At 44.7% G+C, this 57671-nt stretch carries 61 protein-coding genes and 1 riboswitch (1 of these 62 running past the window's edge); of the genes, 42 read left to right on the forward strand and 19 right to left on the reverse strand.

Translation table 11 applies throughout. From position 1 onward, the window contains the following. Positions 1-269: 269 nt before the first annotated feature. Both WC496_05735 and WC496_05740 read right to left on the reverse strand, forming a co-directional pair. Positions 270-773: a PEP-CTERM sorting domain-containing protein gene (locus WC496_05735; protein MFA5292519.1), complete on the reverse strand. Its 504-nt coding sequence runs from the start codon at positions 771-773 to the stop codon at positions 270-272. 81 nt (positions 774-854) lie between these two features. Continuing rightward, positions 855-2075: a hypothetical protein gene (locus tag WC496_05740; protein ID MFA5292520.1), complete on the reverse strand. Its 1221-nt coding sequence runs from the start codon at positions 2073-2075 to the stop codon at positions 855-857. A gap of 764 nt (positions 2076-2839) precedes the next feature. Between WC496_05740 and WC496_05745 the strand changes: the two genes are divergently transcribed. Next, complete coding sequence (locus tag WC496_05745; protein MFA5292521.1) at positions 2840-4729, forward strand: phosphoenolpyruvate carboxykinase (GTP); 1890 nt, start codon at positions 2840-2842, stop codon at positions 4727-4729. Positions 4730-4862: 133 nt separating this feature from the next. Further along, the gene (locus WC496_05750; GenBank protein MFA5292522.1) at positions 4863-5276 is read left to right on the forward strand and encodes a hypothetical protein; all 414 of its coding nucleotides are present in this window, start codon (positions 4863-4865) and stop codon (positions 5274-5276) included. Positions 5277-5282: 6 nt separating this feature from the next. On the opposite strand, the gene WC496_05755 is transcribed toward WC496_05750, so the two are convergent. The 6 genes from WC496_05755 to WC496_05780 all read right to left on the reverse strand — a co-directional run bounded on the left by WC496_05755 (position 5283) and on the right by WC496_05780 (position 11920). Then, a complete protein-coding gene (locus WC496_05755) occupies positions 5283-6767 on the reverse strand; it encodes a LamG-like jellyroll fold domain-containing protein (protein ID MFA5292523.1) in 1485 nt (494 codons plus the stop codon). A gap of 430 nt (positions 6768-7197) precedes the next feature. Beyond that, a complete protein-coding gene (locus WC496_05760) occupies positions 7198-8118 on the reverse strand; it encodes an alpha/beta hydrolase (GenBank protein MFA5292524.1) in 921 nt (306 codons plus the stop codon). Further along, positions 8115-9569 carry a VCBS repeat-containing protein gene (locus WC496_05765; GenBank protein MFA5292525.1) on the reverse strand — a complete coding sequence of 485 codons (1455 nt, stop codon included), beginning with the start codon at positions 9567-9569 and terminating at the stop codon, positions 8115-8117. The genes WC496_05760 and WC496_05765 overlap by 4 nt, the downstream gene beginning before the upstream one ends. 99 nt (positions 9570-9668) lie before the next feature. After that, positions 9669-10286, reverse strand: a complete 618-nt coding sequence (locus WC496_05770) for a hypothetical protein (GenBank protein MFA5292526.1) — start codon at positions 10284-10286, stop codon at positions 9669-9671. 18 nt (positions 10287-10304) lie between these two features. After that, a complete protein-coding gene (locus WC496_05775; GenBank protein ID MFA5292527.1) occupies positions 10305-11372 on the reverse strand; it encodes a tetratricopeptide repeat protein in 1068 nt (355 codons plus the stop codon). A gap of 68 nt (positions 11373-11440) precedes the next feature. Next, complete coding sequence (locus tag WC496_05780) at positions 11441-11920, reverse strand: MarR family transcriptional regulator (protein MFA5292528.1); 480 nt, start codon at positions 11918-11920, stop codon at positions 11441-11443. Positions 11921-12216: 296 nt separating this feature from the next. Here WC496_05780 and WC496_05785 point away from each other — a divergent pair, with 296 nt between their 5' ends. From WC496_05785 to WC496_05840, 12 genes are all read left to right on the forward strand, one after another. Continuing rightward, the gene (locus WC496_05785) at positions 12217-13920 is read left to right on the forward strand and encodes a cation:proton antiporter (GenBank protein MFA5292529.1); all 1704 of its coding nucleotides are present in this window, start codon (positions 12217-12219) and stop codon (positions 13918-13920) included. A gap of 18 nt (positions 13921-13938) precedes the next feature. Further along, positions 13939-15615, forward strand: coding sequence for a cation:proton antiporter (locus WC496_05790; protein ID MFA5292530.1), 1677 nt, complete (start codon positions 13939-13941; stop codon positions 15613-15615). A 46-nt stretch (positions 15616-15661) separates the two neighbouring features. Further along, on the forward strand, positions 15662-16123 hold the full coding sequence (gene rnpA / locus WC496_05795) for a ribonuclease P protein component (protein MFA5292531.1): 462 nt from the start codon (positions 15662-15664) through the stop codon (positions 16121-16123). A 13-nt stretch (positions 16124-16136) separates the two neighbouring features. Then, complete coding sequence (gene yidD / locus WC496_05800) at positions 16137-16418, forward strand: membrane protein insertion efficiency factor YidD (protein MFA5292532.1); 282 nt, start codon at positions 16137-16139, stop codon at positions 16416-16418. After that, a complete protein-coding gene (locus tag WC496_05805; GenBank protein MFA5292533.1) occupies positions 16418-16657 on the forward strand; it encodes a MerR family transcriptional regulator in 240 nt (79 codons plus the stop codon). Before yidD ends, WC496_05805 begins: the two co-directional genes overlap by 1 nt. A gap of 15 nt (positions 16658-16672) precedes the next feature. Next, on the forward strand, positions 16673-17599 hold the full coding sequence (locus WC496_05810) for an MlaD family protein (GenBank protein ID MFA5292534.1): 927 nt from the start codon (positions 16673-16675) through the stop codon (positions 17597-17599). A gap of 69 nt (positions 17600-17668) precedes the next feature. Continuing rightward, the gene (gene iorA / locus WC496_05815) at positions 17669-19441 is read left to right on the forward strand and encodes an indolepyruvate ferredoxin oxidoreductase subunit alpha (GenBank protein MFA5292535.1); all 1773 of its coding nucleotides are present in this window, start codon (positions 17669-17671) and stop codon (positions 19439-19441) included. Continuing rightward, the gene (locus WC496_05820; protein ID MFA5292536.1) at positions 19438-20022 is read left to right on the forward strand and encodes an indolepyruvate oxidoreductase subunit beta; all 585 of its coding nucleotides are present in this window, start codon (positions 19438-19440) and stop codon (positions 20020-20022) included. Before iorA ends, WC496_05820 begins: the two co-directional genes overlap by 4 nt. Further along, positions 20019-21302, forward strand: coding sequence for a phenylacetate--CoA ligase (locus WC496_05825; GenBank protein ID MFA5292537.1), 1284 nt, complete (start codon positions 20019-20021; stop codon positions 21300-21302). The genes WC496_05820 and WC496_05825 overlap by 4 nt, the downstream gene beginning before the upstream one ends. Before the next feature lie 28 nt (positions 21303-21330). Continuing rightward, positions 21331-22359, forward strand: coding sequence for a TRAP transporter substrate-binding protein (locus tag WC496_05830; protein MFA5292538.1), 1029 nt, complete (start codon positions 21331-21333; stop codon positions 22357-22359). Then, entirely contained in the window at positions 22360-22854 is a 495-nt protein-coding gene (locus WC496_05835) for a TRAP transporter small permease (GenBank protein ID MFA5292539.1), read from the forward strand. It begins immediately after the preceding gene. After that, positions 22851-24155, forward strand: coding sequence for a TRAP transporter large permease (locus tag WC496_05840; protein MFA5292540.1), 1305 nt, complete (start codon positions 22851-22853; stop codon positions 24153-24155). Before WC496_05835 ends, WC496_05840 begins: the two co-directional genes overlap by 4 nt. Positions 24156-24157: 2 nt before the next feature. Here the strand turns inward: WC496_05840 and WC496_05845 are convergent, their stop codons facing one another. The 3 genes from WC496_05845 to WC496_05855 all read right to left on the reverse strand — a co-directional run bounded on the left by WC496_05845 (position 24158) and on the right by WC496_05855 (position 26563). Then, positions 24158-24784, reverse strand: a complete 627-nt coding sequence (locus WC496_05845; protein MFA5292541.1) for a hypothetical protein — start codon at positions 24782-24784, stop codon at positions 24158-24160. Between the two features lie 149 nt (positions 24785-24933). Then, a complete protein-coding gene (locus WC496_05850; GenBank protein MFA5292542.1) occupies positions 24934-25482 on the reverse strand; it encodes a DUF2617 family protein in 549 nt (182 codons plus the stop codon). Positions 25483-25711: 229 nt separating this feature from the next. Beyond that, positions 25712-26563, reverse strand: a complete 852-nt coding sequence (locus WC496_05855; protein MFA5292543.1) for a CPBP family intramembrane glutamic endopeptidase — start codon at positions 26561-26563, stop codon at positions 25712-25714. 88 nt (positions 26564-26651) lie between these two features. Between WC496_05855 and WC496_05860 the strand changes: the two genes are divergently transcribed. The 16 genes from WC496_05860 (at position 26652) to WC496_05935 (ending at position 38329) form a co-directional block, all read left to right on the forward strand. Beyond that, positions 26652-27317 carry an endonuclease III domain-containing protein gene (locus WC496_05860; GenBank protein MFA5292544.1) on the forward strand — a complete coding sequence of 222 codons (666 nt, stop codon included), beginning with the start codon at positions 26652-26654 and terminating at the stop codon, positions 27315-27317. Further along, positions 27314-29596, forward strand: a complete 2283-nt coding sequence (gene hypF, locus WC496_05865) for a carbamoyltransferase HypF (protein ID MFA5292545.1) — start codon at positions 27314-27316, stop codon at positions 29594-29596. The genes WC496_05860 and hypF overlap by 4 nt, the downstream gene beginning before the upstream one ends. Positions 29597-29612: 16 nt before the next feature. Further along, the gene (locus WC496_05870) at positions 29613-29855 is read left to right on the forward strand and encodes a HypC/HybG/HupF family hydrogenase formation chaperone (GenBank protein MFA5292546.1); all 243 of its coding nucleotides are present in this window, start codon (positions 29613-29615) and stop codon (positions 29853-29855) included. A 66-nt stretch (positions 29856-29921) separates the two neighbouring features. After that, positions 29922-30296, forward strand: a complete 375-nt coding sequence (locus tag WC496_05875) for a desulfoferrodoxin (protein ID MFA5292547.1) — start codon at positions 29922-29924, stop codon at positions 30294-30296. A gap of 30 nt (positions 30297-30326) precedes the next feature. After that, positions 30327-30836 (forward strand): ferritin, encoded by a 510-nt coding sequence (locus WC496_05880; GenBank protein ID MFA5292548.1) that lies wholly within the window; start codon positions 30327-30329, stop codon positions 30834-30836. Positions 30837-30854: 18 nt separating this feature from the next. Further along, a complete protein-coding gene (locus tag WC496_05885) occupies positions 30855-31337 on the forward strand; it encodes a ferritin family protein (protein ID MFA5292549.1) in 483 nt (160 codons plus the stop codon). 15 nt (positions 31338-31352) lie between these two features. Then, positions 31353-32090: a flavin reductase gene (locus WC496_05890; protein MFA5292550.1), complete on the forward strand. Its 738-nt coding sequence runs from the start codon at positions 31353-31355 to the stop codon at positions 32088-32090. An 11-nt stretch (positions 32091-32101) separates the two neighbouring features. Then, complete coding sequence (gene zwf / locus WC496_05895) at positions 32102-33625, forward strand: glucose-6-phosphate dehydrogenase (GenBank protein ID MFA5292551.1); 1524 nt, start codon at positions 32102-32104, stop codon at positions 33623-33625. Between the two features lie 104 nt (positions 33626-33729). Further along, positions 33730-34131, forward strand: a complete 402-nt coding sequence (locus tag WC496_05900; GenBank protein ID MFA5292552.1) for an Rrf2 family transcriptional regulator — start codon at positions 33730-33732, stop codon at positions 34129-34131. 32 nt (positions 34132-34163) lie between these two features. Beyond that, the gene (hcp, locus tag WC496_05905; GenBank protein MFA5292553.1) at positions 34164-35447 is read left to right on the forward strand and encodes a hydroxylamine reductase; all 1284 of its coding nucleotides are present in this window, start codon (positions 34164-34166) and stop codon (positions 35445-35447) included. Between the two features lie 14 nt (positions 35448-35461). Further along, positions 35462-35806 (forward strand): cupin domain-containing protein, encoded by a 345-nt coding sequence (locus tag WC496_05910; GenBank protein MFA5292554.1) that lies wholly within the window; start codon positions 35462-35464, stop codon positions 35804-35806. 39 nt (positions 35807-35845) lie between these two features. Next, a complete protein-coding gene (locus tag WC496_05915) occupies positions 35846-36562 on the forward strand; it encodes a 4Fe-4S binding protein (GenBank protein MFA5292555.1) in 717 nt (238 codons plus the stop codon). A 3-nt stretch (positions 36563-36565) separates the two neighbouring features. Then, entirely contained in the window at positions 36566-37567 is a 1002-nt protein-coding gene (locus tag WC496_05920) for a permease (protein MFA5292556.1), read from the forward strand. An 80-nt stretch (positions 37568-37647) separates the two neighbouring features. Beyond that, positions 37648-37926, forward strand: coding sequence for a nucleotidyltransferase domain-containing protein (locus tag WC496_05925; GenBank protein MFA5292557.1), 279 nt, complete (start codon positions 37648-37650; stop codon positions 37924-37926). Beyond that, positions 37910-38122, forward strand: coding sequence for a hypothetical protein (locus WC496_05930; protein ID MFA5292558.1), 213 nt, complete (start codon positions 37910-37912; stop codon positions 38120-38122). Before WC496_05925 ends, WC496_05930 begins: the two co-directional genes overlap by 17 nt. A gap of 15 nt (positions 38123-38137) precedes the next feature. Further along, positions 38138-38329 carry a hypothetical protein gene (locus tag WC496_05935; GenBank protein ID MFA5292559.1) on the forward strand — a complete coding sequence of 64 codons (192 nt, stop codon included), beginning with the start codon at positions 38138-38140 and terminating at the stop codon, positions 38327-38329. Between the two features lie 96 nt (positions 38330-38425). Here WC496_05935 and WC496_05940 read toward each other — a convergent pair whose 3' ends face one another. From WC496_05940 to WC496_05960, 5 genes are read right to left on the reverse strand one after another with little or no spacing between them, the layout of a single operon-like run. Beyond that, positions 38426-39211, reverse strand: a complete 786-nt coding sequence (locus WC496_05940) for a hypothetical protein (protein ID MFA5292560.1) — start codon at positions 39209-39211, stop codon at positions 38426-38428. A 58-nt stretch (positions 39212-39269) separates the two neighbouring features. Then, positions 39270-40778, reverse strand: a complete 1509-nt coding sequence (locus WC496_05945; GenBank protein ID MFA5292561.1) for an asparagine--tRNA ligase — start codon at positions 40776-40778, stop codon at positions 39270-39272. Positions 40779-40780: 2 nt separating this feature from the next. Next, complete coding sequence (locus WC496_05950; GenBank protein ID MFA5292562.1) at positions 40781-41233, reverse strand: YhcH/YjgK/YiaL family protein; 453 nt, start codon at positions 41231-41233, stop codon at positions 40781-40783. 4 nt (positions 41234-41237) lie between these two features. After that, positions 41238-41435 (reverse strand): PspC domain-containing protein, encoded by a 198-nt coding sequence (locus WC496_05955; GenBank protein ID MFA5292563.1) that lies wholly within the window; start codon positions 41433-41435, stop codon positions 41238-41240. A gap of 22 nt (positions 41436-41457) precedes the next feature. Next, complete coding sequence (locus tag WC496_05960; protein MFA5292564.1) at positions 41458-42888, reverse strand: glycine--tRNA ligase; 1431 nt, start codon at positions 42886-42888, stop codon at positions 41458-41460. Positions 42889-43025: 137 nt separating this feature from the next. On the opposite strand from WC496_05960, the gene WC496_05965 reads away from it, so the two are divergent. The 9 genes from WC496_05965 to pheT all read left to right on the forward strand — a co-directional run bounded on the left by WC496_05965 (position 43026) and on the right by pheT (position 50226). Beyond that, the gene (locus WC496_05965; protein ID MFA5292565.1) at positions 43026-43340 is read left to right on the forward strand and encodes a nucleotidyltransferase family protein; all 315 of its coding nucleotides are present in this window, start codon (positions 43026-43028) and stop codon (positions 43338-43340) included. After that, complete coding sequence (locus WC496_05970) at positions 43330-43671, forward strand: DUF86 domain-containing protein (protein ID MFA5292566.1); 342 nt, start codon at positions 43330-43332, stop codon at positions 43669-43671. Before WC496_05965 ends, WC496_05970 begins: the two co-directional genes overlap by 11 nt. 45 nt (positions 43672-43716) lie before the next feature. Beyond that, positions 43717-43824: riboswitch (TPP riboswitch) on the forward strand. A 47-nt stretch (positions 43825-43871) separates the two neighbouring features. Beyond that, on the forward strand, positions 43872-44501 hold the full coding sequence (gene thiF / locus WC496_05975) for a sulfur carrier protein ThiS adenylyltransferase ThiF (GenBank protein ID MFA5292567.1): 630 nt from the start codon (positions 43872-43874) through the stop codon (positions 44499-44501). Positions 44502-44506: 5 nt separating this feature from the next. After that, complete coding sequence (gene thiS, locus WC496_05980) at positions 44507-44716, forward strand: sulfur carrier protein ThiS (protein MFA5292568.1); 210 nt, start codon at positions 44507-44509, stop codon at positions 44714-44716. 3 nt (positions 44717-44719) lie between these two features. Next, positions 44720-45493: a thiazole synthase gene (locus WC496_05985; GenBank protein MFA5292569.1), complete on the forward strand. Its 774-nt coding sequence runs from the start codon at positions 44720-44722 to the stop codon at positions 45491-45493. Further along, entirely contained in the window at positions 45494-46549 is a 1056-nt protein-coding gene (thiH, locus tag WC496_05990) for a 2-iminoacetate synthase ThiH (protein MFA5292570.1), read from the forward strand. Positions 46550-46553: 4 nt separating this feature from the next. Further along, positions 46554-47174 carry an HD domain-containing protein gene (locus tag WC496_05995; GenBank protein MFA5292571.1) on the forward strand — a complete coding sequence of 207 codons (621 nt, stop codon included), beginning with the start codon at positions 46554-46556 and terminating at the stop codon, positions 47172-47174. After that, positions 47171-48046, forward strand: a complete 876-nt coding sequence (prmC, locus tag WC496_06000) for a peptide chain release factor N(5)-glutamine methyltransferase (GenBank protein ID MFA5292572.1) — start codon at positions 47171-47173, stop codon at positions 48044-48046. Before WC496_05995 ends, prmC begins: the two co-directional genes overlap by 4 nt. Before the next feature lie 164 nt (positions 48047-48210). Next, a complete protein-coding gene (gene pheT, locus WC496_06005) occupies positions 48211-50226 on the forward strand; it encodes a phenylalanine--tRNA ligase subunit beta (protein ID MFA5292573.1) in 2016 nt (671 codons plus the stop codon). A gap of 14 nt (positions 50227-50240) precedes the next feature. Here pheT and WC496_06010 read toward each other — a convergent pair whose 3' ends face one another. Both WC496_06010 and WC496_06015 read right to left on the reverse strand, forming a co-directional pair. After that, positions 50241-51719, reverse strand: coding sequence for a sodium/solute symporter (locus tag WC496_06010; protein ID MFA5292574.1), 1479 nt, complete (start codon positions 51717-51719; stop codon positions 50241-50243). A gap of 73 nt (positions 51720-51792) precedes the next feature. Next, positions 51793-52392 (reverse strand): AP2 domain-containing protein, encoded by a 600-nt coding sequence (locus WC496_06015; protein MFA5292575.1) that lies wholly within the window; start codon positions 52390-52392, stop codon positions 51793-51795. A 478-nt stretch (positions 52393-52870) separates the two neighbouring features. Here WC496_06015 and WC496_06020 point away from each other — a divergent pair, with 478 nt between their 5' ends. From WC496_06020 to WC496_06030, 3 genes are read left to right on the forward strand one after another with little or no spacing between them, the layout of a single operon-like run. Further along, entirely contained in the window at positions 52871-53104 is a 234-nt protein-coding gene (locus WC496_06020; protein ID MFA5292576.1) for a hypothetical protein, read from the forward strand. Between the two features lie 9 nt (positions 53105-53113). After that, entirely contained in the window at positions 53114-53764 is a 651-nt protein-coding gene (locus WC496_06025) for a hypothetical protein (protein ID MFA5292577.1), read from the forward strand. 11 nt (positions 53765-53775) lie between these two features. After that, positions 53776-55968, forward strand: a complete 2193-nt coding sequence (locus tag WC496_06030; protein MFA5292578.1) for an ATP-binding protein — start codon at positions 53776-53778, stop codon at positions 55966-55968. 470 nt (positions 55969-56438) lie between these two features. Here WC496_06030 and WC496_06035 read toward each other — a convergent pair whose 3' ends face one another. Further along, a protein-coding gene (locus tag WC496_06035) for a deoxyribodipyrimidine photo-lyase (protein ID MFA5292579.1) crosses the window boundary here: on the reverse strand, positions 56439-57671 show its 3' portion. 135 nt of this gene lie beyond the right edge of the window; 1233 of the gene's 1368 nt are visible here — the last part of the coding sequence; its start codon lies beyond the right edge, outside the window — the gene reads right to left on this strand; its stop codon occupies positions 56439-56441.

Genomic DNA, 57671 nt, shown 5'->3' on the forward strand with positions numbered 1-57671 from the left:
GATGTCTGTTGGTGTATGCGGCTGTACATTCATGGCAAATTTCCTTTTTAGGACAACTATGCCATAAGTTATACGATAGCGCAAGTCTTATTTTCTGGCGCGCGAAAATTTATTGGAATGCGTATAATACATATTTCCCTCATATAAGCGTCGTTTTTTTATATATAAATTAAATCTTCGTGGCCTTCGTGTACTTCGTGGTGAGACGTGAGCGCAAAAAAAAGGGCTGGTTTTAGACCAGCCCTTTAACATTTAAGCCTTCAAAAGACTTATTTCTTCCTGAGCAGCAATCCGCCGAGGCAAAGCAGGGCAATTGTCGCCGGCTCTGGAATCTGGTGAATAACCAGAGAATCAACCGGCTCGAGGTTTTCATCTGTTAGAACGATGAGTACATCACCAGGTCCTTCGCAATGGAACTGAACAGCGCCGAATACACCCGGTCCACCCTGTGCAGTGCCTGGCAGTCCGAAATCACCATTCCAAGCATCTCCAATGCCCTCAATTAAACCGTAGGGCGTCCAGCCTGGTACTCCGGCTAAGGCCGGAGGAATATAGACTTCACTCAGACCTGTCCAAGAACCAGGGCCTTCCACTAGAATAACCATAGTGTTAGCATTCATTTGGATGTCCTGATAGACACCGATCCAAGCAAAATCGCTTGGCGCCATTGTAATCTCAGCACCAGCTTCTAAGCCGTTGACCACCAACGACAGTTGTGCGCCTGCCAACGGGGCAAGACACAGAACCAATAAAACAACTAACAACTTCTTCATCTTAATACCTCCTTAAAAAATTAACATTCGAACGTTAAACATTTAATTTCCTATAATTAACATTCATTTTACATTTAACAATTAGGGAACCATGTTTCCCGGTACACAATTAGCTGGCGTGCCCGTACCTTTTGGCGACTCTTTAACCTGCCAATAACTAATCAGGATATTGAGGTCTGTCTGAGACACCCTGTAATAACCCGTAATCGTATTTCCAGCCTTGACATGGTCAAAGTCAGCGCAGCCCTGAACTCCGGTGAGACCCGGACCCTTTGGAGAATTCTTAACCTGCCATGCAGAAATAAGAACATTCAAGTCCGTCTGAGATACATAATAATACCCAGTAATCGTGTTACCAGCTTTCAAGCCATCGGCGTCGCCGTGGCACTGTCTTGGATAGCACCAGCAATTTGGTTTGCCTGCGTCAACCCATTCGGCATAATTAGCCTGGTTGCCGTAGCACTCGGTCTTAAAGCTCCAGGTTGCACTTGCAGCACTGTCGCCTGCGCCATTAGTTGCCACTACATTCCAATAATAGGTTGTATTCGCTACCATCGTGCCGGTATCAAAGGTTACTGTCGGCATAGCAACTGTACCCGCATAAGCCGGCGGGTTAGTGGTACCGAAATAAACTTTGTGCGACTCAGCACCACTGCCAGCCGTCCAAACCAGGTCGGTTGTAGTGGTAACTTTTGGATTAGCATTAGTCGGGCTTACATTCGTCGGTGCGCCTGGCGGGGTTTGTAACACCAGTATGTCGTTAACTTCGCCCTGTGAACCGTCTTCAAAAACGAGTCCGCCACGATAAGTATCTTCATCAGCCATTGCGATCTCTGTGGCAGTGCCCGGAGTAAAATTCAGGCTGCACAGTGTGTCGCCTTCCGCCGGAGCATTTACCTCGCCGACGTACAGCGAACCGAACTCAAGCACGATAGTGTCTGTTGTAAAGCCAACACCTGCACCTGGATCGCCGTTAACTGCCTGCGGCGTACCATAACCGTCTACTAAGCCGGTAGTGGTGTTGATGTCTATTGTTGCCGGATAGATACCATAGCCCTTATGATTTGGCTGGTTACTTTCGCCAACCAAATAACTGCCGCTTACAAAACTGTCGAATGTACCGCCAGTAATTGTAAGTTCGAGAGCAAACGCTCTTGGACGTGTAGCTGTTGTCGTACCCGCGCCGCTGTATTTGACATCGACAACATTTGAAGTGCCTTGTCTTTCGAGATAGACATCCAAAACACCAAATGCCTGCGAAGCACATAAAGCAATCGCTAAAACTAAAATCAGCTTCTTCATTTCACTTACCTCTCAAAAAATTATTCTCTTTTTTTCTTACGTCCCGCTGAACCCCTCGTCCAGCGCGGTTTTGATTTCTTTATTCCTTCCGTTCACCACCCTTTTGCCTGAAAGAAACCGAACAAGCAAAAAAACTCAATCAACAAATCAGACATGGAAGGCACGTCTGATCCTGAGCTCTCTCCTTTTCCAACACCTCCTTTCAGCCCGAAGGCAAAAAGCAAATATAAAATTTCTTTGGTGCTACACCGTTCGGCACTGGTAATAGCACATCGTTATACTAACACCGGGCAAGTCAAAAATCAAGGAAAAAATGAAAAAAATCCACATTTTCAGTATTGAAAACGCTATTAAAGAGCTTAAAGGACCACATATTTTCGGCATATTTCTCCCTCAAATATGTCCTATAAAATAATTTTTGGGGGAAATTTTTTATTTTAAAAAATAATCTTCATTTTTAATCTTAAAAACCGATATCCTCTTAAAAATAAGCTGAAAAATGTATTTTTATAGGAAGTTGCGATAAAAAGATAATGGAAATTGACAATATCTTGTTTTTGTTAATTTTAGTCGCCCTGACAGCCGTAAACAGGACATGACAGGTTGGCAATGTGCGATAAAATGAAAAATTTGGAAAATTATAATAAAAGGTTTGACTTCTTTGTCTAAAATTTTTAGTATTCGGCGGTTTTTGCGCATATTCAGACAAAAACATTCTAAGGCAAAACTCAAAATAATTTTTTTTTGAAAGGAGCGGACGAACTATGGCTGTAAAAAACGCCAAACAGTTCCTGCAGGAAAAACTGGACAAAGAAAATTTTTCGAAATTATCAGCTATCGGAAACGATAAGCTTTATCAGTTTATCGCTGATTCTATAGAATTGACAAAGCCGGCAAAGGTTTTCGTTTCTGCCGATACGCCGGAAGATGTTGAATATACACGTACCCAGGCCGTAGAGACCGGCGAAGAAAAGCCGCTTAATATAAAGGGACATACTATCCACTTTGATGGAATGGAAGACCAGGGCCGGGACAGAGAAGTTACAAAATATCTGGTTCCAAAGGGCCAAACCCTCAGCAAGGCGCTTAACCAAATCGGAAGAGAAGAAGGTCTGACTGAAGTCAGCGGTTTACTGGCCGGTTCGATGCAGGGCAGAACAATGGCTGTCCGCTTTATGACGCTGGGACCAAATAACTCGGCATTCAGCATTCCCTGCGTCGAATGCACCGATTCGTTTTACGTTTCTCATAGTATGAATCTGCTGTATCGGCTTGGCTACGAAGAGTTTAAACGGCTTGGAGCAAAGGCAGAATTTTTCGCTACGCTGCATTCCTGCGGTAAAATGGATGAGCGTATGGTCAGCAGCGAAGGCGACAAGAAACGAATCTATATCGACTACACAACAGATACCGTTTATGCAGTCAATACCCAATATGGCGGCAACACAATAGGACTCAAGAAACTTGCGCTGCGATTGACTATCCGCAAAGCCGACCGCGAAGGCTGGCTGGCTGAACATATGTTCCTTTCCGGGGTTTACGGCAAAGGCGGCAGGAAAACTTATCTGGCCGGTGCGTTCCCGAGCGCCTGCGGCAAAACCTCCACGGCAATGCTGCCGGGCGAGACTATTCTCGGCGACGATATCGCATACTTCCGCGCAATCGACGGCAAGTGCAAGGCTGTCAACGCTGAGTTCGGCATCTTCGGGATTATTCAGAATGTTACCGAAAAAGACGACCCTGCGATTTGGGATATACTGACAAAGCCGGGCGAAGTAATTTTCTCCAATGTTCTCGTAAAAGACGGAAAACCTTACTGGCTCGGTATGGGAACGAACATACCGGCTGACGGCGAAAACTATTCAGGCCAATGGCACAAAGGCAAAAAAGACGCAAAAGGGGCCGAAATCGGCTGTGCACACAAAAACGCACGATACGCGGTAAATCTCAGCGCACTGAAAAATTGCGACCCGGAACTGGACAATCCGAAAGGCGTGGATTTGGCCGGTGTTATGTACGGCGGACGTGACCCGAAATCATACGTTCCCTGCCAGCAGGGATTCGACTGGGAACACGGCATTGTCGCTTACGGCGCATCACTGGAAACCGAAACAACTTTCGCAACCGTCGGCAAGGAAGGCGTGCCGGAGATTAACCTGATGAGTATTCAGGACTTTGTGGCAATTTCGCTGGGCAAATATGTAAAGAACAATCTCGATTTCGGCAAAAAGCTCAAAAATCCGCCGCTGGTGTTCGGCGTAAATTATTTCCTCCGTGACAAAGACGGCAAATTCACCAATGGCGTCCGCGATAAACACGTCTGGGTAAAATGGATGGAACTGCGAGTCCATGGCGAAGCAGGCTGCAGAGTCGCACCAACTGGTTTAATACCCTGCTATGAGGATTTGAAAAAGCTGTTCAAAGAGGTTCTCAATAAAGACTATACTCAACAGGATTATATAAATCAGTTTACAATCCGCATAAAGGAAAACCTTGCCAAGATAAACAGGGTTGAGAAATACCATCGTGAAAACGTGGCCCAGTCGCCTGCCGAGGTGTTTAAGGTTTTGGCAGAGCAGAAAAAACGGCTCGAAGAAGCAGGCAAAAAGTTCGGCGATTTTGTTTCGCCGTTTGACCTGCCGGAACAGAAATAGACACAGATTAACACAGTGTTTTAGACACGGATTTACACAGATTAACACTGTATAAAATCTTAAAACCCCGGTTAGTATCGCCGGGGTTTTTTATTTTATGGCTTGTTGACTTAATAATTAAAAAGTATTAATTATGGTTATGCAGAAGGCTGTGCAAATAAACAAATTGACCGCAGTAAGGTCGTTTTATCGAAAAATCATATTGAGGATGATTTTGTTGATGCTCCGCCTGAAGTTTGCGTTGACTTTATTTGGGAGCTTACAAGGGAGATTTGGTCGCTTACCGGAAGTAAAGATGCTGAACGAAGATTACAAAGACATATTACAACTCTTCACAGACAACAACGTTAAATATCTTGTTGTCGGAGCGTATGCGCTTGGCGCTTATGGTTTTCCGCGGGCAACAGGCAGAGAAAAAGATAGTATTGATATTAAAAATCTGCTCGCGTCAAAGAAGAAAATAAGAGATTACTCAAGTATACTTTTAAAACATCGGAAAAAAGCCGGGCAAGAAACCCGGCTTTTTCTGATGTGTGCTGATTTATAGGCAGCTTTACGGGTTCTGATATAAACTAAGTACACCCGCATCCGTCATCGGATAATTGTGCATAGTAACTTCATCAATATATCCCTTGAAATATCTGCTGCTGTATCTGCCTACATAGAGGTAGCTGTCGCCCCGTTTGAGAGGTTTGGAATATCCGGCGTTGTAAGCTCTCTTTGTGCCGTCTACGTACAGCTTGATTCTCTGGTTGCCGCTGTCAAATCTGTTGTATACACCGATGATGTGATGCCACTGTCCGTCGAGTACATTAGCAACGTCCGCAGTTACAGAGTCATGGCCGCCGTCAGGATAGTAAATAAAGAAAGACAACTGTGTAGAGCTGCCTAAATACAGACGGAAATTGGTTGTGCCGTCCATATTTACAATGGCCTTGCTTGTCTGGGAATCTGTACTCTTGAACCAGGCGCCAACTGTCAGGTAGTTACCTGTATCGAAATCTGTCGTATCAACAGGAACTCGTACATGATCATTGGTTCCATCAAAGTACAGACAATTGCTGACTACACCGCTGCCGCTCCATGTCGGACTGTTTATCAACGAGCCCGGATTGGCATAGCCGGAAACATCGCCTGCGGTCGAACCGGAACCCTCGTCAAACTGCAAATTCATTACACATTTAGAATAACCGGTAAGGTATCCTTTGGTGGCATAAGACCAGGTGCGTGCATAACGGCAGTTATCATAATAAACAATAGTATCAAGGTCTGAATAGCCGCGGTAGGTACCTATTTTCCAGACAAAGTTATCGGTTTGGGCCAGTGTTTGGCCGTCCGGCAAATATTGCCAGCCCAGACGCATATTGGTGCCATTATACTTCTGTTCGAATCCTCCAGTTGCCGGGTTCATCAGGTAGGCCGTAACCTGTCCGTTAAGACCATTTGAAGAATCATTATCAAATGCGACGGCAAACAGGAAATGATACCATCTGTTTTTTTCCAGCTGGCCGAAATCATAGAGGGTGTTGGTGACCTGCTGGCCCGGCGGACTGTCATATTTACGAATAAGGAATATATGGTCAGAACCATCAAGACTTAACTGCAGAGCAGGTCCCCATGAATCGCACTGCCACCACTGTGAAAATATCATCCAGTTATCCGGTTCGGTTTCGGTCGGTACATAAAAGGCTAACGAATAATACCGTATGCCATCATCGATATCCATTCCTGTCAGCATCTTATGTTCGGTACGGTCATTATCCTGACTTGGAGATTCGGTACACAAAGATTCATAACCGTTAACCCCCATATAAGGAACAGGATTGGTAACATGCACCCAGTCCTGACCGGAGCCCTGCTGTGAATAATATGTTGTTAATCCGTCATCGGTGATTTTTCCGTCACCGCCGATACTTGCGCCATAATCGCCATCGATTTCAAACGAATTAGTCCCCGGACCAGCTTCGGCCATTACATAACTTGCAGGGCAGATTATCAGGGTTATCATCAGATACCAAATCATACAGTTTTTTTTCATACAGACCTTCCTTTCTGTGGATAGAGTTGCAAACTTGCTGTCATCCGGGCAGCATCATTTTAAATGATTTTTGTAACAACTTAACAATATGATCAAAACGGGGTGCCGGCTTTTGCCCGTTTCGACGCAGACATTCAATTAAAATAGTTGGTAACAGGAAGGCATGTAAAAGATTTTCTTCTGTTGCAGCTCTGGCCTCAAAACCCTGTTGAATCGTTTCAATATTACCCCACGGATTAATCATGTCAACATAATTTTAGATTTTTATAATGCAAAAATCCGGAATTTTTTTTAAGAGTTTAAGCCCTTTGTCAGCAAAATATTAGATTTGAATTAATTATGAATGGATATATTTTGTCTGACAGGAGCAAATAAATCCTGTGGTAAAACAGACAGATTCATTTTTGTATTATTTTATCGTCGGGGTTTTTTATTGCTCCAGATAATCCTTTATTTGTGAAAAAACCATCGCCCGCACTTCTTGGGATTCATTAAACAATTCATGTCCGCAGTTTTCAACTAATTTTATTTGGGTATTACCGAATTTGGATTGAATAAATTTCAGATTATACTTCCACGCTACGATATTGTCTTTTGTGCCCTGGATAGTCAGAGTCGGACGCGGTGAAGTTTTTGCATCTGTAATTTTCTCGTCCCATCTAAACACAGCCCCGACCCATTTCAGGGAAATCTTTTTGGCCTGCAGCGGGTCTTCGTATTTTACGAATCTCAAAAAATCCTTATCGGAAGAAACCCTGCGAAAAACTCTCGGCAAAAAGTCGCAGAAATGCCGGCTTATCGAAAATCCTATTTTCGATAATAACCACCAATCGCTTCGCTCCAATGGTGCAGCTAAAATTACTTTATCGAAACTATCGTCGCAACCTGCAAGCAAATAATCCACTATTATTGCGGCGCCGGTGCTATGGCCGATTATATGGTACGGTCCGTGGAGTTTCGTTTTGATTATCTTTAAGAAATCGTCGAGCGATTCGCTGTATTGTGTGAAATCGTCAATCGCAGTCCGCTCGCCGCCGGACAGGCCGTGGCCGGGCAAATCGAAAACCGCAACAGCAAAACCCAATTCAACAAGATATTTGATAAGTTTGCTTAACAAGCCGCAATGGCCCAGATAGCCATGAAGGATAATCACGGTCGCTTTGTAATCGGCAGGCTGGAAAATGTGGCCACAGAGCATAAACTCACCGCTTTTAAATGTGCCGAGTTGATGTTTGATTGTTTCATTTGCCAAATCCAAACCATAAAAGCGAAGATATGAATTAACCGCCGGACAATCAGCGGTTTTTTCATTTAATGGTCGTAATTGTTTTTTAAGTTCGTCAATATTCATTGTGAGAAGGAATACTCTAATATAACCGCCTTATTGTTACGTTCAGATGCCAATAATAATTTTTCGCCTTCAGTTTCACTTTCTGGTACAATAGCAACAGCTGCATTAGACACTCCATATTTATACACATCGGTTCTTTGGTATACCAATTTTCCATTATGGTCATAGACATACATAACTAAAAGGTCAGGATGCAGCCCTTTTCTAACTATAAGGTATGGCGGCTGTTGTTTTTTTAATTTAACCGCTACTGCCTTTACATTTCCGAATTCTCTGCAGCCCGGCGCATCGAGCGAAATAACTGTATCCCCTTTAAAATCAACAAGCCTGATTTTATTGTTTTCAGTCAGGAGTATATTCATTTCAGATTTGTCATTGGGCCATTTAATCAATGCAAATTCGTATGATTTTGTCGCAATTTCGAGTGTTTTTATCACCGTACCGGCCGCATTAAGAATCTCAAATTTAGTTTTCCCGCCCGCATTATTTGAATTGTCATAAATGATTTCCGCTTTGCCGTCGCCATCGATATCTGTCATTTCCAAATGTCCCATCGCATTTACAGGATGTGTCCATTTAGTATTGCCATTGCTGTCTATAAGTTGTATCCCCTGTTTGTATGGATAAAAAACTGCAATTTCCGACCTGCCGTCGCCGTCCATATCTCCAAAAACTGCTCCACCCATGCCACCGGTTTTATTATCCGATGGAGTAAACTTCCAGACTTCTTTCCCCTGATGGTCAAAAACATATACGCCTTTCCCATATCTATATCCAAGAAATCTGCGGGAATCGGCGATATCAGAGCTCAACGGCTTTATAAAATTGAATCCCAAACCGCCAAACCCCAGCCGGCTCTGTTCCTGGTATTTGTCGTTGAGAAACACAACCTCGGTTCGCAGGGCTGCCATAATCTGTTTATCATCGCCATCGTTACAGCTCATCCGGTATATGCCGTTTATCATTGGAATATCTGTACTGTTACTGAAAACAATTTTTTCTGCAAAAAAATTTGATGAGGCTTTATTCAGTGATTTTTTTAGCTCAACAGGTCTTCCCTGTTTAATTAAATGCCTTACGGCAAAATAACTCAATTGTTTAAAGCCAAAGAATATCGCTGGAATAGCCGCAACTATTATTATTACCCTTACTAATTTTATTGCCTTGGGAAAAGTAAATGTAACCATCCTGTCTATCAGGTATGGAATAACAAACCAAAGCGCAGACCCAATAACGCCGTATTCAATTAATGGCCTAACTCCGCCGAATATGCTGAATATAGACCGTGGTATTAATAAAAGCGGAGCATCCAAGTAAAAGAAAATGATAAAGACAAGGCCCGCAGTACTTGATTTGCAATTAATATATACAGAAAAAGCATATATTGCCAAACCAAGATGCAATGCCGCCAATACGATACCAATCTTAAATCCTATTGACGTCCGCCTCATAATCTGTCTCCCGTATTCGGTTGTTTTTGAGTTAATTCGCGGCAAAAATAATTACCAAATAGCTTTCTATTGAATCAAAGCAGTTAAGCATTTTAGACCTTATTTTTCAGCGGCTGCATTATCATTAGCATCTTCTGCGAGCCAGATAAATTCCTTCGGCTCGGCGAAAATCGAGTTCGCATCATCCGTTGCGTTTATGCCGCAATCGATAATAAATTTCTGAAGCTCTTCGGTTTCGGCCGTCAGAATAATTTTGTCATCCACTTTTTCATGTCTGACGACATTAGGGTCGGCCTTGATGATTTTATCAACTTTTTCGGCATCTACCATTGCAATTTTCAGCGTCGGGTCCATCTGCACAATTCTCATAAACGAATGCGTACCGATAAGATGCTCCTGATACAAATCGATTCCCTTCTCTCCGGATTCTATCGGATAGACATCGAGAAAAAGCGTATCCTGAAGTTTTCCGAGTCCCGCCGCGAAGGTCCCCTTCTTGCCGTCCTTTTGTGTTATGACAAGTTTGTAGGCGTCTGCGTCTTCAAACCGGCTGAAATGCCAGGTCTCATTTGAATCTGCCGCTTTCCATACTCCAGAAAGATTCGGGTCGAAAAATACCTGGTCTTTCGTAAAAAGCGGATGCAGAGACGATTGTACGCAGCCGCCTAAAACAACAGCCAGCAGATAAAACGCGATGATTTTTATTTTTGTTTTCATAACATATCCTTTCATAATTTATGGCGCTATAAATAAATCTTCATTCGGCAGACGACTGGTCGGCCATTCCATAGGTTCAAGTTTATTTGCCTTTTCCAACGAAATTTCAGCTTCCTGCTTTTTGCCTTGTTTTCGCTGAACATCAGCAATTTGCCGGTATGCGATTGCCAGCAAAGGATTACACGGCTGGGGTTTTATGTTAATAAACTGAGAAATGGCTTCCTCGGCTTTATCATACTTTTTAGCTCTTTTGTAATGATGTGCCAAATTCAAAAGAATATTACAGGTCGAACTGTCAAGTTTCAATGCCTTGTTGATATGCTCAACTGATTTTTGCATATCTTCCTGAGGCAAATCGCCATTATGCATATATTCACGAGCGAGACCAATATGTGCCCGGGCATTGTCGGGATACTGTTCAACGATTTTTTGCCATATAGCGATTTTCTCCTGACGATTTTTTCTCGGCTGTATTTCGCAGCGAGCCTTTGCGCCACAGACTGCATCAAGCAGCTCTAATTCCCGAGCGTGGTGTTCAGCTTTTTTCTTATCGCCGCCGCAGATTGGGGGCAAACGGTCATAACAGCCCATCAGCGCGAGCCGTGCCTGATGGAAATTGGGGTCTATCTCCAGAGCTTTTTGATAATTTTTTATGGCGTTTCTGGTTTCAAAAGGCATAGCGGGCATTGTCCAGACAAAATGCGCATCGTATATGGCGTTATATGTTTCAACTTCACCTGCCCAGTAGTGATAACGGGCATTTTTGCCATCCAGTTTAATTGCCTTATCGATAGCCTTTTGAGCTTTTTTGAGTTTGACTTTCATTGTTTTTTGTCTCTGCTTTACATCGTCCGGCTTGTAATCGGGGCAATCTATAAGCGTATAAAAATAGTCTCTTGCCAGCTCAAAATAAACCGCAGTGTCGTTTGAATCTGCTGCTGCGGCATTTTCGAGCAGTTTGATTGCTTCGATAGTTTTGCCGGCCAATCTCAAATCAAATGCCTCCTGTGCCGGCGATTGCGCCTTTACACAATTGTTCAGTAAAAAACATACGACTAACATACATACAATTCTTCGAGTAAACATTTTTAAACCCTTTTTATATATATTGTTAATATATTAACTATTCTGTCAAAAAAAATATAAGTTAGGTTTTACGCCAATTTACTAATGTCGGCTCTTACCTTTTCGAGAGTCTCTATAAGTTTTTTAAGCTCGGCCCGATTAAAGCCTGCCATTGCCTGCTTTACCAGTTCCGCATAAAGCGGTTCGGTTTTTTCGAACATCTTTTTCCCCTTTGCGGTTAGTTTGATTATATTTGTCCGCCTGTCGGCCGAATCGCTCGTTCGCACAACAAGAGAGGCCTTTTCCATTCTGTCTATAAGCGTTGTGATATTTGCGCGGTTGACGAGCATCATATTGCTAAGCTGCGCCTGATTTAGGCCGTCCTGGTCTCCGGTTTGATAATGCAGAAGCATCAAAACGTTAAACTGGACATCCGTCAGGTCGAAGGCCTCAAAAAAGACATCAGCATGTTTCTTGAGACTTGTTGCCGTATAGTAAATATTCAGCAAGGCTTCATGTTCAACAACGTCGAATCCTCTTTTTAATTTTAATTCTTCTTTAAGTGCCATAATTTATATCTCACTGGTTAATAGTTAATATATAAAATATATATGTACTAACAAACTGTCAAGAGAAATTTTAAAAATTTTTTGGCTAATCCCTTAAAATCCCCTAAAAACCGACAAAAATGTCGTTTTTGAGCTAAAAACCCGTTAAACAGCAGGGAATCCACATGTTTTTTAGAGATTGCTTTCCGCAACAGGCGGGTATTATAATATTATCTGCTTTTGTCTTGCGGTCGGCTCAGCAGATACTTAGAATTGCCCCTTTTAATCTTGGTTGAAAATTCATTCAGGTGAAATCTATGGCTTCAATACTTGAAAATTTCAGAACGTTCGATTTCCATCATCTGAACATCCTGCTGCTGGTCGGCCTGGCGATCTTTTTCGCTACCGCAGGCGCAAGGCTGTTTCAATGGATGCGCATACCGAAAATTGTCGGTTATCTCGTCATAGGTATTATCATCGGGCCGGTAACCCACATTATTCCATACCAGACTGTTCAAAAGCTGGAACTTTTTAATATTTTCGCGCTCGGCGTAATAGGTTTTCTGATAGGCGGAGAACTAAAGAAAGAAACATTCACCCGGCTCGGCAAGCAGGTTTTTTACGTCCTGTTTTTCGAGGGAATGACGGCATTTCTATTAGTCGGCGTCTTTAGTTTTGCAGTAATGTTGTATTTCTACACATGGCAGCAGGCTATCGCGGTCGCCGTTGTGTTCGGAGCAATTTGTTCTGCGACAGACCCGGCCTCAACGGTAAGCGTACTGTGGGAATACAAGGCTCGCGGCCCGCTTACGACAATGCTGACGGCAATTGTCGCTCTTGACGATGCGCTGGCTATGATGCTTTACGCAATCAGCGTAAGTATCGCAGGCGTTATCACAGGAGAAGGCGGCGAGGGGCTTGTGGCGGCCCTTACTTCATCTTTTATGGAAATTTTCGGTTCCGTCGTAATAGGTGTAATCGCCGGAGCTGTTTTAAATAAAATACTTAAATGGATTGACGACGCAGAGCAGGTTCTTGTTTTCACATTAAGTTTCGCCCTTCTGATTATCGGCCTGGCAATGGCTCTCCATCTCGATGTGATTCTGTCGGCAATGACTCTGGGCGTAACTTTGATAAATATCAACAGCAAGCGAACTGAAGATTGTTTCAAGCATATGCACCAGTTAAGCGCTCCTATTTATGTCCTGTTTTTTGTTCTCGCAGGAGCAAGACTTAACATCTCTAATATAAACACCGTAATTATCCTGCTTACAGTTGCGTATGTCGGAGGCAGTATCTTCGGCAAAACACTTGGCTCGTACCTCGGTGCAGTCGTAAGTAATTCCGTTCCGACAATAAGAAAATATCTCGGCTTTTGTCTCTACCCGCAGGGCGGAATAGCTGTGGCGCTGCTGATTATCGCAAGCAGCCGATTCAACGATGAAATGGCCGCCATCATGCTCCTGGTCGTAATCGTCGGAGCGTTGATTTTGCAGCTTATCGGGCCGATATTCGTAAAAATAGGCGCAGGCTGGGCGGGAGAGCTCGGGCTTAACGTAACCGCGGCAGACCTTATTAAAATTCATACGACCTTCGAGATGATGGATAAGAAGGTCCCCGTCATTAATACCGGAACACAGGTTGGAGAAGTGCTGCAAACTATCAGTTCCACTTCTGACAATTTCTATCCAGTGCTGAATAATGAAAATAAACCGGTAGGCTCGATTTCGCTTAACAGTATAAGAGACGCCATTTCCTATCAGGAAATTAATGACTGGCTGGTCGCGCTCGATATAATGGAACCTGTTAACGAAACCATCGATGAGAAAATGCCGCTTAATGACGCCCTTGAAAAAATGAAAGAGCTTGATACTGATTTTCTGCTGGTCTGCTCAGCGGACAATAAATACGCCGGGATGCTCGACCAGCGAAAAGTAATTCGGCATATTGATGGCGAAGTTCTGGCAAAACAAAAAGATGCTGATAGAATGTATGACCATAAGGCTCATAAATCAGCTTAAAGATTTTTTTATTAATCAATGGACACTTTCGGACATTTAAACCTGCTTTTGCTGCTTGGTATTGCCGCTTTTGGCGGCACAATCGGCGCTAAAATCTTTCAGAAACTCCGTATCCCGCAGGTGGTAGGCTACATAGTTATCGGCATAATACTCGGCAGTTCCGGATTTAACGTAATTACAGCAAAAACAGTCCAGTATTTCAGTCCTTTCAATATGTTCGCCCTGGGAATAATCGGGTTTATGATTGGCGGCGAACTGAAAATTGAGGTGTTTAAAAAATACGGCACCCAGTTTACCATCATACTTTTGACCGAAGGTCTCTTCGCTTTCTTTGCCGTTACGATTCTCTGCACACTCGCAGGCAAAATTTTTATGCCGAATGTCACCTGGAAATTTTCACTCGCTCTCGGTCTGCTGCTCGGCGCCATTTCGTCCGCGACGGCCCCGGCCGCAACGGTAGATGTCCTGTGGGAATACAAGACACGCGGCGCTTTGACAAGGGCGGTTCTCGCCATAGTCGCGCTCGACGACGGCCTGGCCCTGCTTTTATATGGTATAGTCGCAAGCATAGCCGGCATTCTTACAGGCTCACAGCATGACACTCTTGCAAAAGCTATCTTAATGCCTGTTTATGAAATTTTCGGTGCGATAGGCATCGGTGTTGTCACCGCGATTGTGCTTGTGTTCCTGATGAAATACATTATTGAAGCCGGACAGGTCCTGACATTTACACTCTCGGCGGTTCTGCTGACTATTGGTCTGTCAATGGCTTTAAATGTCGATTCAATCTTAGCGGCGATGGCTTTCGGCTTTGTAATAACCAACTTTCGGCCGAGAAGAAGTCTCGACACCTTTAAGATGATAGAAACTTTCGCTCCGCCGATTTATGTGCTTTTCTTCGTCCTCGTCGGCGCCCGGCTGCAGATTGCAAGTATGCAGTTATGGGCGATTGTGCTTGCGGCGGTATATGTCATAGGAAGAACAGCGGGAAAAATGAGCGGTGCATGGTTCGGTTCGGTAATCTCGAAAGCGCCGACCGTTCTCAGGAAATATCTCGGCCTGTGCCTTTTCAGTCAGGCCGGTGTCGCGATAGGTCTTGCTATCCTTGCAAGCCAGAAATTCGAAGGCCAGGTCGGTCAGACAATAATACTTATTATTACTTCCACTACATTCCTGGTCCAGATAATCGGACCGCCCTGCGTCAAGCTCGGCGTCAAACTCGCAGGCGAAGTCGGCCTGAACGTTACCGAAGAAGACCTGATAAGAAAATATAAAGTAAAAGATGTTATGGATATCAACCCGCCGGTGATACGCGAAGAAATGCTGTTAGATGAAATCCTCGATATCTTTACGAAAACCGATAGTCTTTATTATCCGGTGGTGGACAATCAAATGGCTGTAAAAGGAATTATAACCGTTCCGGCCATCAGGGACACCTTCGCATATCAGAACGTGGCTAACTGGTTGCTCGCTATCGATATCGCCCAGCCGGCCATTGACAAAACAACCCCTCACACGCCCCTGGACGAGGCACTGGAATATATGAAAAAATACGAACTTGAGTATTTGCCGGTTTGCGTAGAAGACAATAAACTGCTTGGCGTCATTAACGCAAGAGCGGTAAATCGCAAAATCAGTGCGGAAATCATTAAAAATCACGAACAAGCCGATGAATTAATAACGGCTGTTGTTTAAATTTATTCTATAAATCCTGAAATCAAGTGTTTTTGAGTCCTGTTTTATGGCAAATTGCAAATTTCCCAAAAAAGCGAAAATCAGCTCAAAAAAAGATTTCAGGGCCATATTTAATCATAAGTTGTTCTTTAGGAATGACTTAATGACTTTGTACCTATCCCCCAACGGCCTTGGGAAATCAAGATTTGCCGTATCCATAAGCTCAAAAATCGCCCCTGCCGCCATCAGAAACAGGCTAAAACGGCTCGCCAGGGAGGCGTTCCGGCTAAGCCAAAATGAGATTTTGCCCGGTTTTGATTATCTTATAATTTATTCTCGAATGTTGTCGAAAAGAGGCTATTCTGATATAAATCCCATTAGAGGTAAGACATCAAAGATGTCTGACAACTGCCACAGACAGCCTACCTCTAACGGGATAAAGAAAATAACCTTAAATGAAGTCAGGCAAAGTTTTATCGAACTTGCCCGGCAGGGATACAAACGTTTTGATAAAAAACATAATAAATAAGATAAGCGGCCTTATGAAAGAAACAATTGTCCTTATAATAAAACTCTATCAATCGAGTATAGGACGGTTCTTAGGCGGCCAATGCAGATTTGTGCCGAGCTGCAGCGAATATGCTATTGAAGCGGTCAGGCAATTCGGACCGCTAAAAGGAACATATATGGCAGTGAAACGTCTTTTAAGATGTCATCCTTTCGGCTCAAAGGGTTTTGATCCGCCTTCGCTCCCTCCTTCGTTAAAACTATGGAGGACAAGCAAGCTGCGGCGGACAGGTTCGCCTGAGGCAAGCTCGAAATAATGAAGGCAAAAGAAAAATTAATATCTATCGGCAAGGCTGCCAAACTGGCCGGCGTCTCGACACAGTCGCTGCAATACTATATAATGGTCGGCCTGATAAAACCGGCATTGGTAAGCGAAACGAACAGAAGAATGTTCGACGAACAAAATATTGAAAGGATAAAACTTATTAAAAAAGTCAATAAGTCCGGTTATCCGCTTCGCGCGATACGTGAACTTTTTCTCGAGGGCAAAATATAAATTAAAGGAATAGTTATGAGCGATTATGATTATATACAGCAAAAACGAAATATGATTGTCGGGGCATTCGTAATTGTCGGGGTATGCGTTTTTATTTATATGGTTTTCCTTTTCGGCGAACTTCCCGTGGCAATGGCCAAACTCACATCTTTTTCCATAAATGTAAGATTTCCATCTGCGCCGGGAGTTCAGGAAAATACTCCCGTTCAATACTGCGGCTATCAGATAGGCCGAGTAACAAATGTTTCGCCGCCGACGCCTTTCAGGAAAAATGACGGCACATTTATCCATCAGGTTATGGTGGAAATGGCCATATCAAAAGATTACTCCGAGATTCCAGCAAATGTAAAAGTCAGACTTTTCAGGCGAGGAATGGGCAGCAGTTTTATTGAACTTGGCTCTGCGCCGATGACGCCGGCAGATTTCAACAGTCTCGAACCGAAATACCTGCGAGGCGGAATGATTCTGCAGGGAGAAAGCGGCACGGCAAGCGAGCTATTGCCGGAAGGCCTGCAGAATAAGATTGAAGAGTTTTTTACAAAGGTCACGAAGCTTGTTGACAATACAAATGCGATTATAGGCGACGAGCAAAATAAAGATAATCTGAAGAATACGCTTGCCAACCTGTCGAAGGCGACTGAAGAATCAATCGTTACCCTGCAGCAGATAAAAGAGTTCTCTCAGACGGGTAAGGAAAAACTGGCGGCTGTTTCCGATTCTGTTACCAACACCAGTGAAGAACTGGGCGCAACGCTTATCGAAGTGCAAAGAATCCTTAATAAAATCAACAGCAGTCAGGGCACTATAGGAAAACTTGTCAATGATGACAGATTATATGAAAATCTGGTTAACAGCAGCGAAGAGCTCACTATGGCGATTAAAAAGATGCAAAAGCTGCTCGATAAAACCAGCGAGAAAGGTATCCAGGTAAAAATGTTTTAACCCTTTACGGGTTGTTTAATCATTTCGGTTGTTCTTCCCGATTATGAAGACTCCGATTCAGGAGGCAGAATGGCCGCCAGGGCACAAAAACAATTAATGTCAGGCAACGAAGCTATCGCACGCGGCTCCTACGAGTCAGGCGTCACCTTTGCGTCGGGTTATCCGGGGACGCCATCCACAGAGATACTCGAAAATGTCGTTAAATATAAAAATGATATTTACTGCGAATGGTCGCCGAACGAAAAAGTCGCGTTCGAAGCGGCAGCGGCCGCATCCTGTGCGGGGGCAAGGTCGATAGTTACAATGAAACATGTCGGCTTAAATGTCGCAGCGGACCCGCTAATGACTTTAAGCTATATCGGTGTCGAGGGCGGCTTTGTAATTTGCGTCGCAGACGACCCGGGAATGCACTCATCGCAAAACGAGCAGGACAGCCGCCAGTACGCACGCTTTGCCAAAATCCCATTGTTCGAACCTTCGGACAGCAGCGAGGCAAAGGAATTTCTCATTAAGGCGATGGAAATATCCGAAAAATACAAAACGCCCGCAATGCTCCGTTCAACTACAAGGATAAGCCATTCGTGCAGCCTTGTGGAAATAGCCGAGAGAAAAGAAAATCCGAAGAAAATAGCCTTCGAAAAAAATCCTCAGCGTTTCGTACCTGTGCCGATTTACGGCAGAGAAATGCGGAAAAATGTCGAGCAAAGATTGAAGGACATGGCCGACGAAGCCTGCGAAAGCGAACTTAACCGTATAGAATGGCGCGACAAATCGCTGGGCATTATATCCTGTTCGATTGCATATCAGTATGTTCGTGAGGTCTGGCCGGACGCTTCGGTTTTGAAACTCGGTTTTTCATATCCTTTCCCGGACAAACTCATAAGGGAATTCGCAGCAGGCGTTAAAAAAGTTTTAGTCGTTGAAGAACTCGATGATATTCTCGAAGAGCATATACGCGCGATGGACATAAAATGCCTCGGCCGTGAATTTGTCCCGGGCATAGGCGAACTTTCAATCTCAACATTACAAAAATCACGCGCGAAAATGGAGGGGAAAGAACTTCCACAGGAAAAAATACTGAAATATTCCGACCAGCTCCCGGCGAGGCCTCCGGTGCTTTGTCCGGGCTGTCCGCACAGAGGAATATTTTTCGCACTTGCAAAACATGATGTGGTTGTAACCGGCGATATCGGATGTTACAGCCTCGGAACTTTTAAACCGTTAAACAGGCTCGATATTATTCTTTGTATGGGCGGCGGAATTTCAATGGCGCACGGACTCGACAAGGCCGGTGAAAAAAAGAAAGTTGTCGGTATTGTCGGCGATTCGACATTTTTCCATTCAGGCATAACCGGCCTGCTCGATATCGCTTACAACAAAGGTAAATCAACCATCATCGTCGTCGATAACAGAACGACGGCAATGACAGGACATCAGGACCACCCCGGTACCGGCAGAACTCTTATGGGCGAAAAGACAAAGGCAATTTCCATACAGGAAATCGGAAAGGCCTGCGGCATAGAAAGAGTCGTTACTGTTTATCCTTACGATATGGAAAAAACTCAGAAGGCTATCGACGACGAACTTAACGCAGATGAACCTTCGTTAATTGTTTCTTACGCACCGTGTCCACTGAGAGAAAGAAAAAGAGTCGGCCAAATCCGCCTGATAGACGCCAAGCTCTGCAAAAATTGTAAAATGTGTCTCAAGCTCGGCTGTCCCGCCATTAACGGAGCGGGCGAAAAACCGGTTATAGACAATCTTATGTGCAGCGGCTGCGGACTTTGTCAGCAGGTTTGTCCATTTGATGCGATAAGCACCGTTGAGGAGGAGCAGCTATGAGCGATAACCAGATAACAAGCGTTGTTTTGTCAGGTGTCGGCGGCCAGGGTATTCTTCTGGCAAGCGAAATAACCGCCAACACCGCGATGCTGGCCGATTTCGATGTAAAGACCAATGAGGTCCACGGAATGGCTCAGCGCGGCGGGTCGGTACTTGCGCAGATTCGATACGGCAAAAAAGTTTACAGTCCGCTTGTCGCAAAAGGCACGGCAAAAGTTCTGGTCGCACTGGAGCAGATTGAAGCACTGCGATTCAGCGATTATCTTGCGCCTGGCGGCGTTGCCGTAGTAAATTCGCAGGCAATTATTCCGGTTACGGTCTCATCCGGGGCCGCGAAATATCCGCAGAACGTCAGGCAGAAGCTCGAAGATGTTTTCGACAAGCTTGTTTTTATAGACGCCGCGAAAATCGCAATAGAAGCAGGCAATATAAGAGCGGCAAATGTTGTCCTGCTAGGTGCTATGTCCAACCACCTTGATTTGCCGATTGATTGCTGGCTGAAAGCGATTGAATCCGCCGTAAAAGACAAGTACGCCGAACTTAACAAAAAAGCTTTTTATGCCGGGAGAGATTATAAATGAGCGAAGTTTTTTTTCAGAAGGAGACGGAAACAGCCTCCGGCGAGTCGATTCGCAGGCTCCAGACCGAAAGACTAAAGCAAATCGCACAACATGTTTATTCCGCAAACCAGGTTTATAAAAAACTGTTCGATTCTGCCGGCGTAGTTCCGGAAGACATCGAGACGATTGACGATATTGAAAAACTTCCTCTTACGAACAAGGAAACGTTCCGCGACAATTACCCGCTGAAATTATGCTGCGTCGGCACGAAACAGCTTGCCGAAATGCACATGTCCAGCGGTTCGACGGGTACGCCGATTGTGATGCCTTATACTATCGCCGATATCCAGCAATGGGGCGATTGTATGGCGAGATGCTATTATATGGCCGGAGGAGTAAAAGGAGACACCGTACAAATAACGCCTTCGTTCGGCCTGTTCAACGGCGGATTCGGAATGTATCACGGCGCAAGGGCGGCGGGACTTTTTATCATACCTACAGGCGCTGGAAATACACACAGGCAGATAAAGCTCGCAAAAGATTTTAAAACAAAAATATTAATGGGCGTTGTAAGCTATGGCATCAGGATTATGGAAGTTCTTACCGAGCAGAAGGAACAACTGCCCGACCTGAAAATCGGCATATTCGGCGCCGAGATTTTTACAGAATCAATGAAGAAGAAAATCGAATCTGGTCTCGGAATAGAGGCATTCGATATTTATGGTATGACCGAGACCGGCGGAGTGGGAACTTTGGGAATGGATTGCTCCGCCCATAACGGCATACATATCTGGGAAGACCATTATCTCGTCGAGGTTCTCGATAAAGACAGCGGCAAAGCTGTCGAGGACGGAAAGTTCGGCGAGCTGACAATAACATCGCTTACGCGCCAGGCGCTGCCGGTCATAAGGTTCAGAACGGGAGATTTGACGCGAATTATTTCGCGCGATAAATGCTCCTGCGGCAGAACGCATGTTCGTATCGCACCGATAACTGGAAGAGTTGACGATATGCTGATTGTAAAGGGAGTTAACTTTTTCCCGCGACAGGTCGAACAGGCCCTTATGCAGATACCCGGCGTCGGCTCGAACTATCAGATAATAATTGAAGAGGCGGACGGCGTGCAGGATGTCAGAATCAATGTCGAAGCCGAATCGAACGTAACCGGCTATATGGTTGAAAAAGTCCTCAAGGAAGCGCTGGGCTTCAGTCCCAAGGGCGATGTTTATGCAATCGGCGAACTGCCGAGACAGGAAGGAAAGGCCAAAAGGGTCTTTTATAAAAACAAACAGGAGCAGTAAAAATAATTTTTTTTCAAGGAGACTTAAAATGAAAAAGTACGTGTATTTGGTAATTTGTTTTCTACTGGCTTGTGTGTGTTTGAACAGCTGCAAAAAAGGAGAAAACCAAACTGTTCAGGAACCTGCGAAAAAAATAATAACACTGACTTACGCTAATTTCCCGCCGGCTTCGACTTTTCCGTGTGTGCAGATGGAAAGATGGAAAACCGAGGTTGAAAAACGTACAGGCGGCAAAGTGGAAATCAAAACATTTCCCGCCGAGTCTCTGCTCGAAGCCAAGGGTATGATGGACGGTGTCATAGCGGGACAAGCCGATATAGGCTGTCTTTGTATGGCATATCAGCCGGGCAGATTTGTTGTTACCAACGCGACTTCTCTTCCGCTTGGCATACCGGACGCCAAAACAGGCAGCAGGGTTTTATGGGAACTTTTCAAAAAGCATAATCCGGAAGAATTTTCACAGGTAAAGGTTCTTACGATGTTCGCTACCGCTCCGTCAAATATTATGAGCAAAAAACCGGTTAAGACTCTTGAGGATACAAAAGGTATGTCTCTGCGTGCATCGGGCGGCGCAGGTGAAATCCTCAAAGCCTGGGGCGCAAATATGGTGGGTATGCCGATGAGCGCAACTCCCGAGGCGCTGCAGAAAGGCGTCGTGCAGGGATTGTTCTCTTCGCTGGAAGTTATGAAGGATTTCAATTACGCCGAGATGTGTAAATATGTAACGATGACGAACACGTCGATTTATCCGTTTGCCGTGGTAATGAATAAACAGAAATTCGATTCGCTGCCGGACGACGTGAAAAAGGTTTTTGACGACCTCGCTTCCGAGCAGATGGCATGGACCGGCGATTATATGGACAATCACGTGGCCGAGGCAATCGCCTTCTCGAAGGAAAAATATCAGGTCGAATTTATCGAACTCAATGCCGAACAAAAAGCCCAGTGGAACAAGCCTCTCGAGCCGATTGTCGCGAAATGGATAGAAGACAATAAAGCGAAAATTCCCGCTGAAGAAATTGTCGCCGACCTGAAACAACTGATTGAACAGAAATAAATGATTAAATATTTAGAAAAAACAGATACGATACTGCGCAAAATCCTGGTATCGACGGCGGCGATATTTCTGCTGGCTATGCTTTTTTTGACCTGTGTCAATATCGTAACCCGCAGATTCTCCCTGCCGATACAGGGCACATTCGAGCTTACCGGTTTATTCGGCGCCGTTGCCGGTGCCGCGGCACTTGGGTACACACAAAAGAAAAAAGAGAACATCGCCGTTGATATCCTTGTGAACCATATGCCGAAATCCGTACGGACAACCGTCTCTGTTATAAACGACTTCGTTTGCGCGGCGTTTTCCGCTCTGGCCGCCTGGCAGATTATTAAAATCGGCCTGACCCATATAAGAAGCGGCGAAGTTACCGAAACGCTCAGGATAGTTTCTTATCCTTTTATATTTTTAACCGCGGCAGGCTTCGCGGCGCTGGGATTTGTTTTTGTTATCGATATGCTCAAAACCGTCACGGCCGGAGGAGAAAAACAACCATGAGTCTTACAGCGATTGGTTTGTTCGGCATAATTGCCCTTATGGCCGTTTTATTTCTTACGGCCACGCCTGTCAGTTTCGCAATGGCGGTGGTAGGCTTTGTCGGTTTTTGCTGCGTCGTGTCGTTCGATGCCGCGGTAAATATGGTCGGTTCGGTTTTATGGTCGACTTTTTCAAAATACGACCTTACCGTAATACCGTTATTCATCCTTATGGGTCAGATTGTTTTTTATTCCGGCATAAACGAAAAGCTGTATCACGCGGCTTTTAACTGGGTAGGTCATATTCGCGGCGGAATAGCAATGGCGACGGTGCTCGCCTGTTCGGCCTTTGCGTCGATTTGCGGCTCGAACACGGCAACTGCCGCCACGATGGCTACGGTGGCGCTGCCTCAAATGAAAAAATATCATTATCATCCCCGCTTAAGCACCGGTTCCGTCGCGGCCGGTTCGACACTGGGCGTTGTAATTCCACCGAGCGTCGTATTGATATTGATAGGTTTGTCAACGGAGCAGTCGATAGTAAAACTTTTTTACGGCGGCATCGGCGCCGGTATATTGCTTACGTTCCTGCTTATAGCAACGGTTTATATTATTTGCCTTATAAAACCTCAATGGGGTCCGGTCGGCGAAAAAGTAGATTTCAAAACGAAGGTAAAATCGTTGTCCGGCGCAGGCGAAATGATTCTGCTTTTTCTGCTGGTAATAATCGGTCTTTACGCAGGCTATTTCACACCTGCCGAGGCGGGCGGAGCCGGGGCTTTCATCGCTTTGGTTATCGCCGCTGCACGCAGACAAATGCCGTTAAAGCAGTTCCTCGGCGCTTTAAAGGATACGCTCAGGGCCTCGAGTATGGTGATAATGATTGTCGCAGGCGCGATGATTTTCGGGAAATTTTTAGCCGTTACCCGGCTGCCTTACAATATCGCCGACTGGGTAGTAACATTATCTGTTCCCAAAAGCGTTATTATGCTGACAATTTTCGCGATTTATATTATCGGCGGAATGATTATGGACGCCCTGGCCCTGCTGATAATAACACTGCCGATATTTTTCCCGATTGCCGCCAATTTAGGTTATAACCCATTGTGGTTCGGCGTAACCATTACAGTGATTACAACTTTGGGAGCAATCAGTCCGCCGGTCGGCGCGACAACTTATGTCGTGGCGGGAGTCGCGAAAGATGTCGGTCTTAAAAATGTTTTTAAAGGTGTAAGTTATTTTATGCCAGCGTATATTATATGTGTTCTTCTGCTGATGGCTTTCCCGAAAATAATTACCCTGCTGCCGGCATTGATAAAATAATTTTATTGTCCCTGTTTTTTCGCCATTTTCGCAAGACTATCCAGGCACAGCTGCGACCATGTCTCCATAGTATCCCTGACTTCCTGCAGCTCGGCAGTACCCATAAAGTCCATTTGAGTAATCATCTGTTCCCGCCTGCTGACCGTTGGCGCATCCAGTGTCCAGTAGTGGACTACGCCGAGATGCACGCTTCCGACTTCGTTGGATTCATCATTAAGAAGAGCGGCGATTTTATCGGTATAGGTGGTATCTACTGAAACTTCTTCAGCTACCTCTCTTTTAACCGCTTCAAGATAAGTCTTGTAAGTGTCCAAACTAAATAGTGTCCAGTCAACCGGATTTATATGGCCGCCTATTCCGATGGAACGTTTGGAGACAAGCCTTGTTTCGCCTGCGCGTTTGCCGCGAATATAGCTGAGGCATTTGCCATTATGACTCATAATCACGTAAGGAATGAGCTGCTTGAAAGACGGGTCCTTTTCGGCCTGCGACCTGTTCATAAAACGGGGAACGCCCCTGGCGAAAATCTTGTCCAGATAATGCTCGACATCGAATACAAGCCCCTGAAACATTCCTGCCTGTTCAAGAACTTTTCGTTCTATTACCAATACCTGTTCTTCCTGCGCCATTAGTTCGTTCCTTTTTTAAAATATTTTCCAGAGGATAACCTGTTTTGTTCTGTCTGTAAAGACAATCCGGCAGAGCCATATCAATTAAGATGGCATCAGTATAGACAGAGTTTATTTGCAGGTCAAATACTTAAGGAATGACTCTGGATTTAGTGCATATCGAACAGGGACTGTGTCTTTATGATTGTCACCTGGTCGGGATATGCGTGGAACGCGTGAATGTGCAGTTCGTCCCGTCTTGCCTCGAAATCAATATAGCTGAACGGCTCAAGGCCGCCGATGGCAAGTTTGGGGAACTTTACAAATATGCCGCGATTACGCGCAAACTTTTCAAGGTCCGTATGGCTTTGACGGTACAGGTTCGGACTCATCTTTTCGACCTGAAAATCCGTCATATAGCTAAGGCCCTTGGCGAGTGTGCATTTATGATTTCTCTGGCCGGCGAATCTGAATCTTTCAATCAGGCCGCGGCGAGGCAAAAGCTGAGTCGGCGTGCTGATAAGTTCAGACAGACAAAGGTCGCTGGCGAAAACGCTCACTACATGCGAACCGCCTGTAGCCCAGATGATCGCTTCGTATTTATCCGTTTTTATAGTGCGTTTTTCATAGATGTTGAAAAGTTCCGGATGAAGCGGCCTTTGGTAAAGCGTAAAGGTCAATTCACTGACAACGACATTTGTATTAGGTGTATCCATCATTAATCCCAACCCTCAGAAGTAATTGTTTCGCTTGTTCTGATGGTGTTATTCTACCAGAAAAGGCTCTAAAATACAAGGCCGTTTACAGTACTGATAACGCGGTTTTAAGGCCTTATCGGACGATTATTACACAAATTCAGCAAAGGGAAGGGATAAAGATTGCAAAAAAAATTCGGTTTTTTTAAAAGAAACACTGAAATGGCGAAAATTTCCGTATTTTCCCCGCTTTTCAGCTCTGACCAAACAGAAAAACATTGAGAACAGTCGCAAAAATGTCATAAAAGATATGAGCCACCGCCACAATACCATAGCCGCGAACAGCGAAAATAGCGGCAAAATAAATACCGGCAATCGTCCTGAAAATAAACGGAGCAAGCGTCAAAACCTCAGACCTTACAAGCCTGCCGTTCAGAAAAACAAAATGATGATGCAGACTAAACAAAACCGCTGAAACGGCGATGGATATAATAATCGCCTTGGTTCTCTCAACGCCAAGAATAGTTTCAAAAAATAACATCAATAAACCAATAAGAACCAGCCTGAAAACAAGCTCCTCGTAAATGCCGGCACCAATACCGGTAATAATATCCATCATAAAACTGTGATGACTGAATTTCGAGACGGCTGCAAGCATACCGGCGGCCTGCGACTGAGCCGGACGATTCAAAACCATGGCAAGAATAATGAGAGGCAGTGATATTACGATACATTCAACGGCCATTACTGCAAAGTCAGACCAGATAATCTTCCACGGCTTCCTTGCGGTACCCTGCAAAATCAGCAGTGTTATAATTATGACCAGCGGCGCACAGAGCCAGGAGTTTTTTCCGTCCAAACCAATGTACTGCAAAAAGTTCTGTATCCAGACAAACGCCACGACCCCGCCGCGAACATTGTTTGCCGGCTCGCTGAGAAGCTGAGGATTGACCATGAGAACGAGAATTTCATAAAGAACGATAAAGGGCAGGAGAAACATAAGTGCGTAAACCGGCCGGGATGTCCGTGCAAAATATCCTGTGTTTGCCGACCGGGCGGCAATGGAAACATGGTTACCGTTTTTATTCGATTCCTTTCGAGCCATCGTGCGGAAGTTTAACCTAACCGGACAAAAAAAGCAAAACATATCATTTGACGTCCGCAAAAAAGTGCCTGATAATGCCGCATAAAATATGACACGAGAAAAGATACAACAGATTTACGAATTACTGTTCGAGCGGTTCGGGCCGCAGCGATGGTGGCCGGGCGAAACCAGAGATGAAATTATCGTCGGGGCGATACTGACCCAGAACACCAACTGGCAAAATGTCGAAAAGGCCATCGGCAACCTGAAAAAAGCCTCGGCAATGAGTCTTGAAAAACTTTATGCCCTCGGGCAGCCTGCCCTTGCCGAGCTTATCAGGCCCGCAGGATATTACAATATCAAGGCAAAGAGACTTAAAAATTTTCTGAAATGGCTCTTCGAAAATCATAACGGCTCGCTTGCCGAAATAGAGCCCATCCATACCGAAAACCTGCGGGAAGAACTTCTGCAGATAAACGGTATCGGAAGAGAAACAGCGGATTCAATTCTGCTTTATGCTTTCGACAGGCCGGTGTTTGTCGTTGACGCTTATACATACAGAATCGCGACAAGACATCAGCTAATCGAGCCCGAGTGCGATTACGAGCAGCTTAAAAGCCTGTTCGAGGATAATCTCGAAAGCGATGTGAAACTTTTCAACGAATATCACGCCCTGCTTGTGCGGGCCGGCAAGGAATTCTGCAAACCAAAAGCAAAATGCGCAGACTGTCCGCTTGAAAAATTGCCGCACATAATTGAAACCGATATGATATGACAATTATTAGAAAAAAAATAACGGTACACGGACAGGTGCAGGGAATCGGGTTTCGGCCTTTTGTTTTCAAACTCGCAAACGAGCTTAAACTGACAGGCTTCGTTTATAATTACACACAGGGCGTAATAATAGAAATTCAGGGCATAAAAAGCATCGCCGATAACTTTATAGAAAGATTAAAAAATGCCCGCGAAGAAAAGCCGCTCATAAAAATTATCTCTCTCGATTCGGCGGATGTCGAGCCGATTGCGGATGAAAAGACTTTCGAGATAAAACGAAGCATCGCCGGTGGAACGATAATCGCCGAAGTTACCGCCGATATAGCGACCTGCGAAGACTGTTTGAGGGAACTGTTCGACAAAGGAGATTTTCGATACCGCTACCCTTTCATCAACTGCACAAACTGCGGGCCGCGATATTCAATTATAAAAACAATACCTTATGACAGGCCGAACACGACAATGTCCGATTTTGCGATGTGCGACAAATGCAGAGAGCAATATGAAAATCCGTCCGACAGACGATTTCACGCCCAGCCCGTCGCCTGTCCTGTATGCGGGCCAAAGATTAAACTTTGCGAAAGCAACGGAAAGGAAATTGAAAGCGATTCCGATAAAGTTATTGCGGAAACAGTTCGTCTCCTGCTGGAAGGGAAGATTTTAGCAATTAAAGGGCTTGGCGGTTTTCATCTTGCCTGCGATGCTGAAAACGATAACGCCGTCAAACAACTCCGGCTACGCAAGATGCGGGACGATAAACCTTTCGCTATGATGGCGGCCGATATAGAAAAAATCAGACAGTTCGCCGAGGTCGATAAAACATCTGAAGAAACTCTGAAAAGCATTCAGGCTCCGATTGTGCTTTTGCCTAAAAAAGAGCCGAACACAATCGCGCCGTCTGTCGCGGCAGGAGTCAATACCTTCGGCTTTATGCTGCCCTATACCCCACTGCATCATCTAATCTTCGCCGGGAAAAAGCTAAACGTCCTCGTGATGACCAGCGGAAATATCTCCGATGAGCCTTTGATTTGCAAAGACAAAGAAGCAATTGAAAAACTGGGCGGCATAGCCGATGCGTTTTTGACACACGACAGAGAAATTTACCGGCAGGTCGATGATTCCATCGTTCACATTATAAAAAACGAACCCGTTTTGCTTCGGCGGTCGAGGGGATTTGTGCCGCAGGTTTTTATTTCAAAGAAATCTGCCTGCGCGGATATATTCGCGGCAGGAGCGGATTTGAAAAATACATTCTGCTTCGTAAAAAAGAACCGGTTCATCGTCAGCGAGCATATAGGCGATATGGCTGACGCGAGCGTTTACAAACACTGGCTCGGCTCAATCGAACATCTCAAGAAACTTATTAAGGTTAATCCTTCGATTGTCGCCTGCGATATGCATCCGGGTTATTTTTCGAGCCAATATGCAGGAAAACTTAAAGCAGACAAACTTTTCGAGGTTCAGCATCACTGGGCGCATATCGCTTCCGTTCTTGCCGAACATAATATAGATGAAAAAGTTATTGGACTTGTCGCAGACGGCACAGGTTATGGCAATGACGGGGCAATCTGGGGCTGCGAATGTCTGATTGCCTCGCTCGACGATTTCCAGAGGTTCGGACATTTGGCGTACTTTCCGCTCGCAGGCGGAGACATTGCGGCGAAAGAAGCAATCAGGCCGATAATCGGCCTGATGAAAAAATATAATCTTTCTGTCCCTGAAAATATTCTTAATGAAATCGAGCCGAATAAAGAAAAAAGAACTGCAATCGAGCAGCAGATTGAAAAAAATATAAATACCATATCAACATCGAGCCTGGGCAGGTTATTCGACGCGGCGGCGGCTCTTTGCGGACTCGGGAACTATAACCACTTCGAGGCGCAGCTTCCGATGGCCATTGAGGCGATAGCGGATAAAAGGATTAAGGAAAGTTATCCGTTCGCTTTGCGGGAAAACGGAGTTATCACAGTGGAAATCGGGGATATGCTCAAAGGCATCATAGCCGACAGAGCGAACGGGGCCGACAAAGGGGTTATCGCGGCAAAATTTCACAATACAATAGCTGAATTTTTCCTTGCCCTGACAAAAAAGGCAAGCCAGAAAACCGGCATAAATACCGCTGCCGTAAGCGGAGGGGTGTTCTGCAACAGGTTTCTTTTGGAAAGGTTAATTGATTTGTTGCAAAAAGCCGGATTGCGGGTATTATTTAATCAGTCAGTACCGGCTAACGATGGGTGTATTTCACTGGGACAGGCGGCCATTGCGGCCAGAGCCATATAAAAAGGATAAATAAATTATGTGTCTTGCAGTACCCGCGAGGATAATCGAACTTAAAGGCGACGACGCAATCGCCGACGCCATAGGCAATCGCATACAGGCAAAGACGTCACTTGTACCAAATGTGAAACTGGGAGACATTGTCCTTATCCACGCAGGCTTTGCGATAACAGTTCTCGACGAAGAAGAGGCCAAGAAAACATGGCAGCTGCTGGAAGAACTGGATAATTTTTCAAAAACCGACAATAAAGTGTCCGGCTGAAAAAATATACCGAACAAAAAACGCCGGCTGACGAATAATAGATAATATATACGAAAGGGGTAAGCTATGGCAAAAAAACTTGAAATTTACAAATGTATGTTGTGCGGAAATATTGTCGAGGTTACACACGGCGGCGACGGAGAGCTTGTCTGCTGCGGCCAGCCGATGAAATTGTTTGTGGAAAATACCACCGAAGGCGCGAAGGAAAAGCACGTGCCGATAATCGAAAAAATCGACGGCGGATACAAAGTAAAGGTCGGCTCGGTCGCACATCCGATGGAAGAAAAACATTATATCGAATGGATTGAACTGCAGGCTGACGGAAAAGTTTACAAACAATATCTCGCACCGGGACAAAAACCGGAGGCTGTGTTTAAAATAGACGCTGTAAAAGTAACCGCAAGAGAATACTGCAATATCCACGGCTTGTGGAAAGCCTAAACGAATTTTGACAGTTAAAGGAGAAAATTTATGATAAGCGAAAAAATGGTTGAGGCGCTGAATGACCAGATAAACGCTGAGCTGCATTCGGCATATTTGTATCACGCGATGGAAGCGTATTTTATGTTCAGCAATCTCGAAGGGTTCGCCAACTGGATGAGGGTTCAAACAAAGGAAGAAATGACTCACGCCGCGAAAATTTACGATTTTATCAACGACCGAAACGGCAGGGTCGAGCTCGAAGCACTGGAAAAACCGCAGAGCAGTTGGGCAAGCCCGCTGGCCGCGTTCGAAGCCGCCTACAAGCACGAACAGTTCATCACCGACAGAATAAACAAACTTCTGGAACTGGCGCAAAGCGAAAAAGACCATGCGACTGCAAGTTTCCTTAAATGGTTCGTCGATGAACAGGTGGAAGAAGAAGCCAGCGCACTTAAAATCGTCGAGAAATTAAAACTTATTAAGGATTCCGCCGGCGGCCTGCTGATGCTGGACCATCAGCTTGAAAAAAGAGAATTCGGCGGAGAGGACAAAGACTAACTTTAGCGGAGCAATACTATGACGGCAAGTTTCACAATCGCTGAAATATTTGAAATCGCCGAACAAATCGAACGCAACGGCGCAAAGTTCTACCGGCTGGCAGCGGAAAAAACAAAAGATAAATCGCTCAAGCCGTTTTTCTTGCGGCTTGCGGAAATGGAAGATAACCATGAAAAGATTTTCGCCGATATGCGGGCAAATCTACTGACGCAAAGCGACGATGCGGGCGTTTTCGACCCTGACAACGAAGTGATTTATTACTTAAAGGCGATGGCTAAAAACGCCGGCTGGGAAGGAAAAGCCGCCCCGAAAGTCGAATTTACCGGCAATGAAACGCCGGAGCAGGTGCTGAAAATCGCTATTGCCGCTGAAAGAGCTTCTATAGATTACTATATCGGCATTAAGGAACTTGTGAAGTCGCAGGCCGGCAAAAGCAAAATCGACGAAATAATAAGAGAAGAAATGGGACACGTTGTAACCCTGCAGAAACATCTCGAATAATTTGGATACCTGATTATGGAAGCCGGCAAAATTGATTTGGAAGCCCTGTTCCAGCTTAACTATGGAATGTATATATTAAGCTCTACCAAGGCTCACGCCGTCAACGGCTGCATCGCGAATACTGTTTTCCAGATTACTCCGGAACCGCCGATAATCGTCGTAAGTGTCAGCAAAGAAAACGTTACGCACGAGTATATAAAAAGCAGCGGTTTTTTTGCCGTCTCCGTTCTCGCTGAAGATACGCCGATAAAATTTGTAGGAATGTTCGGCTTTCGCTCAGGTAAAACCTTCGATAAATTCAAGGATACCGTATCCAAACGAGGCACAACAGGCTGCCCGGTTGTCCTTGAAAATACTACCGGATATGTCGAAGCGCAGGTGATAAATTTCATCGATGTGGAAACTCATACGCTGTTTATAGGCAAGGTAGTCGCCTGTGAGCAATTCAATAACGGAAAAATCGCGATGACATATAACTATTATCGCGACGTAAAGAAAGGCAGAACGCCGAGAACAGCGGCAACCTATCAGAAAAAATCTTCAGAAACGCAACAGCAAAAACCAGAAATTTCAAAAGGAGATAAAACCATGAAAAAATACAAATGTACTATGTGCGGCTATATCTACGACCCGGTCAAGGGCGACCCAGATAACGGCGTTGAGCCGGGAACCGCATTCGAAGATGTTCCTGACAACTGGGTCTGCCCGGAATGCGGCGCGGGCAAGGATGAATTCGAGCCATATAACGGCTAAAACAGTTAAAGATGGAAAAGATTCATCCATCGGTCACACACGAGCAAATGCTTTGCGTTGAGTCGCCGGCACCGGCCTGCGGTCTTGTCGTTTTGGGCGCTTCCGGCGATTTGGCTAAAAGAAAACTTATTCCCGCTCTCGGCAATCTCTTTAAAAGAGGCCTGCTCGGAAATGGTTTTTTCTTTCTCGGATGCGGAAGAAAAAATCTCAGCAGCGCTGATTTCATAAAAACAGCCGCCGAGTCGATAAAAGATATTCCGGTAAAACAGAAAACTGATTTCTTAAACAGTTTCTATTACGTAAGCGGCGATTACAGCGACAAAAACTTCTACGAAAACATCAAAAAAACACTCTCCGAACTCGACAAAAAACAGGGCAGAGATTCCGGAAGGGTTTTTTACCTTTCCCTGCCGCCGGAGATGTACCAGGAAGTTGTTCAACAGCTCGGACAATCAGGACTTAACAAAAACAACAGTTTCACAAGATTAGTCGTTGAAAAACCATTCGGAAGAGATTTGAAAAGCGCACTTGAGCTTAACAACTGCTTAAGCAAATGGTTCGCCGAAGAAGAGATATACCGGATAGACCATTACCTCGGCAAGGAAACCGTTCAAAATATCCTGATGTTCCGTTTCGCCAATTCGATTTTCGAGCCGATATGGAACAGGGACCATATCGACCATGTCCAGATAACCATCGCCGAATCAATCGGCATAGAGACCAGGGGCAGCTACTACGACAAAAGCGGCGCTCTTCGGGATATGTTCGTCAATCATATGATGAGCATGCTTTCTCTTGTCGCGATGGAGCCGCCGGCGTCCTTCCATGCCGAACACATCCGCGATGAAAAAGTAAAACTTCTAAGATGTATTCGGCCGTTCAATCTCCAGCCGTGGAGCGAGGATATCGTCAAAGGCCAATACGCCGCCGGAAGCATCGACGGAAAAAATATACCGGCTTACCGGCAGGAAGCAAATGTCGAAAAAAATTCAAATACGGAAACATACGTCGCAGCGAGACTTTTCGTGGATAACTGGAGATGGCAGGATGTGCCCTTCTATCTGCGGACAGGAAAAAGACTGGCAAAACGCGTTACGGAAATAGCGGTAACCTTCAAAAAAGTTCCGCATTCGATGTTCGCCTCGGCCGGTATAGACGAGCTGCCGTCTAACGTACTTGTAATTAAAATTCAGCCGAAGGAAGGTATAAGTCTTTTCTTCGAGGCCAAAAGACCGGGGCCGAAACTCTGTATCGGCACTCTCGAAATGGATTTTAACTATACCGAAATTTTCGGCACAGATACGCCGGACGCATACGAAAGACTTCTGCTCGATTGTATGCTCGGCGACCAGACTTTATTTACAAGAATCGACGATGTAAAACTCGCCTGGGGACTAATCGACAACATCCTTAACCTCTGGAAACAACAGGAGATAGCACCATTTCCTTACCGCGCCGGAAGCGACAGCTTCCCGGAGGCTGACGCACTCGTCCAGAAAGACGGAAGAAACTGGCGAAAAATCACCGAAATGTGATTTTGAATAATAAATTAAAAAAATTTTAAAACACACTTGACATATTTCCGATGTAGGACTATATTAGTCTTATATAGATTGTTGATTTTTCAGGACTATAAACAATGGATGTAATAAGACGAAACACAGATTATGCCCTGCGGCTTGTTGTCGGGCTTGTGGAAAACTACGGCGGCCAGCCCATTTCCGCAAGACAGCTTGCAAAGAATCAGGATGTCTCCGAAACGCTGGCCTGCAAACTGCTGCAGAAACTTTCCTCGGCAAAATTAGTTAAAAGCAGTATGGGCGCAACCGGCGGCTTCGAGCTTGCCAAAGAGCCGGCGAAAATAAACCTGTATCAGGTAATACGGGCCATTCAGGGGGAGGTGTGTCTTAATCAATGCGTCCTCGACCCTAAAAGCTGTCCAAAGAAACCTAAATGCGCAGTTAGTAAAAAACTGGCGTCTTTGCAAAAATATATCGAAGCGTCATTAAAAGATACGACGCTGGATAAGTTACTAAAATAAAAATAATTTTGTAAAACTGAAAGGATATAATTATGTTTTGTTATCAATGTGAACAGACGGCAGGAGGACAGGGCTGTACGAAAGTCGGAGTTTGCGGCAAAGACCCGGACATTCAAAGTCTTCAGGATATTCTCGTTTTCGGCCTTAAAGGCATAGCCGCTTACGCTTATCATGCAAGAGAACTCGGCAAAAGCGACCCGGAAGTTGACGGCTTTATGCACGAAGCGCTTTTCGCCACTCTGACCAATGTCGATTTCGACCTGCAAAGACATATCGACCTTGTACTCAAGGCCGGCCAAATGAACTTGAAAACCATGGAAATGCTGAACAACGCCCACGTTGAACGGTTCGGCGCGCCAACGCCGGCACAGGTTTTCGCGGGAACAAAAGCAGGTCCCGGCATCGTCGTTACAGGCCACGATTTGCTCGATTTAATTGAACTTTTGAAACAGACAGAGGGAAAGGGCATAAATATTTATACGCACGGCGAAATGCTGCCTGCGCATGGCTATCCGGAACTGAGAAAATTCAAACATCTCGTCGGCCATTACGGAACCGCCTGGCAAAATCAGCGCAAGGAATTCGATGAATTTTCAGGCGCTATGCTGATTACCACCAATTGCGTTATGATTCCAAAAGACAGCTACAAGGACAGGATGTTTACCTGCGGCATTGCAGGAGTAGCGGGAGTCGAACACATCAAAGGACGCGATTTCAGCAAAGTTTTCGAAAAGGCATTGAAATCGGCGCCGCTGAAGGAAAACAAAGCCGGCACACTGAGCACGGGTTTCCATTACACCGCAGTGCTCGGACTTGCGGATAAAATTATAGCGGCGGTAAAAGCCGGAAAAATCAAACGGTTCTTCTTCATCGGCGGCTGCGACGGAGCAAAGCCCGGAAGAAATTACTTTACCCGTGTCGCAGAGCTTGTGCCTAAAGACTGCGTAATACTTACCGCAGCCTGCGGAAAGTACCGCTTCAATTATAACGATTTTGGCTCAATCGATGGAATACCAAGACTGGTTGATACAGGCCAGTGTAATGATTGTTATTCAGCGATAAAAATCGCAGCAGCTCTCGCCGAGGCATTCAAATGCAGTGTAAACGATTTACCCTTATCTTTCGTCGTTTCCTGGTACGAACAAAAAGCTGTCGCGATTCTGCTTACGCTGCTTTACCTGGGGGTAAAGAATATCAGGCTCGGACCCTCCCTGCCGGCGTTTGTATCTCCGAATATTCTGAACTTCCTTGTCGAAAAATATAATATAAAACCGATTGGCGATCCTGAAAAGGATATGGCTGAAATGCTTGGTTAGCCACAGAGAAAAAAATGAAAACTAAAAAAAATGTTGTTTTAAAGGCCTGCGTCGCAAAGGCGGTTAATCTCGCAGAACTTGTCGAATATTCCGCAGATTCTATTGTCAGCAAAACGATAATCGACAAATCTGTCGGCACTGTAACGCTTTTCGCTTTCGACGCAGGACAGGGCCTAAGCGAACACCAGGCCCCTTACGATGCGCTCGTCCAGATTGTTGACGGACGGGCGATACTTGTCATCGGCGGCAAAAAAATAAAAGCATCAGCGGGTGAAATTGTGATTATGCCCGCAAATGTACCGCACGCCGTGCAGGCCAAAGAAAAATTTAAAATGCTTTTGATTATGATTAGAGCTTAAAAAATGTAGGATGGGCTTTAGCCCACGCGGAAGGTTAATATGAGTATTAGGAATATCGTAAAAATCGACGAGGATAAATGCAACGGCTGCGGCCAATGCGTTACGGCCTGCGTCGAAGGCGCGATAAAACTAATCAACGGCAAGGCGAAGCTGGTCAGTGAAACATACTGCGATGGTCTCGGCGCATGTCTGGGCCACTGCCCGCAGGACGCGATTACCATTGAAAAAAGAGAATGTGCCGGCTTCGACGAACAGGCAGTAAAAAAACATCTCGAAAGCGAGAAAAAACCATCGCCGCCGAAAGGTTTTGTCTGCCCCGGCACTATGGCCAAACAATTCACCAAAAAAAATCAGGCACAGGGCGATATAGCTTCGCAGTTAAGTCATTGGCCAATACAATTTAGTCTTGTTTCGGCAAACGCTCCGTTTTTACAGGGAGCCGATTTGCTTCTAACCGCCGACTGTGTGCCGTTCGCTATGGGAGATTTTCACAGCAAACTACTGAAAGACCACAGTCTCATAATCGCCTGCCCGAAGCTGGACGATGTCGAACCTTATATTGAAAAACTGACACAAATACTGAATTCCTGCAACCTGAATAGTCTTACCATCGTACATATGGAAGTGCCCTGCTGTTTCGGCCTGACCCGGCTTGTGAAGCAGGCTATCGTAAACAGCGGAAAAAAGATTGGCTTTGAAGACATAACAATAAGCCTTGACGGACAGGTCAAAAACAGGGAAACTGTCGCAGGATAATCGATGATTAATTTTTTACAATCGCTGCTCGCTGATTTATGGGCCATAGTAGGTCAAATGAGTCCCTACCTGCTGTTCGGTTTCGCTGTCGCGGGCATACTGAAGGTTTTGATACCGACAAGTTTCGTGCAGAAGCATCTCGGCGGAAAAGGCATCTGGCCGATATTCAAATCTTCGCTTTTCGGCGTGCCTCTGCCGTTGTGCAGCTGCGGCGTGATACCGGTAGCGATGTCGCTTCGCAAACGCGGCGCGAGCAAAGGCGCAACCATCGCGTTTCTTTTAAGCACGCCTCAGACCGGCGTTGACAGCATCCTTGTAACATGGGCATTGCTCGGTCCGGTTTTTATGATTGCAAGACCTGTCATCGCTTTAATAACCGGAATATTCGGCGGAGTCGCCGTTGATTTATTCGACCATAAAGATTCCGCTATTGCCGAAACTGATGACGAGGAAGATTCCTCAGAAAACAAAAGCAAACTTATAACCGGTTTCAGGCACGCCTTTATCGTTCTGCCTCGTGACATCGGCGCAGCGATGCTGATAGGCCTTGTGATAGCGGCGATTATTTCAGTCGCCGTGCCGGACGATTTTTTCGCCAACAAAATCGGAACAGGAATCAGCGCTATGATTTTGATGATGTTCGTCGGCATACCGCTTTATGTCTGTGCGACGGCTTCTGTACCGATAGCGGCCGCTCTTATCGCAAAAGGTTTGTCTCCCGGTGCCGCTCTTGTATTTCTTATGACAGGTCCTGCGACGAACGCGGCAGGCTTTGTAATGATTTGGAAAATTCTGGGCAATAAAACCGCGATTATCTATATTATTACCGTCGCAATTTGCGCGTTAGTGTCAGGCTTGCTCCTTGACGTTATGTTTACTGATTTAGGCAGTCAGATTCACGGCCATTTTCATAAGATGAGCGCAACGCCGATTGAACACATCAGCGCAGTAATTCTGCTTGCGGTGTTGGCGTTTGGAATTTACAAAAAATATAGAAAAAGTTGATAGTTGTCCGTCGCGGCTTGTTGGTAAAAACCGGCAGTTTTTTGTTTGACAGCATATAAGTGATAATCTATACTTAAATTATGCTTTCCTCGCAAGTTAGACAAATTGTTAAATCCTGTGCTGAACAGTACGGAGTCGAGAGGGTATGGCTGTTTGGCTCAGCAGTAAAAGATGAAAAACACGCTAAAGACTTTGATTTTGCGGTCGAAGGACTGTCTCCAGAGAAGTTTTTTGATTTCTACGGCAGATTGTTTTTTGATCTGCCAAAGCCTGTTGACCTCATTGACCTTTCACAGAATCTTCCAATTGCTTCCCTGATACGCAGGGATGGGGTTTGTATATATGAGCGCAGAAGCTGATTATATAAAGGCTGAGCAGAAAAATATTCTACACACCGCGGCTATGATAAAACCACTGCTGTCAAAGCGTGATTTGTCGGAATATGAGGTTATCGCCCTGGGCAAATTGCTGCAGGATGTATATAGCGGCATTGAGCGAATATTATACAGCAGGCTGGAGAATAAAGGCGTAAAAGTTAAAAAGACCGAAAGCTAACATAAGGATTTACTGATTGCTGCAAAAAAGGATTCGGTTATATCCGAGGAACAATTTGAGGCATTTAAGAAACTTCTTCTATTCCGACATATGCAAATCCACGGTTATGGTTATATGCTCGACAAACAAAGACTTTTAGGGCTTGCCGGAAATGTGCCGTCTGTTTGTAAAAACTTTTTGGAAGAAATAGTTGAGCAGGAAGACTAAAACTTTCGATTGTGTTGAAATGAAACGCCGGGGCGCGGAATTAGTGCAAAAAACTCGATTATTGGGAAAAGAGAGCTGCTGCAATAATCAAAAGAATTAAGTATCGAATCCCGGCCTGACAAAAGAACGGGCATTTGGAAATACAGTTTCAACTTGCCGTAATAAGGCCTTTAACTTTATCAGTATGTCAAGAATCGCTTTTTCCTGCTCAGGAAAATAATTCAGCAAGCCGCCCCATGCCGAAATAGAACGCTCAATTCCTATAATCGCTACTTTCGCAGAACCATCGGCATCTTCCTGACAATATTCGATTTCTCCAAGTTCGCCATTCACTATCCCGCTTGCTGCCCGGCAAAGTTTAACGTATATCTGGTACTGATACCAGCTAACAACTTCAAGACAATCTTTTATCCTTATTGCTTCATCGACAGGTTTTGTGCCGGGAATCTCCGCTTGTAAATGCGTCAATAATTCCTGTGTTTTGTCTTCAATCAATTCTTTATTTGAATCTAACCATTTAGTAACCATTTTTGAATATTCAAGTGCGACTTTGCTGTACGGCTGCCCTTCTGAAAATTCGCGTACTTTTTCCTCGTGCTTTTCTGCTTCTTCATAGTCAATGGAATTAAGGTCAACGCCCATTTTTTCTGCTGCCTCTTTAGCCATTTCCATGGTTGCACTGAATATTTCCTGCATCTTATCCCAAAAAACCTTATTGCTTATATCTTTTGATTTGGGGCTGTCAAATTTTTCCTCGCACATTGCGTAATTCATACATCGCGACGTAAAAACGCATCTCTCGCACCATCTGTCACAATAATTATAAACCCCACTTATGAATTTTGGATTTTTCGCTAATTTTTCTATGTCTTTTTTATTCATTTTTTAGCTCTGCGATCTCTGTGTTCTCTGTGGCTAAAAAAAATATAGACTCTGTGGCTTAAATCAGAATTTTATCCATCATTCTCGGGAAAGCGATGCACTGGCGGATATGCTTTTCGCCGGTAAGCCAGGCAAGCGTTCTTTCGACGCCTAAACCAAAACCGCCGTGCGGAACCGAGCCGTATCTTCGCAAATCGAGATACCACTGGTAATTTTCAAGTTTATAGCCTTCTTCATTTATCCGCTCGAGCAGTTTTTCGTAAATATCTTCCCTGACCGAGCCGCCGATGATTTCGCCAAAGCCTGCCGGGGCGAGCATATCGAAATTCTGCACAACTTTTGCGTTTTCCGGGTCCTGCTTCATATAAAACGCCTTCGCTTCTCTTGGATAATGCGTTACAAAGACAGGTTTATCATGCATAAGCGAAATTATCGTCTCATCGCTGCCGCCAAGGTCCTCACCCCATTTGAATTCAGAGGCCAGTTTTGCGTGCTTTGGATTATTTTCTATTTTAGTCTCTATTTCCGCTAAATCGCTGCGCAGGTCAATAAGCTCGGACGCGATTTTATCCTGCCGCCACTGTTTAAGCTGACCTTTTGCCTCTGTTTCAAGAGCGGTGATTTTATTTTCAATATCCTGCTTTGCCTGTTTAAATTCGTTTAACTGTGCAGCTAAGAAATCCTGTGTTTTTTGGCTCGTCAGTATTTCAGAAGCCTGCGTATAAGTCAGCCGATAAAACGGCGGTGTGATTTTTTTAAGAGCATCGATATTCGCTCCCAACGTTTTAAGCTCCGCTTCATTTTTTTCGAGAACTTCTTTTATGATAAAGGAAACAAAATTTTCAGCGATTTCCAAAAGTCCCGGCAAATCTACAAACGCAACTTCCGGCTCGACCATCCAGAATTCGGTCAGGTGTCTGCGGGTTTTGCTTTTTTCCGCTCTGAAAGTCGGCCCGAAACAATAAACTTTGCCGAAACTTAGTGCTGCACATTCGAGATGTAACTGTCCCGTCTGTGTCAGAAAAGCAGGCATTCCGAAATAATCGACATTAAACAGACTCCCCGCCTCTTCGCCGACAATGCCGGTGAGAATAGGCGTATCAATCAATGTAAAACCATTATCGTTGAAAAACTGCCTGATGGCATTTACCAGCGTATGGCGAATTTTGCCGATGCACCACGGCATTTGCGAACGCAGATGTAAATGACGATTTTTTAAAAGAAAATCTATGCCGTGCTGTTTCGGCGTAATCGGATAATCCATCGATTCGCACATAACTTTCGCATCGGTAACGGCAAGTTCGTAACCGCCGACGCTTCTGTCATCGGCTCGCACCGTACCGGCCAAAGTAAGAGAAGATTCCGTACTAAGATGTGCCAACTGACGGAATAATTCTTCCGAAACGCTGGTCTTTTCGATAATACACTGGCACAATCCGCTTCCGTCACGAACGACGAGAAATATTACCTTGCCGCCGGGCCTTGAATGGTAAACCCATCCGCCGATGGTAACTTCTTTATCGACATGGTTTTTTAAATCCGAAATCCTCGTAAGATTTTTAAGCATCTTTAAACCTTTATCTTAAAAACAACTTTTATAACATCTTCCGGTTTATTTGTCTGGCAGCCGGGCATATGGGCGTCGCTGGGCCAGAATATCGCAAAGCTGCCTTTGGTCATATTAAGAAAAGTTACATCGCCGTCGGCAAAGAAAAATTCGACATCTTTTTCCTCACTGTAAGGCGTATGTATCTTTAGTTGATTTGCCGGCTCATAGCCGATTTGTTCTTTGCCTTTGGCGATAAACTGCAGGTCAATGTATTTCCTGTGCGCCTCGATTTTTTCCATCGGCGGTTTGGTTCGGTATCGCTGAACCATATAAAACAGGCTGTCGCCATCAATAGAATATTTGCCGTCTGGAATTTTCTCAAAATCGGTTTGGGCCGCTATTTTCATCGCATCGGCGATTCGAGGAGAAAGTTGACTGTAAAGCTTGCAGTTCCCTATGGCGTCCAATATCATTATTTTATTGTCCCTGCGGTCTTTCCGGCGTGATTATCCCCGCTACAATATAAGTTGCTACCAGCGGCAGTATGGCCGTAATCAGGCACAGGAAAACAAGAAGCAGTCTTATCAGTGTCGAATCAATTCCTGTCATGTCGCTGATTCCGCCGCAAACACCCAGAATTTTCCTGTCCGTTTTTGACAAATAAAGTTTTTTCATTTTTTATTAACCTTTAAATTTTTTATATATCCAGTTTTTCGCGCAGATATTGTTTTACCTGCGAGATATTTATTCTTTCCTGCTTCATACTGTCGCGCTCGCGAACGGTTACGGTCTGGTCCTCTTTCGTCTGGCCGTCAACTGTAATGCAGAAAGGAGTACCGGCCTCATCCTGCCTGCGGTAGCGTCTGCCGACTGCGGACTTTTCGTCATAGAAGCAGGAGAAATATTTTTTCAGGTCGTCATAAATTTTCGTGGCGATTTCAGGCATTCCGTCTTTCTTGACAAGCGGAAATATCGCGGCCTTTATCGGCGCGATAGCAGGATGAAAACGCAGCAGATTCCGGGTTTCGCCGTTGACCTCTTCCTCATCGTAAGCGTCAACCAGAAACGCAAGACAGCTCCGGTCGATTCCGGCGCTTGGCTCGATTACATAAGGAACAAACCTCTGCTTTGCTTCTTCGTCAAAATACGACAGCGGGCCTTTCTGATAATCTTCCGACTCGCTGTTAAGGTCAATCTTCGACAAATCTCCCTTCTTCTCGTACCATGCATTTAGAGTTCTCATTCCTCTCTGGTGCTGACGAAGGTCAAAATCGGTTCTGTTTGCAATTCCTTCAAGTTCCTGCCAGTCGCCAGAACCGAACGGGAATTTATATTCGACGTCAACGCAGCCCTTGGCGTAATGGGCAAGCTCGTCTTTCTCATGCTGGCGAAGCCGAAGATTTTCTTTTTTCATTCCCAGATTCAGATACCAGTTAAATCGAACCTCTTTCCAGTGCTCGTACCACTGCTCGTCCGTTCCCGGTACGCAGAAAAATTCGATTTCAGCCTGCTCGAATTCCCTTGTCCGGAAGATAAACGCCTTTGTCGTAACTTCATTTCGGAAACTCTTTCCGATTTGCGCTATGCCGAAAGGTATTTTTATCCTTGTCGTATCGAGAACGTTCCGGAAGTTTACAAAAATTCCCTGAGCGGTTTCCGGCCGCAGGAATATCGTCATCGAATCGTCAGTATTGGCGCCCATCTGCGTTTCAAACATCAGGCGAAACGGCATCGGCTCTGTGAAATTACCGACAGCGCCGCAACCCGGACAAACTTTGCCCGCAAGACCTTCTGCGGTTTTATTTTCCGCATTGGTCAAATGGTCAACTCGGCTTCGGACGTTGCACTTTTTACAAACCGTTACGATGTCCGCGAATTTATCGGCGTGTCCCGATGCCTTCCAGACCAATGGATGCATAAAGATGCTGCAATCCAGACCGACAATATCGTCCCTCATCTGGACTGTGCTTTTCCACCAGGCATTGCGGACATTGCGTTTGAGTTCCGAGCCTAACGGGCCGTAATCATAGCAGCTCGCCAGTCCGCCGTAGATTTCGCTGGATTGGAATATAAAACCTCGCCTTTTGCAAAGCGATACAATGTCGTCGAGTTTGGTCAATTTTGCCATAATGCCTTTCCTGATTAAAACTGTATATTATATTGTCAATTCGCCCCAATTACAAGGCCGATAAACAAAAGGATTTTACTTGTTTTCCGCCCTGTTTTATGTAAAATTAATATGTATCTGTTTTTGGAGAACTTGAAATGACCACCGTTGATTTTGGCGTCAGCCAGGAAAAAATAGCAGATTTTTGCCGCAAATGGAAAATTATGCAATTGTCAGTTTTTGGCTCTGCCGCGCGGGGACAACTTCGCCCTGACAGCGACCTGGATTTATTAGTTGTTTTTGAACCCGATGCCAATTGGAGTATGTTCGACCATTACCGCATGGAAAACGAACTGGTTATATTATTCGCCAGAGAAGTTGACCTTGTCAATCGCCAGGCCGTAGAAGAAAATCCAAACTGGATTTGCCGCAAGGAAATTCTCAACAGCGCAAAGGTAATCTATGCAGCGTAACATGTCTTTACTTTTGGATATGACCACTGCCTGTCGCCAGATTGCCTGCTTCGTTGACGAAATGGATTTCGAACAATTTAGCAAAGACCAGAAAACACAATCCGCTGTAATTCATCAGTTTCTTGTTATTGGCGAGGTTGCCAAACTGCTTTCAGAAGATTTCCGCAAGGCAAACGCTGATTTCCCATGGTCGGCAATGGCTCGTATGCGGGATAAACTTATCCACCACTATCGTGGTGTTGACCTGCATGAAATATGGAAAGCCGCAAAGGTGGAAGTTCCTCGTCTGTCTGCGTTTTTGGAAAAGTATTTGCCGCAAAAAGAAAATTAATTGGCTTTTTCGACCATTGTTTATAAAATCGTATAAAAGTTAATATTGATGTGACAGGGGAGCCTCAGGAATGGGGCTGAGAGGTCCCTAAGGGACGACCCTTCGAACCTTTAGCAGCGGTAATTCCTGCAAGGGAGGCACAAGACAAAAAAATCTTGACGCAGTCCTTTTCGCAGGCTGCGTTTTTTATTGGCAGATATATGGCAAAATTGAGTTGTGAACAATTCGAGGCGATGCTCATCGAACGCCACGGTGAGTCTGTGCACCAAAAATTAAAATCCGCGACAGTCGGAATCGCAGGACTCGGCGGCCTCGGCTCGAATGTCGCTATTTCGCTTGCCCGTATCGGCGTAGGGAAACTTGTGATTGCGGATTTTGATTTAGTAGAACAAAGCAACCTTAACCGCCAGCAATATTTTATCGACCAGCTTGGAACAAATAAAGTCGCAGCCATGAGTGAAAATTTAAGGCTGATTAATCCGTATATCAAAATCGACGGCCATCAGGTAAGATTAACACCTGATAATGTCCCGATAATTTTCCCGGATTGTCTCATTATCGCCGAGTGTTTCGACAAGGCCGACCAAAAGCAAATGCTCGTCGAAACCGTACTGAATAAAATGGATAATGTTAAGATTGTCGCGGTTAGCGGATTGGGCGGTTACGGGAAAAGCAACGAAATCCAGACTCGTAAAATTTCGGACAGACTGATAATGATCGGCGACGGCAACAGCGGAATAGAATCAGGTTTAAGTCTCATGGCCCCTCGCGTGGCGATTGCCGCAGGCCATCAGGCCAACGCGATTGTGGAATTAATAATTGACGGTTGAATATTATGGCAGTATTAAAAATAAATGGTGAAGACAAAACTTTCGACGGGGCCCTGCCGGAAACGCTTAAGGCACTGCTCGAATTTCTCAGCGTGAACGAAGCTACCGTTGTTGCGGAAGTGGACGGCCGAATTATTGCCCGCGGTAATTTTCAAAAGACGACTCTTCACGATGGGCAGAAAATTGAACTTATCAGATTTGTAGGCGGCGGATGATATATGAAAGATAAACTTATTATAGCAGGCAAAGAGTTTCATAGCCGGTTATTTATCGGCACAGGTAAATACGCCTCGAACGAAATTATGGCTGAGGCCATCGAAGCATCCGGAACCCAAATGGTAACAGTCGCTCTTCGGCGGGTCGATATCCAGAATCCGCAGGATAATATGCTGGCCGCTATCGACAGAAAAAAATATCTCCTTCTGCCGAATACTTCCGGCGCAAGAAACGCCGATGAGGCGGTTCGCCTGGCAAGACTTGCAAGAGCCGCGACTGAAATAAACTGGCTCAAACTTGAAGTTACGCCCGACCCGTATTATTTGCTGCCCGACCCGGTTGAAACATTAAAGGCCGCCGAAATTCTCGTAAAGGAAGGTTTCATTGTCCTGCCTTATATAAACGCCGACCCTGTGCTGGCAAAAAAACTTCAGGACATCGGCACTGCGACGGTTATGCCGCTTGCTTCGCCGATTGGCTCTAATCAGGGCCTGAAAACAAAAGCCGCGATTGAAATAATTATCTCGCAGGCGATAGTTCCCGTAGTCGTCGATGCCGGCCTCGGTATGCCCTCTCACGCGGCAGAAGCTATGGAAATGGGCGCAGATGCCGTGCTGATTAATACCGCCATCGCAACAGCAAACGACCCGGTAAAGATGGCCGAGGCTTTCAAAAAAGCAGTGCAGGCCGGCAGAGAAGCATTTGAAGCCGGCTCAGCAGGCGAAAAAAAACAAGCTGACGCTTCAAGTCCGCTTACCGGATTCTTAAGAGACTAAATGGATATCCAAAAAGCAATACACGATGATACAGGTTACAGTCCCGAAAGACTGGAAGCGTTAATGTCTCCGGAATCGCAAAATTATCTCGAACAGATGGCGCAAAAAGCCCGTCAGATTACACGTCAGCGTTTCGGAAATACAATCCAGCTTTACGCCCCGCTGTATGTCTCCAATTTTTGTGTCAACAGTTGTCCATACTGTGCTTTTAATGCAAAAAGTAATCTGCCACGCAAGAGACTCAGCGTTGAACAAGCCTGCAAAGAAGCCGATATCCTCGCCAATGAGGGATTCAGGCATATATTGATTGTCAGCGGAGAGGATACAAAATTCGTAACTATTCCTTATCTTGTCGAGCTTTCGAAAAAACTGCGTGAAAAATTCAGCTCTATTGCAATCGAGATTTATCCTGCTTCGACAGAAGATTACGAAAAACTTTTCGCCACCGGCGTTGAAAGCATCGCTATATATCAGGAAACCTACGACCGCACCGATTACGCCAAATTCCACAAAACCGGCCCCAAATCAGATTACGATTGGCGACTTGATACTCTTTCGCGGGCAGCCGCAGCAGGCTTCAGGAGTCTGGGGCTTGGCTTTTTAATCGGCCTAAGCGATTGGCGAACTCAGACCGTCGCGCTGGCAGAGCACGCAAATTTTCTTATGAAAAAATACTGGCAGGCGAGAGTCTCCTTTTCTTTTCCGAGAATGCGCCCTGCCGAAAACGTTGACGAAAAACTTTTTAAGCATATGATTAGTGATACTGAACTTGTTCAGATAATGATTTCGCTTCGATTATGTTTTCCGGATTCCGAGATAGTGATGTCGACCCGTGAATCGCCGCGTTTCAGGGATAATATGGCTCAGATTTGTGTAACTCGAATGAGCGCAGGCAGTAAAACAAACCCCGGCGGTTATGCCGAGGAAGATGCGTCGCTGAAACAATTCGAAATCGCTGACGATAGAACCCCACGGCAGGTATCTTCGATGCTGAAATCTAACGGCCTCGAAGCTGTCTGGAAAGACTGGGACGCCGCCTTTATTGGAAAGGATTGAAACAATGCAGGATTGTAAAATTCCGACCATCGACCAGTGTTATGAGCTGCTGGAAAAATGCTATGTACCCAAACACATTATTCGGCATTGTGAAATAACAGCCGATTTTGCCGCTTCTCTCGCTGAAAAAATCGCCGCCAACGGCACAAGTGTAAATGTCGATTTTGTACACAGGGCCTGTCTGCTGCACGACATTCTGAGAAGTTGCGATTTTAACAAGCCGCTCGACGAAATATTCGATGAGCCGATAAGCCCGCAGGACAGGGAAAACTGGCAGTTGTTAAATGAAAAATATAAAGGTCTCTGCCACGAAGACGCCGCTTATGAATTACTGAAAAACGACTGGCCTGAAATCGCCCTGGCGATTAAAAAACACGCGTACAGAACGCTGATTGACGAGACTTTAAGGCCGCGGACAATCGAGGAAAAAATAGTCTATTACGCCGACAAACGCGTTATGCACGATAAAATCGTCCCGCTTTCCGAAAGGCTCCAGGAAGGCCATAGAAGAAATCTCCGCCCCGACTGCCCGAAGATTGTCGATACGGATTATGTCGATTCGCTTATTTTCGAGCTTGAACGCCAGTTGCTTGCACTTACAGAACCTTCCGAGGATGAAAATTGAGTCAGACCTGGACAATACAAAAACTTCTCGACTGGATGGTAAGTCATTTCACTGAAAAGAAAATCGACTCGCCGCGCCTCACCGCAGAACTGCTTTTATCTTTCGTGCTGGGCCTTGAAAGAATACAGCTTTACATGCACTTCGACAAAGAAGTCGACAAACCGCATCTCGATAAACTCCGCGCACTCGTCAAACGCTGTCTCGAAAACGAACCGGTCCAGTATTTAACCGGCAGGTGTGAATTTTATTCTCTCTCACTGAAAGTCTCCCCCGACTGCCTGATACCAAGACCTGAAACGGAACTGCTCGTCGAAAGAGCGATAGAATTTTTGCGCACCCGCAGCGGCACACAGCACGTCTGCGACCTATGCACGGGCAGCGGCTGCATTTCGGTTACAATAGCGAAAAATTTTCCAGACGCGAAAATTATCGCCACCGACATCTGCGACAAGGCCTTAAGTGTCGCCGCCGAAAATATCGCAAAATACAACCTTGGCCAAAGAATCGAACTTCTGCATGGCGATTTATTTGCACCGATAATCAGCCGGCTCGATGTCAAAGAATTCGACTTGATTGTCTGCAATCCGCCTTATGTCAGCATACCAGAATATGAAAAACTTGACGCGAAGGTCAAAAACTACGAGCCTAAACTCGCTCTCGACGGCGGAGTTGACGGTCTCGATATCTATCGAAGAATTGCTGAGCAGGTAAGCGCCCATTTGAAAAAAGACGGCGTTCTTTTGCTCGAAATCGGCTATCTGCAGGGACAAGCCGTCCGAAAACTGCTCGAAGAAACGAAAATCTTTAATCCCATAAAAATTGAAAAAGATTTCAGCAATAACGACAGAGTCGTAACCGCCGTAAAAGGTTAAAAACAAAACCTATTATTGACAGTTCATCCCCTATTGGTTAAATTATCACCTTAACGCTCTATTGTCATTTCGAGCGAAGTCCCGATATTTCGGGACGTAGTCGAGAAATCTCGTTTAGTATATTGTAGGGTGGGCTTTAGCCCACGCCGTGAAGGTATCGAAAAATGAAAATCTCTCTAAACTGGCTTAAGGATTACGTACCGATAACTGAATCTGCGCAGGAGCTTGCCGTTCTTTTAAGCAATCTCGGCTTTAACACGGAAAGCATCGAGCAGCTCGCCGACGATGCGGTTATAGACATTGAAATCACCAGCAATCGTCCGGATTGCCTTTCTCATATCGGCATAGCCCGTGAAATCGCCGCCGCTACTGGCCGGGAACTAAGCCTGCCGAAAATAAAATTTGAGCCTCTCAAAAAAGACATATCTTCCCTGATTAGTGTCGATATCGCCGAGCCTGCTCTTTGCGGCAGATACACCGCCAGAATTATTGAAGGCGTGAAAATAGGCCCGAGTCCTTCCTGGATGACCAAGCGTCTCGAAGCCATCGGTCTTCGCAGCGTTAATAACGTCGTTGACGCGACAAACTATGCGATGATGGAAACCGGCCAGCCGCCCCATGCTTTCGACTATAATAAAATCAAAGGCGCCAAAATCATTGTCCGTCTCGCAGTGCAAAACGAAAAAATCGTAAGCATCGACGGCACAAACTGTGTACTTGCGCCGGATATGCTTATCATCGCCGATTCAGCAGGCCCTGTCGCTATCGCCGGCGTTATGGGCGGTATCGAAACTGAAGTCAGTGATACTACCACGAATATTCTTCTTGAGGACGCATCGTTTAATCCTGTAATCACCAGGAAAACCTCGCTAAACCTAAACCTGCCCAGCGAAGCGGCCTACCGATTTGGCCGAGGCGTTGACATCGAACAGATTGACTGGGCATCCCAGCGAACCGCCCAGCTCATCGCCCAGGTCGCAGGCGGAAAAATTGTCGAAGGCGTAGTTGACGCATATCCCGGCAAAATCCCCAACCACCGTATGGTTACTATGAGATTCAGCAGGGTCAAAAAACTGCTCGGTATCGATATCCCGCAGCAGTCGATTTTTGAAATTCTCCGCGGCCTTTCGTTCAGCCCACAAAAACCGGAAAACGATAAGATTCTCTGTACAATTCCGACATGGCGGCCCGACATCACAAGGGAAGTAGATTTGATTGAGGAAGTCGCCCGCGTTCACGGCTTCGACAAAATAGCCATACGTCAGAAAATCAATATTGAAGTAACTCCCGTTGACGAAAGACAGCAGATAATCGGCAGGGCAAGCGGTTTTCTTAACAGTTGCGGTTTTTACGAAACAATAACGCCCGGCTTCAACAGCGAGACTATCGCCAAACTGATAACCGGCAAAACATCGGATACCCACCTTGTCGTACAGGACCAAAGCAGCAGAACTGCAAATCTTTTGCGAAGTTCGCTCATTGGCTCTTTACTCGAGACTCTCGCGAGAAATTACAATGCAGGCAATAAGAATATAAAAATTTACGAACTGGCAAACGTATTCAAAAAACTTCAGGACGGCTCGCATTCTGAAAACAGTTCTTTGGCCGCTCTTTGCGATGATGATTTTAGAGTCCTGCGAGGTGCGATTGAAGGCGCGATAAAGGCCGTTGACTCCTCGGCAAAAATCGTATTCAAACCGGCAGATGTATTCTGGGCCTCTACCGGCGCCGACATAATCGTAAATGATGTTGTTATCGGCTCTGCCGGCGCTGTAAAAGACCGGATACTCACGGCCCTTGATATCAAAACGCAAGTGGTTTGCGCCGCCGAGATTAATTTTGATAGTATCACGGCTTTAAAAGCCGGGCAAATCAAAGCAAAACCTCTGCCGAAATTCCCGGCCATCACCCGCGACCTGTCCCTAATAGTTAACGAGCAGGTTCAGTGGTCGCAGATAGAAAATATTGCGTTGTCGAAAGCTCCATCCGAGCTTGAGGAATTGAAATTCGTCGGCATTTACAGGGGCAAGCCAATCCACACCGGCAAAAAGAGCGTTACAATTTCGCTCTGCTTCCGCGACGAAGACGGCACGCTGAAACACGAAATCGTTGACAACTGGCAAAAAAACATCGTCTCTGCCCTATCGTCAGCTATCGGCGCCGAACTCCGCCTTGCGTAATTACAACCGCTTTCTTATGCGAATGCTTTTTCGATAATCGAATGCTTCGGTGGTTTCGTTACGAAGCTGACTAATGGTATCACGATAAACGGCACAATCATCGCTGCGCTGGCGGCAATCGGAGAATTTTTTGCGCCGAACCAATAATACAGAGTCGTATTTATCACCAGTGCCGTTATCATTCCCGCCACCACGCCGGTATGCGTCGCCCGTTTCCAGTAAAGACCGTAGAAGAACGGCGCCATAAACGCACCTGCCACCGCTCCCCACGACAGGCTCATAAGCTCAACTATGAACGAAAACTGGTACCTGGCGACAAAATACGATACTACCACAAACACCGCGCTTAAAAATCTCATCATCGCCAGAGACTTTTCCTTTGAAACATTCGGATTCACATGGCCCTTGTAAAGGTCGATTGCCACCGACGACGCCGAGACAAGCACCAGCGACGAAAGCGTGCTCATCGATGCCGACAGTATCAGCAGCAGTATCACTGCCATCAATCCGCTCGGCAGATATTTTGTCAAAAGTTCCGGTATCATCCTGTCGAAGTCCGGCCCTGCGGCCCCCATCGGCGGAGTATCATAAAATATATGTGTCAGCGAACCGACATAATATGCCGTAAAAGAGATTAAGACCGCAAAGATAGTTGTAATCAAAGCCGCCTTATTGATGACCGCTTCGTTTTTAATAGCGTAAAATTTCTGTACCATCTGCGGCATACCCCAAACGCCGAACGATGTCATAAACACAAGCGCGCCCAGCATCAGTATGCTCGGCTGTTTTCCAGCCGGCAGTGCGCTGTGCCATTGATTATACCTTTCAGTTGCCGCCCGGATTGCTCCGCCAATGCCGCTCGTTCCCGCGACTTCAGCAGCCTTGCCGCTGAGGATAATCACCATAAGAATCGAACCGAATATCATAATAATGCCCTGCACAAAATCCGTCAGCGTCACCGCGAAATATCCGCCGAGTATCAGGTACAAACCCGTAATTGCAATCATAACCAAAAGCGCGTAATCATATTTGATATGAAAATTGGCCTCGAACAGATAACCCAAACCTTTGAATACCGACGCCGAATATGGAATAAGGAAAACAAATATAATCATGGCGGCAAACATTTTTATATATTTGCTGCCGAACCGCTCATGCAGAAATTCAGGCATAGTCATCGCGTCGAGATTATGCGTCATTCTTCTCGCTCGTCTGGCGAGTATGAGCCACGCCGCGGTTGTACCTATAAAGGCGTTCCCTGCCGCGATTGCTAAACCTTTTAAACCGTATCCCCATCCGATTTTCCCGCCGAATCCTATAAACACCACGGCGCTGAAGTATGTTGTTCCGTATGCAAATGCAGAAATCCACGGTCCGACCGTTCTGCCGCCGAGAAAGAAATCGTTAAGAGTCATTGTTTTCCGCATCCCCCAGACTCCGATAGCCGACATTCCAAACAGGAAAATTCCCAACAGAACAATACTCGCCGTCATGCTTTATCTCCTTATGAATAACTGGTTCCTGATTATTTCTACCTTTTTGTATTTTATCGACAAATTCCGGATTTTACAGCACTTTTTTAGCATACTCGCAGCCACCCTCTTCGAAATTAGTAACCGCAAATTCCCCCCTGTATTTTCTCGCCGCCTTATCGTAAGCCTTTGCTGCCTCTATTTCGTCATCAAAATAGCCTAAAAATATTCTTTGCCCTTTATGTATCAGCACAGCGTAAAATTTCTGATGTACATTATGCCATCGAACGCCTTTATATCCGGATTTTCCCCTATTGAATCCCTGCCTGTTACTGAGATTATTTTCCGCTTTTGTAACTGCCATTAAATTTGCTTTACGGTTATCGAGCCCCTTATGGTTTTTATGATGAACGACAAGATTTCCCTCCGGCCGCATTATCATCCTGTGCATTGATATTGTTTTCTTACCGCTTTTATGCTCTGCGTAGCAGTTATATTTATCTTCTTTTGCGTACCATTTTATTAAGTTTACTTTTTCAAAATCTTCAGGGTCAACGATTGCGTACTTATTTTGCGTCAGTTTTATTTTCCGAAACGGATGCCCGTATTTCCATTTCCTATAGCGCAGCAGTACCCACACGCCAATGCGAGCAATGAACGTTGGATAATGAATTTGAAAATTGATTTTTGGCATAAGAAACCTCTTATTAAAAACCCAACAGAGCCCAAGCGACAGCGCAGGGAGAATAAATATTCAGGTTCAGAGCGTTAGCGCGGGGTGGTTTGTTTAATTAATTTCAATTTTGGTAATTGGGTTTTGTTTAGGATTTAGATATTAGGGTTTCGGATTTCCATAGTTAGATATACATTTTTTGTTGTTTTTTTGCCTAACTATGGCTGTATTTTACCATATTTTTAATAAAAGTCAAACGAAAATTTGCAAATTTTGCGTAAATTTTCGCCCTGAGCTTGTCGAATGGGTCAAGAAAAAACCATATTTTTCAAAAAAATCGAGGTTTTATAGCAACGATTCAATATTTTATTCCAAATTATTCTTTCTTTAATGGCATTAGTAATATTTTAATAGAAAATAAAAGATTTTTTATTGACAAATATATGCGATATATACATACTACCAGAAATTATATGTTAAATATCTCAAAGGATTTGATATGGTTAAGCAAAAAGTTGAGGGAGAAAGTAAACAGGAAAAATTTAAAAGAGTTGCTTCACTACGAACACAGAGAATCTTGAATGATTTAAGATTGCTGGGTAATTGTTCAAACAGTTCGGTTTATGCTTATACTCAAGAGGACATTTCAAAAATTTTCGGTGCAATCGATCGAGAGCTTAGACGCGTGAAGCTTTTATTTGATAAACCCAAGAATAATACTTTCAGCTTATGAGGAAATCAAATGACCGACAAAGAAAAAGTTGAGAAATTAAAATCTTTTGACCCTGCAAAGTATAATTCCATTGATCTTGATAGATTGGTTATTTATACAGTAACTAAACTCGGGGAATACAAAATTGAACTTTCTCTTGAAAATATAATCGTTGGAGCTTTCAAACTTTTCCCAAAAAAGTTTTCTTTGGCTGGATATCCTGAATTCCCGGATGCTACGCGCATTGAGAAGTCTTTGTGGCGATGTAAAACTAAGAAAAGTAGGAAAAAACAGTGGATAGGCGGTAAAACACCACACGGATACTTAATTACGGATGAATCCAGAACTATTTCATCGCAAACTGAGGCTGAGTTATCTGATAGTATGCCCAAAAAACCCAAAAAAACCTCTACAAAAACACGAAGAACGGAAAGTATTCTTAAAGAAACGACAAATTCCTCTGCTTACATAAAATATATCAACGGGAAATCCGATTCTATTACAGAGGCCGATCTTTGCTATTTACTGCAAGGCACCTTGGATTCTACACGAGAAACTTTGAGAGAAAATCTTGTTTCACTTAAGAAATTTGCAGAGGAACTTGAACGTAAAGACATATTTAAGGTTCTTTGTTGGTTAGAAGAACATTTTAAAGATTTTCTAAGCGATAAAATAAAATAGGAGAAGTTCTTATGGTACGTGGAATTATCAAGGTTGACGTTAGACATACAATGCGAAATATTAGACAAGCAATGCAAGGCAATGTTATACGTGCACTTGTTGAATTAATTACAAACTCTGATGACAGTTACATCAGACAAGAAAGCAAAGGACGGACTGAGAATGGATCAATAGAAATTATTTACAAAAAAGATGGCTACCGAGGAATTTTTGCTGTTCGTGATCATGCAGAGGGGATGTCAATAGATGACGTTGAAAACAACCTTACTGGATACGGATCGGCAACCAGCGGGATGCAGACTGGTAAAAAGGTTCGTGGTTATTTTGGCCAAGGCGCTAAGGATGCCCTGGTAAGTATGATAAATGGTAAAATTCTCACTTTCAAAGATAACAAATTTGCTGAATGCAAACTCTTTGAAGAAGCGGATAAGCCTTGGTATGATATTAGCGGCCCTATACCTGCTACCCAAAAACTAAGAGATACCTATGGAATTAGTGGTAATGGGACTATTGCTGTTTTTGAAGCTGAACGAAAAGTCCCTCAATTTGACACCATCCATACAGAACTAGCCAATAATAGTCTTCTACGCAAAATAATGGTTAATCCAAACAGAAAAATACTCCTTATAGACGAACCATCAGGAAAAACTCGCCGTTTACAATATCAAATGCCAGAGGGAAGAGAAATATTGGCGGATGAATTTGTTATTGAATATGAAAATTATGAACCTTTCACAATTAGCCTTTCTATATGGCGTGCCGAGAAAGAACTCACTCAAAGAGGTGATGATAGAGATGGAGGTCTTTTACTTTTGGACGGAGAAGACATGGTATTGGGTATTTCTCTGTTCAAATATGATAATGAGCCACTTGCGGCACGTTTTTTTGGCGAGGTCCGGACAAATGGTTTCAGAGAACTACTCAAAAAAGAAGAACCCGTACTCAAACAAGACCGTAGCGGTATTGAGCCTCATCATCCATTTTGTGAAAAACTTATCGCAGAAATCGAAAAACGTCTCGAAAAAAGAGTAGAAGAAGAAAAATTACGCAAACAAAGAGAAGAGCAAACTAAGATTGATCCCGAAGAAAGACGCAGATATAAAAATGCCTTTAGTATTTTGAACGAAATTGCAGAAATAGAAGCACAAGCCGCCGAAAATCTTGGACAAGAATTGACTGGAAAAATAGAAGAGCCACCCAATGGTTTTCATCTCTATCCCTCATCTGCACAGATAACTGTCGGTAAACGTTATATTTTTGAGCTTCGTCTTAATACAATGACAATTCGTCATGGAACAATTATTAAAATTAAATGTACTAACTCGAAAATTCATATTTTAACACCTGAGATTAAGGTGGCGCTTGAAGATGATTATGGTATTTTACGTAAGTACATTACAGTTGAAGGAACCGAGCCAAATATTGAAGGTACTCTACAAGCAACTGCTGCGGACAAATTATCCCAGTCAAAAATTCTTGTGATTCCAGAAAAGGAAACTTTACTTGAGGAGGGTATGGGATTTCAGCCGGAATCTTTAACTTTACGCCCTAATAAACCTAGAAAAGTATGTTTACTAGTATATGTAAAAATAATAGAAGGGGGCAGTGAAATTAAAATATTCTCAGATAACAATGCTGTGCATATTTCACAAGATAAAATCGTCGTTAATGAAGCTGATGCAATAAGACATTTTGCTAAATACGACTTGGAAGTATGGGGTGATGGAGTAGGACAGAATGCTTTGATTACCGCTGAATGCGAGTCGCATATAGCTCTTTTAGAGGCACGTATTAAATCCCAAGAAGACACGACTGACAAAAAACACGGTAAGGGAATGTTTGACGAACCTGAACAAAATTATGAACCAGATCCACTTCAGCGAACTTCTTATAGTGCCGAAACCGGCAAAGTAATTATTTACGTGAATTTTCCTTCTGTTAAACATTATCTTGGTGATAAGTGTCAGTATCTGAAAACACTGCCTGCACAAGTCTTTGTTGCCGATTTGCTTGCCGAAAGGTGTTTCTTTGAAATAGCAAAAAAGAAAATGGAATCTAGCGGTGTAGCTGTTAGGCCTGAAGCCGTTTCTGATAGAATTCAAAGAGATGCTCAAGAACTTTCACTAAAATATGGTAAAAAAGTACATGAAGCATTGGTCGACCAAAAGCTTGTTAGCGAGGCAAAAGGTATCAACCAAACATAGTAAAAATCCTCTGTGGCCTCTGCCTGTCCACCATCTTGTCCATTCGTAGCCTTGGCGAAGACCCCTTTTGGGGTGTTTAGTTAAAGCAATACTTCGTGTTATCTTCGTGGTTATTCGTGGTAAAATTTTTAGTAGAACATCGTCTTAAAGCAATATCACCTCTGTCGAAGCGAAGCGGAGACCCCCGCGCTTAGTTTTCTCGCCACTGCGAAGGAAACTGCGGGGGGCGGTTACTCAATTAAAAACTAAAAATTCTCTTCATGTTCGTTGTGTATTTGCTTTAAGGCACAGCCGTGTAGCGGCAAAAAATTTAATTACAGGCCCGGTTGAAATTTATTTCAAAGAGGGTCTGTTTAAATTTTACAGTCCCAATTTTAGGGACTGCCTTAAAGCAATATCATCTCTGTGAGTTCTGTGAGCTCTGTGGCTAATAATTAAATCCGCATCATCCGCGCAATCCGCGGTTAATTTTATTGGTGCCTTAGTGCCTTTGTGGCTATAAGTTGAACGTATTTTTCCATATCGAATTTTCTCTCTAATCCTTTTGCGTTCATATATCTAACCTTGCCGAAAATAGGTCTCTCCGTCCAGGCCGTATCGTGCTTGCCGAAGCACCAGCAGATTCCCGCGTAACCGTTCGGGTCCCTGCCGTCCAGTTCGTATTTATTATTCAGATAGATTGCTGTCTTAAAGGCTTCGTTTGGATTTTTGCTCCATTCGATAATTTTTTTGCCCCAGTACATTCTCATATATCCGTGCATTTTGCCGGTGATTACCATTTCCATTTGCGCAGCGTTCCAATATTTATCGTGCGTTTGCGCGTTCTCCAATTGTTTCAGTGTATAGATGTATTGTCTTTTATCGCGCCTGTGAAAATTAAGCGTTCGCATCGCCCAGCCTGCCGTCGATTTAAGTTTGTCGTAATCCGAATTGTAATAGACAAAATTATGTGCCAGTTCGCGCCTTATAATCAGTTCTTCCAGATAGTGTTTCGCCCCTGCCCCGTCGTGTTTAAGGATTTCCAGTGCGATATACACCGGCGATATTTGTCCGAAGTGCAGGTACGGACTCATATTTGACAGGCCCTCTTTCGATGGGTCGTTACTGGTTTTGCCGTAGCCGGAAAGTTTGTCTTTTATGAATATTTTTAGAAGTCTTTTTGCTTCGCTTGTTCCGCCTTTGAAATAGTTTGTTTTGCTGACAGACTGGTCTATTCTGAGTTTTTTGATAACAGCGTCAGGAGCGCTGATATCCATACTTTTGAATTTCAGATTTAAAGAGCTTTTTATGCACTTTGATTGCGGCACTTTTTTCAGGAATTTTTTCAATTGTTTTGTAATTCTCGGCCTGATTGTCCTTGCCGAATATTCTTCTTTTTCGCAGGCAGTTTCCGGCGGCACTATCAGGTTAGTTTCTATTTGTGTTAGTCTGCAGTCGAGTTTCCTGGCTATCGCCCACCTGCATTTTTGTTGAAATTTCAGGTATCCTGCATCGACGATTATTTCACAGGCCTTTTGTGCGAAGGTTGGAACAATTTTTTCAAATCTTCCGCTTTGAATGACTAACCGTATATTTCGTATCTTTAGTGCCTGTTGAACTTCGACAAGTCCTTCGAGCATAAAGTGATAGCTCCTGGCATTTGCGTCAGGAAAATCAGGATTGATACAGAAAAGAACAATTAAAGGTTTTTCTGCATTGTTTGC

The sequence above is a fragment of the Phycisphaerae bacterium genome (genome assembly GCA_041652575.1).
Lineage (GTDB): Bacteria > Planctomycetota > Phycisphaerae > Sedimentisphaerales > UBA12454 > UBA12454.

Coding starts and splice junctions, on each gene's coding strand:
- WC496_05735 (MFA5292519.1), bottom strand. CDS start 773: ATGAAGAAGTTGTTAGTTGTTTTATTGGTTCTGTGTCTTGCCCCGTTG.
- WC496_05740 (MFA5292520.1), bottom strand. CDS start 2,075: ATGAAGAAGCTGATTTTAGTTTTAGCGATTGCTTTATGTGCTTCGCAG.
- WC496_05745 (MFA5292521.1), top strand. CDS start 2,840: ATGGCTGTAAAAAACGCCAAACAGTTCCTGCAGGAAAAACTGGACAAA.
- WC496_05750 (MFA5292522.1), top strand. CDS start 4,863: ATGGTTATGCAGAAGGCTGTGCAAATAAACAAATTGACCGCAGTAAGG.
- WC496_05755 (MFA5292523.1), bottom strand. CDS start 6,767: ATGAAAAAAAACTGTATGATTTGGTATCTGATGATAACCCTGATAATC.
- WC496_05760 (MFA5292524.1), bottom strand. CDS start 8,118: ATGAATATTGACGAACTTAAAAAACAATTACGACCATTAAATGAAAAA.
- WC496_05765 (MFA5292525.1), bottom strand. CDS start 9,569: ATGAGGCGGACGTCAATAGGATTTAAGATTGGTATCGTATTGGCGGCA.
- WC496_05770 (MFA5292526.1), bottom strand. CDS start 10,286: ATGAAAACAAAAATAAAAATCATCGCGTTTTATCTGCTGGCTGTTGTT.
- WC496_05775 (MFA5292527.1), bottom strand. CDS start 11,372: ATGTTTACTCGAAGAATTGTATGTATGTTAGTCGTATGTTTTTTACTG.
- WC496_05780 (MFA5292528.1), bottom strand. CDS start 11,920: ATGGCACTTAAAGAAGAATTAAAATTAAAAAGAGGATTCGACGTTGTT.
- WC496_05785 (MFA5292529.1), top strand. CDS start 12,217: ATGGCTTCAATACTTGAAAATTTCAGAACGTTCGATTTCCATCATCTG.
- WC496_05790 (MFA5292530.1), top strand. CDS start 13,939: ATGGACACTTTCGGACATTTAAACCTGCTTTTGCTGCTTGGTATTGCC.
- rnpA (MFA5292531.1), top strand. CDS start 15,662: ATGGCAAATTGCAAATTTCCCAAAAAAGCGAAAATCAGCTCAAAAAAA.
- yidD (MFA5292532.1), top strand. CDS start 16,137: ATGAAAGAAACAATTGTCCTTATAATAAAACTCTATCAATCGAGTATA.
- WC496_05805 (MFA5292533.1), top strand. CDS start 16,418: ATGAAGGCAAAAGAAAAATTAATATCTATCGGCAAGGCTGCCAAACTG.
- WC496_05810 (MFA5292534.1), top strand. CDS start 16,673: ATGAGCGATTATGATTATATACAGCAAAAACGAAATATGATTGTCGGG.
- iorA (MFA5292535.1), top strand. CDS start 17,669: ATGGCCGCCAGGGCACAAAAACAATTAATGTCAGGCAACGAAGCTATC.
- WC496_05820 (MFA5292536.1), top strand. CDS start 19,438: ATGAGCGATAACCAGATAACAAGCGTTGTTTTGTCAGGTGTCGGCGGC.
- WC496_05825 (MFA5292537.1), top strand. CDS start 20,019: ATGAGCGAAGTTTTTTTTCAGAAGGAGACGGAAACAGCCTCCGGCGAG.
- WC496_05830 (MFA5292538.1), top strand. CDS start 21,331: ATGAAAAAGTACGTGTATTTGGTAATTTGTTTTCTACTGGCTTGTGTG.
- WC496_05835 (MFA5292539.1), top strand. CDS start 22,360: ATGATTAAATATTTAGAAAAAACAGATACGATACTGCGCAAAATCCTG.
- WC496_05840 (MFA5292540.1), top strand. CDS start 22,851: ATGAGTCTTACAGCGATTGGTTTGTTCGGCATAATTGCCCTTATGGCC.
- WC496_05845 (MFA5292541.1), bottom strand. CDS start 24,784: ATGGCGCAGGAAGAACAGGTATTGGTAATAGAACGAAAAGTTCTTGAA.
- WC496_05850 (MFA5292542.1), bottom strand. CDS start 25,482: ATGATGGATACACCTAATACAAATGTCGTTGTCAGTGAATTGACCTTT.
- WC496_05855 (MFA5292543.1), bottom strand. CDS start 26,563: ATGGCTCGAAAGGAATCGAATAAAAACGGTAACCATGTTTCCATTGCC.
- WC496_05860 (MFA5292544.1), top strand. CDS start 26,652: ATGACACGAGAAAAGATACAACAGATTTACGAATTACTGTTCGAGCGG.
- hypF (MFA5292545.1), top strand. CDS start 27,314: ATGACAATTATTAGAAAAAAAATAACGGTACACGGACAGGTGCAGGGA.
- WC496_05870 (MFA5292546.1), top strand. CDS start 29,613: ATGTGTCTTGCAGTACCCGCGAGGATAATCGAACTTAAAGGCGACGAC.
- WC496_05875 (MFA5292547.1), top strand. CDS start 29,922: ATGGCAAAAAAACTTGAAATTTACAAATGTATGTTGTGCGGAAATATT.
- WC496_05880 (MFA5292548.1), top strand. CDS start 30,327: ATGATAAGCGAAAAAATGGTTGAGGCGCTGAATGACCAGATAAACGCT.
- WC496_05885 (MFA5292549.1), top strand. CDS start 30,855: ATGACGGCAAGTTTCACAATCGCTGAAATATTTGAAATCGCCGAACAA.
- WC496_05890 (MFA5292550.1), top strand. CDS start 31,353: ATGGAAGCCGGCAAAATTGATTTGGAAGCCCTGTTCCAGCTTAACTAT.
- zwf (MFA5292551.1), top strand. CDS start 32,102: ATGGAAAAGATTCATCCATCGGTCACACACGAGCAAATGCTTTGCGTT.
- WC496_05900 (MFA5292552.1), top strand. CDS start 33,730: ATGGATGTAATAAGACGAAACACAGATTATGCCCTGCGGCTTGTTGTC.
- hcp (MFA5292553.1), top strand. CDS start 34,164: ATGTTTTGTTATCAATGTGAACAGACGGCAGGAGGACAGGGCTGTACG.
- WC496_05910 (MFA5292554.1), top strand. CDS start 35,462: ATGAAAACTAAAAAAAATGTTGTTTTAAAGGCCTGCGTCGCAAAGGCG.
- WC496_05915 (MFA5292555.1), top strand. CDS start 35,846: ATGAGTATTAGGAATATCGTAAAAATCGACGAGGATAAATGCAACGGC.
- WC496_05920 (MFA5292556.1), top strand. CDS start 36,566: ATGATTAATTTTTTACAATCGCTGCTCGCTGATTTATGGGCCATAGTA.
- WC496_05925 (MFA5292557.1), top strand. CDS start 37,648: ATGCTTTCCTCGCAAGTTAGACAAATTGTTAAATCCTGTGCTGAACAG.
- WC496_05930 (MFA5292558.1), top strand. CDS start 37,910: ATGAGCGCAGAAGCTGATTATATAAAGGCTGAGCAGAAAAATATTCTA.
- WC496_05940 (MFA5292560.1), bottom strand. CDS start 39,211: ATGAATAAAAAAGACATAGAAAAATTAGCGAAAAATCCAAAATTCATA.
- WC496_05945 (MFA5292561.1), bottom strand. CDS start 40,778: ATGCTTAAAAATCTTACGAGGATTTCGGATTTAAAAAACCATGTCGAT.
- WC496_05950 (MFA5292562.1), bottom strand. CDS start 41,233: ATGATATTGGACGCCATAGGGAACTGCAAGCTTTACAGTCAACTTTCT.
- WC496_05955 (MFA5292563.1), bottom strand. CDS start 41,435: ATGAAAAAACTTTATTTGTCAAAAACGGACAGGAAAATTCTGGGTGTT.
- WC496_05960 (MFA5292564.1), bottom strand. CDS start 42,888: ATGGCAAAATTGACCAAACTCGACGACATTGTATCGCTTTGCAAAAGG.
- WC496_05965 (MFA5292565.1), top strand. CDS start 43,026: ATGACCACCGTTGATTTTGGCGTCAGCCAGGAAAAAATAGCAGATTTT.
- WC496_05970 (MFA5292566.1), top strand. CDS start 43,330: ATGCAGCGTAACATGTCTTTACTTTTGGATATGACCACTGCCTGTCGC.
- thiF (MFA5292567.1), top strand. CDS start 43,872: ATGGCAAAATTGAGTTGTGAACAATTCGAGGCGATGCTCATCGAACGC.
- thiS (MFA5292568.1), top strand. CDS start 44,507: ATGGCAGTATTAAAAATAAATGGTGAAGACAAAACTTTCGACGGGGCC.
- WC496_05985 (MFA5292569.1), top strand. CDS start 44,720: ATGAAAGATAAACTTATTATAGCAGGCAAAGAGTTTCATAGCCGGTTA.
- thiH (MFA5292570.1), top strand. CDS start 45,494: ATGGATATCCAAAAAGCAATACACGATGATACAGGTTACAGTCCCGAA.
- WC496_05995 (MFA5292571.1), top strand. CDS start 46,554: ATGCAGGATTGTAAAATTCCGACCATCGACCAGTGTTATGAGCTGCTG.
- pheT (MFA5292573.1), top strand. CDS start 48,211: ATGAAAATCTCTCTAAACTGGCTTAAGGATTACGTACCGATAACTGAA.
- WC496_06010 (MFA5292574.1), bottom strand. CDS start 51,719: ATGACGGCGAGTATTGTTCTGTTGGGAATTTTCCTGTTTGGAATGTCG.
- WC496_06015 (MFA5292575.1), bottom strand. CDS start 52,392: ATGCCAAAAATCAATTTTCAAATTCATTATCCAACGTTCATTGCTCGC.
- WC496_06020 (MFA5292576.1), top strand. CDS start 52,871: ATGGTTAAGCAAAAAGTTGAGGGAGAAAGTAAACAGGAAAAATTTAAA.
- WC496_06025 (MFA5292577.1), top strand. CDS start 53,114: ATGACCGACAAAGAAAAAGTTGAGAAATTAAAATCTTTTGACCCTGCA.
- WC496_06030 (MFA5292578.1), top strand. CDS start 53,776: ATGGTACGTGGAATTATCAAGGTTGACGTTAGACATACAATGCGAAAT.